This is a genomic window from Streptomyces sp. NPDC111606 (assembly GCF_055656945.1).
Genome location: NZ_JBVKBY010000005.1, coordinates 595252 through 640830, shown reverse-complemented (window position 1 = coordinate 640830; position 45579 = coordinate 595252). Strand labels below are relative to the sequence as shown.

The 45579-nt window shown below is 69.4% G+C and carries 38 protein-coding genes, 1 rRNA gene and 1 riboswitch (1 of these 40 only partly in view); of the genes, 27 read left to right on the top strand and 12 right to left on the bottom strand.

The features are described 5' to 3' along the window. From rrf to ACZ7M7_RS21575, 11 genes are all read left to right on the top strand, one after another. Nucleotides 1-95 (top strand): 5S ribosomal RNA (rrf, locus tag ACZ7M7_RS21625); the annotation flags it as partial. 109 nt (nucleotides 96-204) lie between these two features. Further along, entirely contained in the window at nucleotides 205-813 is a 609-nt protein-coding gene (locus ACZ7M7_RS21620; RefSeq protein ID WP_383616935.1) for a CDP-alcohol phosphatidyltransferase family protein, read from the top strand. Between the two features lie 114 nt (nucleotides 814-927). Continuing rightward, nucleotides 928-3423, top strand: a complete 2496-nt coding sequence (locus ACZ7M7_RS21615) for a sugar phosphate nucleotidyltransferase (RefSeq protein WP_383616938.1) — start codon at nucleotides 928-930, stop codon at nucleotides 3421-3423. Between the two features lie 106 nt (nucleotides 3424-3529). Beyond that, nucleotides 3530-4435 (top strand): DUF881 domain-containing protein, encoded by a 906-nt coding sequence (locus ACZ7M7_RS21610; RefSeq protein ID WP_383616941.1) that lies wholly within the window; start codon nucleotides 3530-3532, stop codon nucleotides 4433-4435. Continuing rightward, nucleotides 4432-4764 carry a small basic family protein gene (locus ACZ7M7_RS21605; RefSeq protein WP_003988855.1) on the top strand — a complete coding sequence of 111 codons (333 nt, stop codon included), beginning with the start codon at nucleotides 4432-4434 and terminating at the stop codon, nucleotides 4762-4764. Before ACZ7M7_RS21610 ends, ACZ7M7_RS21605 begins: the two co-directional genes overlap by 4 nt. A 5-nt stretch (nucleotides 4765-4769) precedes the next feature. Continuing rightward, a complete protein-coding gene (locus ACZ7M7_RS21600) occupies nucleotides 4770-5624 on the top strand; it encodes a DUF881 domain-containing protein (protein WP_472119241.1) in 855 nt (284 codons plus the stop codon). Nucleotides 5625-5685: 61 nt separating this feature from the next. Next, the gene (locus ACZ7M7_RS21595; protein WP_369269762.1) at nucleotides 5686-6591 is read left to right on the top strand and encodes an FHA domain-containing protein; all 906 of its coding nucleotides are present in this window, start codon (nucleotides 5686-5688) and stop codon (nucleotides 6589-6591) included. A gap of 41 nt (nucleotides 6592-6632) precedes the next feature. Next, nucleotides 6633-7370 (top strand): transcriptional regulator FtsR, encoded by a 738-nt coding sequence (gene ftsR, locus ACZ7M7_RS21590; protein ID WP_383616947.1) that lies wholly within the window; start codon nucleotides 6633-6635, stop codon nucleotides 7368-7370. Nucleotides 7371-7455: 85 nt separating this feature from the next. Continuing rightward, nucleotides 7456-7929: a bifunctional nuclease family protein gene (locus ACZ7M7_RS21585; protein WP_004002801.1), complete on the top strand. Its 474-nt coding sequence runs from the start codon at nucleotides 7456-7458 to the stop codon at nucleotides 7927-7929. Between the two features lie 263 nt (nucleotides 7930-8192). Further along, the gene (locus ACZ7M7_RS21580) at nucleotides 8193-8855 is read left to right on the top strand and encodes a MerR family transcriptional regulator (protein WP_383616950.1); all 663 of its coding nucleotides are present in this window, start codon (nucleotides 8193-8195) and stop codon (nucleotides 8853-8855) included. 129 nt (nucleotides 8856-8984) lie between these two features. After that, on the top strand, nucleotides 8985-10469 hold the full coding sequence (locus tag ACZ7M7_RS21575; protein WP_472119235.1) for a DNA polymerase IV: 1485 nt from the start codon (nucleotides 8985-8987) through the stop codon (nucleotides 10467-10469). A 315-nt stretch (nucleotides 10470-10784) separates the two neighbouring features. Here the strand turns inward: ACZ7M7_RS21575 and ACZ7M7_RS21570 are convergent, their stop codons facing one another. Then, on the bottom strand, nucleotides 10785-11192 hold the full coding sequence (locus ACZ7M7_RS21570) for a PRC-barrel domain-containing protein (protein WP_328882999.1): 408 nt from the start codon (nucleotides 11190-11192) through the stop codon (nucleotides 10785-10787). Nucleotides 11193-11306: 114 nt separating this feature from the next. After that, nucleotides 11307-11403, top strand: a riboswitch (glycine riboswitch). A gap of 176 nt (nucleotides 11404-11579) precedes the next feature. Here ACZ7M7_RS21570 and gcvP point away from each other — a divergent pair. Further along, on the top strand, nucleotides 11580-14465 hold the full coding sequence (gene gcvP / locus ACZ7M7_RS21565; RefSeq protein WP_472119231.1) for an aminomethyl-transferring glycine dehydrogenase: 2886 nt from the start codon (nucleotides 11580-11582) through the stop codon (nucleotides 14463-14465). A gap of 65 nt (nucleotides 14466-14530) precedes the next feature. On the opposite strand, the gene ACZ7M7_RS21560 is transcribed toward gcvP, so the two are convergent. Both ACZ7M7_RS21560 and ACZ7M7_RS21555 read right to left on the bottom strand, forming a co-directional pair. Further along, nucleotides 14531-14950, bottom strand: a complete 420-nt coding sequence (locus ACZ7M7_RS21560; RefSeq protein ID WP_472119228.1) for a TOBE domain-containing protein — start codon at nucleotides 14948-14950, stop codon at nucleotides 14531-14533. Between the two features lie 102 nt (nucleotides 14951-15052). Beyond that, on the bottom strand, nucleotides 15053-15448 hold the full coding sequence (locus ACZ7M7_RS21555; RefSeq protein ID WP_369269756.1) for a TOBE domain-containing protein: 396 nt from the start codon (nucleotides 15446-15448) through the stop codon (nucleotides 15053-15055). Between the two features lie 108 nt (nucleotides 15449-15556). On the opposite strand from ACZ7M7_RS21555, the gene ACZ7M7_RS21550 reads away from it, so the two are divergent. Beyond that, nucleotides 15557-16141: a DUF1707 SHOCT-like domain-containing protein gene (locus ACZ7M7_RS21550; protein ID WP_472119225.1), complete on the top strand. Its 585-nt coding sequence runs from the start codon at nucleotides 15557-15559 to the stop codon at nucleotides 16139-16141. Here ACZ7M7_RS21550 and ACZ7M7_RS21545 read toward each other — a convergent pair. The 5 genes from ACZ7M7_RS21545 to kdpB (ACZ7M7_RS21525) all read right to left on the bottom strand — a co-directional run bounded on the left by ACZ7M7_RS21545 (nucleotide 16119) and on the right by kdpB (ACZ7M7_RS21525) (nucleotide 22464). Next, complete coding sequence (locus ACZ7M7_RS21545) at nucleotides 16119-16640, bottom strand: hypothetical protein (RefSeq protein WP_383616966.1); 522 nt, start codon at nucleotides 16638-16640, stop codon at nucleotides 16119-16121. The genes ACZ7M7_RS21550 and ACZ7M7_RS21545 overlap by 23 nt on opposite strands. A 102-nt stretch (nucleotides 16641-16742) precedes the next feature. Beyond that, nucleotides 16743-18698: an APC family permease gene (locus tag ACZ7M7_RS21540; protein ID WP_472119221.1), complete on the bottom strand. Its 1956-nt coding sequence runs from the start codon at nucleotides 18696-18698 to the stop codon at nucleotides 16743-16745. Nucleotides 18699-18975: 277 nt separating this feature from the next. After that, nucleotides 18976-19128 (bottom strand): hypothetical protein, encoded by a 153-nt coding sequence (locus ACZ7M7_RS21535; protein WP_472119218.1) that lies wholly within the window; start codon nucleotides 19126-19128, stop codon nucleotides 18976-18978. A 31-nt stretch (nucleotides 19129-19159) separates the two neighbouring features. Beyond that, complete coding sequence (locus ACZ7M7_RS21530; protein ID WP_472119215.1) at nucleotides 19160-19969, bottom strand: SDR family NAD(P)-dependent oxidoreductase; 810 nt, start codon at nucleotides 19967-19969, stop codon at nucleotides 19160-19162. A 341-nt stretch (nucleotides 19970-20310) separates the two neighbouring features. Beyond that, a complete protein-coding gene (kdpB, locus tag ACZ7M7_RS21525; RefSeq protein ID WP_472119212.1) occupies nucleotides 20311-22464 on the bottom strand; it encodes a potassium-transporting ATPase subunit KdpB in 2154 nt (717 codons plus the stop codon). A gap of 1127 nt (nucleotides 22465-23591) precedes the next feature. Here kdpB (ACZ7M7_RS21525) and ACZ7M7_RS21520 point away from each other — a divergent pair. After that, nucleotides 23592-26090, top strand: coding sequence for a sensor histidine kinase (locus ACZ7M7_RS21520; protein WP_472119209.1), 2499 nt, complete (start codon nucleotides 23592-23594; stop codon nucleotides 26088-26090). A gap of 353 nt (nucleotides 26091-26443) precedes the next feature. Here ACZ7M7_RS21520 and ACZ7M7_RS21515 read toward each other — a convergent pair whose 3' ends face one another. Next, complete coding sequence (locus tag ACZ7M7_RS21515; protein WP_472119206.1) at nucleotides 26444-27004, bottom strand: hypothetical protein; 561 nt, start codon at nucleotides 27002-27004, stop codon at nucleotides 26444-26446. A gap of 262 nt (nucleotides 27005-27266) precedes the next feature. On the opposite strand from ACZ7M7_RS21515, the gene ACZ7M7_RS21510 reads away from it, so the two are divergent. The 7 genes from ACZ7M7_RS21510 to ACZ7M7_RS21480 all read left to right on the top strand — a co-directional run bounded on the left by ACZ7M7_RS21510 (nucleotide 27267) and on the right by ACZ7M7_RS21480 (nucleotide 37279). Then, complete coding sequence (locus tag ACZ7M7_RS21510; protein WP_472119203.1) at nucleotides 27267-29108, top strand: APC family permease; 1842 nt, start codon at nucleotides 27267-27269, stop codon at nucleotides 29106-29108. Nucleotides 29109-29350: 242 nt separating this feature from the next. Continuing rightward, on the top strand, nucleotides 29351-29440 hold the full coding sequence (gene kdpF, locus ACZ7M7_RS21505) for a K(+)-transporting ATPase subunit F (protein ID WP_016434100.1): 90 nt from the start codon (nucleotides 29351-29353) through the stop codon (nucleotides 29438-29440). An 8-nt stretch (nucleotides 29441-29448) separates the two neighbouring features. Further along, nucleotides 29449-31110 carry a potassium-transporting ATPase subunit KdpA gene (kdpA, locus tag ACZ7M7_RS21500; protein WP_472119200.1) on the top strand — a complete coding sequence of 554 codons (1662 nt, stop codon included), beginning with the start codon at nucleotides 29449-29451 and terminating at the stop codon, nucleotides 31108-31110. Beyond that, a complete protein-coding gene (gene kdpB / locus ACZ7M7_RS21495; RefSeq protein WP_472119197.1) occupies nucleotides 31110-33242 on the top strand; it encodes a potassium-transporting ATPase subunit KdpB in 2133 nt (710 codons plus the stop codon). Before kdpA ends, kdpB (ACZ7M7_RS21495) begins: the two co-directional genes overlap by 1 nt. A 5-nt stretch (nucleotides 33243-33247) precedes the next feature. Next, nucleotides 33248-33916: a potassium-transporting ATPase subunit C gene (locus ACZ7M7_RS21490; protein WP_472119194.1), complete on the top strand. Its 669-nt coding sequence runs from the start codon at nucleotides 33248-33250 to the stop codon at nucleotides 33914-33916. 133 nt (nucleotides 33917-34049) lie between these two features. Beyond that, the gene (locus ACZ7M7_RS21485) at nucleotides 34050-34733 is read left to right on the top strand and encodes a response regulator (RefSeq protein WP_383629289.1); all 684 of its coding nucleotides are present in this window, start codon (nucleotides 34050-34052) and stop codon (nucleotides 34731-34733) included. A 2-nt stretch (nucleotides 34734-34735) separates the two neighbouring features. Next, the gene (locus ACZ7M7_RS21480; protein WP_472119190.1) at nucleotides 34736-37279 is read left to right on the top strand and encodes a sensor histidine kinase; all 2544 of its coding nucleotides are present in this window, start codon (nucleotides 34736-34738) and stop codon (nucleotides 37277-37279) included. A gap of 33 nt (nucleotides 37280-37312) precedes the next feature. Here ACZ7M7_RS21480 and ACZ7M7_RS21475 read toward each other — a convergent pair whose 3' ends face one another. After that, nucleotides 37313-37885, bottom strand: coding sequence for a universal stress protein (locus tag ACZ7M7_RS21475; protein ID WP_472119187.1), 573 nt, complete (start codon nucleotides 37883-37885; stop codon nucleotides 37313-37315). A 326-nt stretch (nucleotides 37886-38211) separates the two neighbouring features. Here ACZ7M7_RS21475 and ACZ7M7_RS21470 point away from each other — a divergent pair, with 326 nt between their 5' ends. The 6 genes from ACZ7M7_RS21470 (at nucleotide 38212) to ACZ7M7_RS21445 (ending at nucleotide 44660) form a co-directional block, all read left to right on the top strand. Next, nucleotides 38212-38661, top strand: a complete 450-nt coding sequence (locus ACZ7M7_RS21470) for an SAV_915 family protein (protein WP_451177427.1) — start codon at nucleotides 38212-38214, stop codon at nucleotides 38659-38661. Nucleotides 38662-38674: 13 nt separating this feature from the next. Next, the gene (lysA, locus tag ACZ7M7_RS21465) at nucleotides 38675-40015 is read left to right on the top strand and encodes a diaminopimelate decarboxylase (RefSeq protein WP_472119184.1); all 1341 of its coding nucleotides are present in this window, start codon (nucleotides 38675-38677) and stop codon (nucleotides 40013-40015) included. A 340-nt stretch (nucleotides 40016-40355) separates the two neighbouring features. Next, complete coding sequence (locus tag ACZ7M7_RS21460; protein ID WP_472119181.1) at nucleotides 40356-41651, top strand: extracellular solute-binding protein; 1296 nt, start codon at nucleotides 40356-40358, stop codon at nucleotides 41649-41651. A gap of 6 nt (nucleotides 41652-41657) precedes the next feature. Beyond that, nucleotides 41658-42656 (top strand): carbohydrate ABC transporter permease, encoded by a 999-nt coding sequence (locus tag ACZ7M7_RS21455; RefSeq protein ID WP_472119178.1) that lies wholly within the window; start codon nucleotides 41658-41660, stop codon nucleotides 42654-42656. A gap of 17 nt (nucleotides 42657-42673) precedes the next feature. Further along, complete coding sequence (locus tag ACZ7M7_RS21450; protein WP_472119293.1) at nucleotides 42674-43531, top strand: carbohydrate ABC transporter permease; 858 nt, start codon at nucleotides 42674-42676, stop codon at nucleotides 43529-43531. A gap of 55 nt (nucleotides 43532-43586) precedes the next feature. After that, entirely contained in the window at nucleotides 43587-44660 is a 1074-nt protein-coding gene (locus tag ACZ7M7_RS21445; protein WP_383599633.1) for an endo-1,4-beta-xylanase, read from the top strand. A gap of 135 nt (nucleotides 44661-44795) precedes the next feature. Here ACZ7M7_RS21445 and ACZ7M7_RS21440 read toward each other — a convergent pair whose 3' ends face one another. Both ACZ7M7_RS21440 and ACZ7M7_RS21435 read right to left on the bottom strand, forming a co-directional pair. Continuing rightward, nucleotides 44796-45002 carry a DUF5999 family protein gene (locus ACZ7M7_RS21440; protein WP_030053671.1) on the bottom strand — a complete coding sequence of 69 codons (207 nt, stop codon included), beginning with the start codon at nucleotides 45000-45002 and terminating at the stop codon, nucleotides 44796-44798. Between the two features lie 462 nt (nucleotides 45003-45464). Next, nucleotides 45465-45579, bottom strand: partial view of a hypothetical protein gene (locus tag ACZ7M7_RS21435; RefSeq protein ID WP_472119175.1) — the end only. Its footprint extends 488 nt past the window's final position; the window shows 115 of its 603 coding nt (coding positions 489-603); its start codon lies off the right edge, out of view — the gene reads right to left on this strand; its stop codon occupies nucleotides 45465-45467.

Sequence of the window (45579 nt, the reverse complement as noted above, 5' to 3'; positions counted from 1 at the left end):
AAACGCCCGGTTACATTCCGAACCCGGAAGCTAAGCCTTACAGCGCCGATGGTACTGCAGGGGGGACCCTGTGGGAGAGTAGGACGCCGCCGAACTCCTTTTAGAGCTCTGGCTCTTGGGCATACAGCCCGAGGGCCAGAGCTTTTTTGTGTTGAGGTAGGGTCAGGGGGCATCGTAGGTACGTTTCCCACAGGAGGCCCCCGGGTGGAGGTCCAGGAGACTCGCGTCCAGACGGATCGAGTGCTCACCATCCCCAACATCCTCAGCATGGCGCGGCTCCTTGGCGTGCCGCTGTTCCTGTGGCTGATTCTCAGGCCTGAGTTCGGTGGGCCCAAGAGTGACGGCTGGGCACTTCTGGTGCTGGCTCTGAGTGGCGTCACCGACTACCTGGATGGCAAGCTCGCGCGGCGCTGGAACCAGATCAGCAGCCTGGGCCGGCTACTCGACCCCGCGGCAGACCGGCTCTACATTCTCTCGACTTTGGTCGGCCTCACCTGGCGCGAGATTCTGCCGGTCTGGTTGACCGCTGCACTTTTGGCGCGTGAGCTGCTTCTGCTGGTGATGGTGGGCATCCTCAGGCGCCATGGCTATCCGCCACCGCAAGTGAACTTCCTTGGGAAGGCTGCCACGTTCAACCTGATGTACGCCTTCCCGTTGTTGCTGCTCAGCGACGGAAGCGGGTGGATCCCGTCACTCGCTGCTATTTTCGGATGGGCGTTCGCCGGATGGGGTACAACCCTGTACTGGTGGGCAGGAGTCCTCTACGTGGTACAAGTCCGCCGCCTGGTCCGTGCGGACGCCATGGCCGATTGAACTCGCGGATTGGAGAGCCCGTAGCGCTCGATGGCCCGCGGCGGAAAAGTGCGGGACAATCTGGACGGGTGAAGTCGGCTAGACAGTCGTCTCTTCGAGGAGGACGCTTCCGACATGAAGGCCGTCGTGATGGCCGGGGGCGAAGGCACGCGCCTTCGCCCTATGACCTCAAGCATGCCCAAGCCGCTCCTGCCGGTGGCCAACCGGCCGATCATGGAGCACGTTCTGCGGCTGCTCAAAAGGCATGGGCTGAATGAAACCGTCGTGACAGTGCAGTTCCTGGCCTCCCTGGTCAAGAACTACTTCGGTGACGGTGAAGAGCTCGGAATGGAGCTCAGCTATGCCAATGAGGAGAAGCCACTCGGTACCGCCGGAAGCGTCAAGAACGCCGAAGAGGCGTTGAAGGACGATGCTTTCCTCGTCATCTCCGGCGATGCCCTGACCGACTTCGACCTCACCGAGCTGATCAATTTCCACAAGGAAAAGGGATCGCTCGTCACGGTCTGTCTGACGCGTGTGCCCAATCCGCTGGAATTCGGCATCACGATCGTCGACGAGGAAGGCAAGGTCGAGCGCTTCCTCGAGAAACCGACCTGGGGTCAGGTTTTCTCGGACACGGTGAACACCGGCATCTATGTCATGGAGCCCGAGGTCTTCGACTATGTCGAGGCCGACGTCCCCGTGGACTGGTCCGGCGACGTCTTCCCGCAGCTCATGAAGGAAGGCAAGCCCATCTATGGCTATATCGCCGAGGGATACTGGGAGGACGTCGGCACCCACGAGAGCTATGTGAAGGCGCAGGCCGACGTCCTGGAGGGCAAGGTCGACGTCGAGCTCGACGGCTTTGAGATCTCCCCCGGCGTCTGGGTGGCAGAAGGCGCCGAGGTACATCCTGATGCCGTCCTTCGTGGGCCCCTGTATATCGGGGACTATGCCAAGGTCGAGGCTGGTGTGGAAATCCGTGAGCACACCGTCGTCGGCTCGAACGTGGTCGTGAAGAGCGGAGCCTTTCTTCACAAGGCTGTCGTGCACGACAACGTGTACATCGGGCAGCACAGCAATCTTCGCGGGTGCGTCGTCGGGAAGAACACCGACATCATGCGGGCGGCCCGGATCGAGGACGGCGCGGTCATCGGTGACGAGTGCCTGATCGGTGAAGAATCGATCGTCCAGGGCAATGTGCGCGTCTATCCGTTCAAGACCATCGAGGCCGGCGCCTTCGTCAACACTTCGGTGATCTGGGAGTCCAGGGGCCAGGCGCATCTGTTCGGTGCCCGTGGCGTCTCCGGAATCCTGAACGTGGAGATCACGCCCGAGCTTGCCGTGCGACTCGCCGGCGCGTATGCGACGACCCTGAAAAAGGGCTCGACCGTCACCACGGCTCGCGACCACTCCCGCGGTGCCCGTGCACTCAAGCGGGCGGTCATCTCGGCGCTGCAGGCCAGCGCCATCGACGTACGGGACCTGGAGAACGTACCGCTGCCCGTGGCGCGGCAGCAGACTGCGCGGGGCAGTGCCGGCGGGATCATGATCCGTACGACGCCCGGAGTGCCGGATTCCGTGGACATCATGTTCTTCGACGGGCGGGGTGCCGATCTGTCGCAGGCCAGTCAGCGGAAGCTGGACAGGGTCTTCGCGCGGCAGGAGTACCGGCGTGCGTTCCCCGGAGAGATCGGGGATCTGCATTTTCCGGCCAGTGTCTTCGACTCATACACCGGGTCGTTGTTGCGGAACGTCGATACGACGGGGATTTCGGAGTCGGGGCTCAAGGTCGTCGTCGACGCGTCGAACGGCAGCGCGGGGCTCGTGCTGCCCAGCCTGCTAGGCAAGCTCGGTGTGGACTCGCTGACGATCAACCCCGGTCTCGACGAGTCGAGGCCCACGGAGTCGGCGGATACGCGCCGGTCGGGGTTGGTGCGGCTGGGAGAGATCGTGGCGTCCGCACGGGCCGCGTTCGGGGTGCGGTTCGACCCGGTCGGTGAGCGGCTCTCGCTGGTGGACGAGAAGGGGCGGATCGTCGAGGACGACCGGGCTCTGCTCGTCATGCTCGACCTGGTGGCCGCGGAGCGGCGTAGCGGGCGTGTGGCGCTGCCGGTGACCACGACGAGGATCGCTGAGCAGGTGGCGGCCTACCACGGGACACAGGTGGAATGGACGACGACCTCGCCGGACGACCTGACCCGGGTCGGTCGTGACGACACGACGATCTTCGGCGGCGACGGCAGGGGCGGGTTCATCGTCCCCGAGTTCAGCAGTGTCTTCGACGGTACGGCGGCTTTCGTTCGGCTGATCGGGCTGGTAGCGCGGACGCAGCTCACGCTCAGCCAGATCGACGCTCGGATTCCGCGGGCCCATGTCATCAAGCGGGATCTTGCGACCCCCTGGGCCGTCAAGGGACTCGTGATGCGCCGGGTCGTGGAGGAGGCCGGGGATCGCTTTGTCGACACGACCGATGGTGTGCGGGTCGTGGAGACGGACGGGCGCTGGGTGATGGTGCTGCCCGACCCGGCCGAGGCGGTCACCCATCTGTGGGCGGAGGGCCCGGACGACGCCTCCGCACAGGCTCTGCTCGACGAATGGGCGGCGGTCGTGGACAGCGCCGGCCGCTGAAGCACGGCCCACGCGCGCGTGCCGGACAGGCCTCCCCAGGAGGCCTGTCCGGCACGCCGGTGGGGCCATTCGGAGGTATCGGCGGCGACGTGCGACGATGTGCGGCATGCCGCAGCAGCCCCCCGTTCGGAGCACACCTACGCGCCCCGCGCGCCCGGACGCGTCCATGTCGCTGCTCACCAATGTCATGGATCACAGCCTCGACGACGGTTACGCCGAGGCAGCCGCGCGCAAGAAGGCCGCGGGCGACGGAGGGCTGCCCAAGACGCTGAGGGCGAAGCTGGGGCTCGCTGCCGGTCTGGTGCTCGCGGCGCTCGTGGTGACCGTGGGGGCGGCTCAGGCGCGGGTCGCGGCGCCCGTCGTGGCCAAGGAGCGCGAGGAGCTGGTAGACCGTATCGACCGTGAGACCTCGGCGGCGGACCAGCTGGAGGAGACCGTCGACGAGCTCCGCGATGACGTCAGCGCCCGGCAGCGTGAGGCGCTGAAGTCGACCGGTGACAGCGACCAGGGGGAGCTCGTGGGCATCCTGGCGGGCGCTGTCGAGGTGCACGGGCCCGGTGTGAAGCTGATCGTCAACGACGCCAAGGAGACCGTCTCGGGGGGCGACGGCGACCCGCGCGCAACATCCGGGTTCTCCGACACCGGCCGGGTGCGCGACCGTGACATGCAGCGTGTGGTCAACGGGCTGTGGGAGTCGGGCGCCGAGGCCATTTCGATCAACGGGCAGCGGTTGACCGCCCTGTCGGCGATCAGGGCCGCGGGAGACGCGATACTGGTCGACAACAAGCCGCTGGTTCCGCCGTACACGGTGCTCGCGGTGGGGGATGGCGAGCGGTTGAGCACCAGGTTCCAGGACAGCGCCGACGGCCTGTATCTGCACGCCCTGCAGGAGAACTTCGGGATCCGGACCGGCATTTCCGTGCAGGGCGACCTCCGGCTGCCCGCCGCCCCGAGTGTGACCGTACGTACAGCACAGCCGAATACCGAGAACACCGAGAAGGGCACATCGTGATCGCCGTACTGGGCCTCGTCGTGGGCGTCGTGGCCGGCCTGTTGGTCCGGCCTGAGGTTCCGGCGGTCGTCGAGCCGTATCTGCCGATCGCCGTCGTGGCGGCCCTCGACGCCGTCTTCGGAGGTCTGCGGGCCATGCTCGACGGCATTTTCGACGACAAGGTCTTCGTCGTGTCGTTCCTGTCCAACGTGGTCGTCGCCGCGCTGATCGTGTTCCTGGGCGACAAGTTGGGCGTGGGCGCCCAGCTGTCCACCGGTGTGGTCGTCGTGCTCGGGATCCGTATCTTCTCCAACGCCGCGGCCATTCGCCGGCACGTGTTCCGGGCGTGAGGCCGATGAGTAACGAGGACCAGACGCCGGAGAACAGGCTGCGCAAGGAACTGCCCGAGGAGATGCCGGCGGGTGCGACCGAGGCCGTGGACAACGCCTCGCAGGACGCGGACGGCACCGAGGGACCCACGACCGGCCTGACCGGTCGGCAGCGGCTCGTGAAGGGGCTGTGGCCGCCGCGGGTCAGTCGGGCCCAACTCATCGTCGCCGTCCTGCTGTTCGGCCTCGGCTTCGGCCTGGCCGTCCAGGTCGCGTCGAACAGTGAGGGTGACGGTGCCCTGCGCGGCGCACGTCAGGAAGATCTCGTTCGCATCCTCGATGAACTGGATGACCGTACTCAGCGTCTTGAGGACGAGAAGCAAGGTCTCGAGAAGCAGCGCGATGAACTGGAGAACAGTTCGAACCAGGCCGAGGAGGCCCGCAAGCAGACGGTCGAGAAGGAGAGACAACTCGGCATTCTGGCGGGCACGGTGGCGGCTCAGGGACCCGGCATCACGATGACCATCGACGACACGAAGGGGACGGTCGAGGCGGACATGCTGCTCGACGCGATCCAGGAGCTGCGCGCGGCCGGCGCGGAAGCGATCCAGGTGAACGGCGTACGCGTCGTCGCCGGCACCTATCTGACTGACGCCGGCAACAGCGTTGGCGTCGACGGGAACAAGATCAACGCTCCCTATCGTTTCAAGGTCATCGGCAAGTCGCAGGACCTCGAACCAGCCCTCAACATCCCTGGCGGCGTGGTTCAGACTCTCGAGAAGGAGCAGGCCACCGTGACCATCGAGCGGTCGGACAAGATCGTCGTGGACGCCTTGCGAGCGGCGAAGCGGCCTGACTACGCTCGGTCGTCCTCCCAGTGAACCGACGGTGCATGGGGGACGTCAGGCGAGGGCATGAGGTTGCGGGGGGTCGGCGCACCGAATGGGTGGTGCGTGGTGGAAACTGTCTGGTGGAGACGGACGTTGTGAAGATGTCCGGGTCGGACAGGGAGTGCAGTCAGGGTTCGTCCTGCCCCACGGGCGGGTCTGTTTCGGTCAAGGGGAATCGCCCGTGAAGTTGTTTGCGAAGTTGTTCGGCAAGAGCGCGCGAGAGGGTAGCGACAACGCGACCGCTCGTCACCGCGCACAGGGGGACGATGAGGGCCAGCGCCCCCTGTTCAGGGACCAGGTACCTGGGCCGGGTGGTGACATTTCCGGTGGTCAGGGCGCGCCGTCAGTTGACCCTGGCCAGTCCGGCGGCATAGGTTTCGGGCAACCGTCAACCTCAAGTACGGGTGGAGGGTTTTCCCCGATGTCGGCCCTGGTGTGTACGAGGTGCGGTAACCGCAACGCGGAGAACAGCCGCTTCTGTTCCAACTGCGGCGCCCCGCTGCGGCCCGGTGCGACGCCCGAGCGTCCGTCCGAGACGACCTCCACGATCTCCATCTCCGGTCTTGAGGCCTACGACGCCGAGACCACCGGTCAGACGGCTATCCCGGCGCTGTCTCCGGAGGCGCAGGCTGCCGTCGACGCGCTGCCCCTGGGCTCCGCGCTCCTGGTGGTGCGCCGCGGGCCGAACTCGGGCAGCCGGTTCCTGCTGGACGGCGATCTGACCACGGCCGGTCGGCACCCGCAGAGCGACATCTTCCTGGACGACGTGACGGTCTCGCGTCGGCACGTGGAGTTCCGTCGCGCTCAGGACGGCTCGTTCACGGTGGCCGACGTCGGCAGCCTGAACGGCACGTACGTCAATCGCGAGCGGATCGACCAGGTCGCTCTGAACAACGGTGACGAGGTGCAGATCGGCAAGTACCGGCTGGTCTTCTACGCGAGCCAGCGGGGCTACTGACCCTCCCCCGGAGCCCGTCCGGGGAGACCCAGGGAAGGTCCATGCTGAAAACACCGAGCGGCGGTGCCGGGCACGGCATCGCCGCCACGGACGGTCGGCTGATGAGCATCGGCACGGTGCTGAACGTGCTGCGCGACGAGTTCACTGACATCACCATCTCCAAGATCCGCTTCCTGGAGTCGGAGGGTCTCGTCGAGCCGCAGCGGACCCCCTCGGGGTATCGCAAGTTCAGCGCGCAGGACGTCGAGCGGCTCGGTCACGTCCTGCGGATGCAGCGGGACCACTATCTGCCGCTCAAGGTGATCCGCGAGCACCTGGACGCCATGGAACGCGGTGAGGCCGCACCGCTGCCGACCGTGTGCCGGCAGCGCGATGGAGAAACGGTCCTGGAGCCCGTCGAGGCGCCCGCGGCGGCCCGGATCGGGCGGGCCGAGCTGCTCGTCGCCGCCGAGATCGGTGAGCAGGAGCTCGCGGAATGGGAGTCGTACGGCCTGATCGCCCCGTTGCCCGACGGGGCGTACGACGCCGAGGCGGTCACTGTGGCCTCGCTCGTTGTCGAGCTGGGGCGTTTCGGCATCGAACCACGGCATCTGCGGGTGATGAAGGCCGCCGCAGATCGTGAGGCCGGGCTCGTGGACCAGGTCGTGGCACCCCTGCGGCGGCACCGCAATCCGCAGACCAGGGCTCATGCCGAGGCGCGTACGAAGGAACTGGCGGGGCTTGCCGTGAAGCTGCACGCCGCACTGGTGCAGACCGCTCTCGGGGTGCGGCTGCCCTGAGCCTGGCAGGGGCGGGGAGCCCGGATCGGCCACCCGTTCTCGGCCCGACTACCCAAACGTCCCGAGCACGGCCTAGGGTTGCTGTGTGAACGAGCTCGATGTCGTAGGTGTCCGGGTCGAAATGCCCTCCAACCAACCGATCGTGCTCCTGCGTGAAGTGGGAGGCGACCGCTACCTCCCCATCTGGATCGGGCCGGGGGAGGCGACGGCGATCGCCTTCGCCCAGCAGGGCATGGCCCCCGCGCGACCGCTGACCCACGACCTGTTCAAGGACGTGCTGGAGGCCGTCGGCCAGGAGCTCACCGAAGTACGCATCACGGATCTGCGTGAGGGCGTCTTCTACGCCGAGCTGGTCTTCGCCAGCGGCGTCGAGGTGAGTGCCCGCCCCTCCGATGCCATAGCGCTGGCCCTGCGCACCGGAACGCCCATCTACGGCAGCGACGGCGTGCTCGACGACGCGGGCATCGCGATTCCGGACGAGCAGGAGGACGAGGTGGAGAAGTTCCGCGAGTTCCTCGACCAGATCTCGCCCGAGGACTTCGGCACCAGCAGTCAGTGAGGCGGCGTGGGCGGCCCGGCGGACTCGCGGTCCGTGGTGGTGCGGCCCACAGTCCGTTACGGCTCAAATGCCGGCATTTGCCAGCGGCGAGGAAGAGCGTCCTGCGGCCTGCTCCGAGCGCATTCGGCTAGCCTTTCCCCGCGGTGGGGCACGGGAAACCACTCCTAGGGTGATTATCACTCGGCGTGCCGAGTGTGGCGATCGTTGACGCACCCCTGGTGACTGCCTACCGTCGAGAAGGCAGGTCAAGGACGGAGGTCGGCGTGAGAAGCAGCGGCGACGGTACGGCTGGGGGTGCCCCCGGACGCAGTCTCGGGGCGAGCGGCCCGTACCCGCTTCACAGCAGCCCGCTTCAGGGCAGCGCGGCCGATCACGCTCCGCAGCGACCGACGGCCGTGCCGAGCAGCGGCGGAGGGGCGGCGTCCATGGCGACCGAGCAGATCGGCTATCGCGGTCCGACGGCCTGTGCGGCCGCGGGCATCACATACCGGCAACTGGACTACTGGGCGCGCACCGGCCTTGTCGAGCCCAGCGTGCGGCCCGCTCATGGGTCGGGGACGCAGCGGCTCTACAGCTTCCGGGATGTCGTCGTCCTGAAGATCGTCAAGCGGTTCCTGGACACCGGTGTGTCTCTGCAGAACATCCGTACCACCGTCCAGCATCTGCGGGAGCGCGGCTTTCGGGATCTCGAGCGCCTGACGCTGATGAGCGACGGCGCGACGGTCTACGAGTGCAGCTCCCCGGACGAGGTGCACGCGCTGCTCCAGGGTGGGCAGGGGGTCTTCGGGATCGCCGTGGGCGTGGTGTGGCGGGACGTCGAGAGTGCCTTGTCGCAGCTGCACGGGGAGCGGATCGACACCGGGGAGACGCTGGTCGGGCACAATCCGGCGGACGAGCTGGCGCGGCGGCGCAACCGGGCGGTCTGAGCAGTCTTCGCCGGCGCACCTGCGCAGTGGTGCGGCGGGCGTGCCGGGTGGGTCGATCGGTCGGCCCGGGGCGCCGTATCAGGCCGTTGCAGCAGGGCATTGTCAGTGGCGTGAGGCAGCATCGGAGATGTGAGGAACGCGCCTACGATCCTGCATCTCGACATGGATGCCTTCTACGCCTCGGTGGAGCAGGCATCCAAGCCGAGCCTGCGCGGGAAAGCCGTGATCGTGGGCGGGCTCGGGCCGCGGGGAGTCGTCGCCACCGCGTCCTATGAGGCTCGGGTGTTCGGGGTGCACTCGGCGATGCCCATGGGGCAGGCGCGTCGGCTGGCGCCCAATGCCGCGTATCTCGTGCCGCGCTTCGGGATCTACCGCGACATCAGCGAGCAGGTGATGGGCCTGCTGCGGGAGCTGTCGCCGCTGGTGGAGCCGCTGAGCCTGGACGAGGCGTTCGTGGACCTGGAGGCCGGTGGAGTCGCCTGGGACGAAGAGTCCGCGCGGCTGGTGGGAGTGAAGCTGCGCGCCGACATACGGGCCGTCACCGGGCTCGCGGGGTCGGTGGGCCTGGCCGCCTCCAAGATGCTGGCGAAGATCGCCTCGGAGGAGGCCAAGCCCGACGGGCTGGTGGTGATCGAGCCGGGGACGGAGCGGGCGTTGCTCGCGCCGATGTCGGTGCGGACCTTGCCGGGGGTGGGGCCGGCGACCGGGGATCATCTGCGGCGGGCCGGGATCCACACGGTCGACGAGATCGCCGAGGCGGGCGAGGACGAGCTCGTGCGGCTGCTGGGCAAGGCCCATGGGCATGCCCTGTACGCCATGGCGCTGGCGCTCGACGAGCGTCCCGTGGTGGCCGAGCGGGAGGCCAAGTCGGTGTCCGTCGAGGACACGTACGACGTGGACATCCATGACCGGGTCCGGGTGGGGCTCGAGGTGCAGCGGCTGGCCGATCGTTGTGTGCGACGGTTGCGGGGGGCCGGGTTGTCCGGGCGGACCATCGTGCTGAAGGTACGGCGGTACGACTTCTCGACGCTGACCCGGTCCGAGACGTTGCGGGGGCCGACGGATGATCCGGGTTTGGTGCGGGAGGCTGCGCTGCGGCTGCTGGATTCCGTGGACACGACGGGTGGGGTGCGGCTGCTGGGAGTCGGGGTCAGCGGGCTGGCCGACTACACGCAGGAGGATCTGTTCGCGCAGGTGGCGGGGGAGCGGGGCGAGCACGGCGAAGAGGGCGACCGCGAGGAGCCAATGGCGGAGCGGGAGGCTGCGCTGCCCGTCGAGCGGCGGTGGGTTGCGGGGCACGATGTGCGGCACGTCGAGTACGGGCCCGGGTGGGTGCAGGGGAGTGGGCTGGGGCGGGTGACGGTGCGGTTCGAGACGCCTGAGTCGTCGGAGCCGGGGCGGGTGCGGACGTTTCGGGTTGACGATCCGGGGCTGGAGGCGGCGGAGCCATTGCCGTTGGTGCGGGGGAGACCTGGGGTGTCTGAGGGAGACGGGGGAGACGCGGGAGGTGGGGGAACTGGGCCTGGTGGGGTTTTAGAGGTGGAGGTCGGTCACCTGGGGCGGGAGAGGGGCGGCGGAGGCATGGGAGAGGCACCGCCTGTGGTGCCTGGGTAGGGCGTGGGCGGGCGGAACCGGACGTGCGGTTGGTTCCGGGCGCCCGGCGTTGCGGTTGCAGTATGGGGTGGGTCGCTCGCCCGCGCTTGCGGGATGCCGCTGCGCCCGCCCGTGCCGCTCCAGCGGTACGACTGCCCGCGGCCAGGTGTGTCGTCGGGTGCCGCGTGGGCGGCGCCGCGGGCGTTGCGGTGCGATGGGGTGCGGCTGGGCAAGGGAACTCGGCCGCGCGGAGGTGACAGGTGGGTCAGCTGCGGGCGGGCCGGAGGTGGGCGTGACTGTGGGGGCTGGGGGATGGGCGGTGGAAGGGGGGCGTCTTCAGGAGTGCGGGTGGGATGTGCGGGGGCCGTTGTCGTCCGGGGTTTCGGTGGTTGCCAGGTTGCCGAAGTCTCGGTCGGGGGGTGGGGGTGGGGCGGTTACGTCGAGGCCGTAGTGGTGGTAGAGCTGGAGTTCCTGTTCAGGGGAGAGGTGGCGGCCCACGCCGAAGTCGGGGGCGTCCTTGATGAGGGCGCGGTCGAAGGGGACGTGGAGGCTGCCCTCGACCAGATCGCTGGGCTCGAGGGGGACGAAGGCGTCCCTGGAGAACAGGCCTGTGCGTATCGCCGCCCATTCCGGCACTCCGGTCGCGTCGTCGAGATAGACCTCGTCGATGGTGCCGATCTTGGTGCCGTTGCGGTCGAAGGCCTTGCGGCCGATCAGATTGCGCGGATCGATGTCGGTCTGCACGGGCCCTCCACTTGGTCGCAACTCATCCGTAAGCACTACGAAAGGGCACATTGGTGAGCCCGGCCACTCGAAGGACCGTGCGTTGACCCCGCTGGTAGTCTGGCTAGCGGCTGCTGACCCCGTGCGGGAGAGTCCTCCGGGAACCATCCGGAGGCGCCGAAGGAGCAAATCCTCCCCGGAATCTCTCAGGCACACGTACCGCACGGACGAGGTCACTCTGGAAAGCAGGGCGGGTGTCGATGGCCTCCGCTCTCACCGACGGTGAAAGCCGGGCACCTTGTGGTGACCCGGTGAAGCTCTCAGGTTGAGATGACAGAGGGGGAGGCCGTCCGGGTACCCGCGCCGTGGTGCCCCTCGAAGGTCGTGTCAGACCAGGAGGCCTCCGCAATGACCGCCCATCGCATTCCGCTCTCAGAGCTCGAGCAGGGTATTCCCTTCGAGCAGCGTCATATCGGTCCTGATCATGAAGCTCGGGCCAAGATGCTCGCCCAGGTCGGGTACGGCTCGCTCGACGAGCTCACCGCCGCCGCGGTGCCGGATGTGATCAAGAACGCCGACTCCCTCGAACTGCCGGGCGCGCGTACCGAGGCCGAGGTGCTCGCCGAGCTGCGGTCGCTCGCCGATCGCAACCAGGTGCTGGACTCGATGATCGGGCTCGGCTACTACGGGACCTTCACGCCGCCGGTCATCCTGCGCAATGTCATGGAGAACCCGGCTTGGTACACGGCCTACACGCCGTATCAGCCCGAGATCTCGCAGGGGCGGCTCGAGGCCCTGCTGAACTTCCAGACCATGGTCGCCGACCTCACCGGGCTGCCGACCTCCGGTGCCTCGCTGCTGGACGAGGGGACCGCGGCGGCCGAGGCCATGGCCCTGTCGCTGCGGATGGGCAAGAACAAGAAGGGGCTGTTCCTGGTCGACGCGGATGTGCTTCCGCAGACCATCGCCGTGATCGAGACCCGTGCCGAGCCCACCGGCGTGGAGATCGTCGTCGCCGACCTCAGCGACGGCATTCCGGCCGAGATCGCCGAGCGTGAGATCAACGGCGTGCTGGTGCAGTACCCGGGTGCCTCCGGCGTCGTACGGGACATCAAGCCCGTCATCGAGCAGGCTCATGAGCTCGGCGCCCTCGTCACCGTCGCCGCCGATCTGCTCGCGCTCACGCTGCTGAAGTCCCCCGGTGAGCTCGGGGCGGACATCGCGGTCGGGACGACGCAGCGGTTCGGTGTGCCGATGGGCTTCGGAGGGCCGCACGCCGGCTACATGGCCGTACACGAGAAGTTCGCGCGCAGCCTGCCCGGGCGGCTCGTGGGCGTGTCCGTGGATGTCGATGGGAACAGGGCGTACCGGCTGGCTCTCCAGACGCGTGAGCAGCACATTCGCCGGGAGAAGGCGACCAGCAACATCTGCACGGCGCAGGTGCTGCTCGCCGTGATGGCCGGGATGTACGCCGTTTACCACGGCCCCGACGGGCTGCGCGGTATCGCCCGGCGCACTCACCGGTACGCCGCCATCCTCGCCGCGGGCCTCACCGCCGGTGGGGTCGAGGTCGTGCACGGTTCCTACTTCGACACGCTGACTGTGCGGGTGCCTGCGAAGGCCGCCGAAGTTGTCGCCGCCGCCCGGCAGAGCGGCGTCAACCTGCGCCTCGTCGACGCCGACCACGTGTCCCTCGCCTGCGACGAGACCACCACGCGGGCCCAACTGGGCGCCGTATGGACGGCGTTCGGGGTCGACGCTGACGTCGAGGCGCTGGACGAGGGGGCCGAGGACGGCCTTCCGGGCGGGTTGCTGCGCAGCGACGAGGTCCTCACGCACCCCGTCTTCCACCAGCACCGTTCCGAGACCGCGATGCTGCGCTACCTGCGCAGGCTCGCCGACCGCGACTACGCGCTCGACCGCGGCATGATCCCGCTGGGCTCCTGCACCATGAAGCTCAACGCGACGACCGAGATGGAGCCGGTCACCTGGCCGGAGTTCGGACAGCTGCACCCCTTCGCGCCCGCCGAGCAGGCGCAGGGCTATCTGACACTCATCCGCGAGCTGGAGGAACGTCTCGCCGAGGTCACCGGCTACGACAAGGTGTCGCTGCAGCCCAACGCCGGGTCGCAGGGCGAGCTGGCCGGGCTGCTTGCCGTGCGCGGGTACCACCGGGCCAACGGGGACGAGCAGCGGACCGTCTGTCTGATTCCGTCGTCCGCTCATGGGACCAACGCCGCCAGCGCCGTCATGGCCGGCATGAAGGTCGTCGTCGTGAAGACCGCCGACGACGGTGAGATCGACGTCGAGGATCTGCGGGCGAAGATCGAGAAGCACCGGGACGAGTTGTCCGTGCTGATGATCACGTACCCGTCGACGCACGGGGTGTTCGAGGAGCACGTCGCCGACATCTGCGCTCAGGTGCACGAGGCCGGCGGGCAGGTGTACGTCGACGGCGCCAACCTCAACGCCCTTGTGGGGCTTGCCAAGCCGGGCCACTTCGGTGGCGACGTCTCGCATCTGAACCTGCACAAGACGTTCTGCATTCCGCACGGCGGTGGCGGTCCGGGCGTCGGGCCGGTCGGTGTCCGTGGGCACCTGGCGCCGTATCTGCCGAACCACCCGCTGCAGCCCGCGGCCGGGCCGGAGACGGGCGTCGGCCCGATCTCGGCCGCGCCCTGGGGTTCCGCCGGGATCCTGCCGATCTCGTGGTCGTACGTACGGCTCATGGGCGGCGAGGGGCTCAAGCGGGCCACGCAGGTGGCGGTGCTGTCCGCCAACTACATCGCCAAGCGTCTGGAGCCGCACTACCCGGTGCTCTACACCGGGCCGGGCGGGCTCGTCGCGCACGAGTGCATCATCGATCTGCGGCCGCTGACCAAGGCGACCGGGGTGAGCGTCGACGACGTGGCCAAGCGGCTCATCGACTACGGCTTCCACGCGCCGACGATGTCGTTCCCGGTGGCCGGAACGCTGATGATCGAGCCGACCGAGTCCGAGGACCTGAACGAACTCGACCGGTTCTGCGAGACGATGATCGCCATTCGTGCGGAGATCGAGAAGGTCGGGTCGGGTGAGTGGCCCGCGGACGACAACCCGCTGCGGAACGCTCCGCACACCGCCGGTGCGCTGGGCGGTGAGTGGGAGCACGCGTACAGCCGTGAGGAGGCCGTGTTCCCGGCCGGGGTGTCGGCCGCCGACAAGTACTGGCCGCCGGTGCGCCGGATCGACCAGGCCTTCGGCGACCGGAACCTGGTGTGCTCCTGCCCGCCGATGGACGCGTACGAGGGCTGACGCACCGGCATAGGTGATCGAGGGCTCCGCTCCGGCCGTGTTCGGTCGGGCGGAGCCCTCGTGCGTCACGCGGTCGTGAGTGCCACCTCGGTCGCCTTGACCAGCGCGACGACGGACATTCCGGGGGCCAGGGCAAGGTCGTTGCTGGCGTCCCTGGTGATGGCCGCTGTCAGCACACCGCCCTCCACGGCGATCTTCACCGAGGCCATCGCGCCGCCGGTGGCGATGCCGGTGACCGTGCCGGGGAGCTGGTTGCGGATGGACAGCCCGCTGATCGGTGCGGTGGAGAGGGAGATCTCCGTCGCCTTCACGAGGGCGGTCACGCCGGTTCCCTCGGCCAGGCCGAGGTCCTCGACGGCGTCCAGGGTGATCGCCGCGGTGAGGTCCTGACCGGCGTCGAGGTGGACCTTGACGGTGGCCATGACCTCGCCGGGGGTGATGGCGGTGATCGTGCCGGGGAGTTGGTTGCGGATGCTCAGGCTCATGGAGGGACGCCTCGCAGACGGTGGGAGCGGGAGGGGGAGTGGGTGGGGATTTGTGTGGGTTTGCGGACTCCGGCCCCTACCGTAACGACGTCGAGTGTCCGGTTACGTGCGGTCGATGTGGACGTTCGTCGACTTCACGCGGGCGGTGGCCTCCATGCCGACCTCCAGGCCCAGTTCCTCGACCGCCTCGCGGGTCAGGAGGGAGACCAGTCGGTGCGGGCCGGCCTGGATCTCCACCTGTGCCGCGACGTCGCCGAGTTTGATCGCGGTGACGATGCCGGGGAAGGCATTGCGGGCCGAGGTGTAGGAGGTCTCCTCCTCGTCGCTGCCGGACCTGGCGAGTTCGACGGAGAACGCGGCGAGGTCCTTGCCGTCGATGAGTCGCCGTCCGGTGTCGTCGCGGTGGGTCGCGACGCGGCCGGCGTCCGCCCAGCGGCGCGCGGTGTCGGGGCTCACGCCGAGCAGCCGCGCCGCCTGGCCGATCGTGTAGGACTGCATGCCGGTCACGATAGGGGTCGGACGGGGAACTCGAGGCAGGGGGTTGGCCGTTGGGTATAACGCGATATAGCGTTAGTGGGGTCGGTCGGGTTCGAACGGGGTGAGGTTGTGGCGGCTGAGCTGTCGCGCACGGGGCTGCGGGCCTCGGACGCTGACCGGGACCGTGCGGTGGACGTGCTGAACGCCGCGGCGGGGGACGGTCGGCTGACCATGGAGGAGCTGGACGAGCGGGTGACCGCCGCTCTCTTTGCCCGCACGGTGGGCGAGTTGGCCGAGCTGACGGTGGATCTGCCGACGGCGCCGGGCGGTGCCGAGGTCAAAGACGTCGTCCGGATCGAGCAACAGGGCGGTTCGGCCGTGCGGGGCGGGGGCTGGGTGGTGCCCCGGCGGCTGGAGATCGAGTCGTCCTGGGGCGATGTGACCCTCGACTTCACGCAGGCGGTGACAAGCGACGGGACGCTGCGGATCGACCTGGACATGCGCGGCGGCACACTGAGGCTGGTCACGCGGCCCGGCGTGGTGGTGGACACCGACTCTTTGGCGATCGAGTACGCCAAGGTCAAGACCCGTCCCGTCAGTGATGCCGGTGCACCGGTCGTTCTGCGGATCGAGATCGCCGGGCGAATGCAGTACGGCCGGATAGTGATACGTCCTCCGCGGCGCACGCCGTTCAGAACATCCCAGACGCCCTGAGCACCGCCTGCGCCGTGGCGTCGTCGATCTGGTGACCCAACCGCTCGACCACGTCCGTGCCTTCGAGGAGCGTCCCGCGTTCGAGCGAGCGGCGTACCCCGGTGTCCAACTCGTGCCAGAGCAGCGGGTTGGCGACGAGGATCCGTGGGTCCAGATCCAGGCGGCAGCCGTCCGTGTCGCGCAGCGTCAGCAGAGCGGAGACATGGCCGTGCTGTCGTACGGCCACCAGCGCGTCCGTACGCACCGACTGCCGTCGTAAGAGGCCACGCACCGCCAGCCAGCCCGGGCCCGCGGTCACCCGCTGGGGGAACAGGATCGTGAAGAGCAGGGCGGTCAGGGCCAGCCACAGCAGGGCACGCGACGGTGTCAGCGTCTCCCCGTCCAGGTCGACCAGCAAGGTCATGCCGAGGAAGGCCAGGGCGCAGCCCACGGCGAACCGGGCGCTGCCACGCCAGTGGCGGTCGCCGGTCGGCACCGGGCGAGGTCCGCTTCCCTGCACAGTGCAGACGGTAGGGCTCCGAGGCGCAGGAAAGACCGCCGCTGTCGGTGCTCTGACGCCTTACGGCGCAACCTTGACGCGATCCTGATGCCCGCGGCCGTTTCAGCCGGTGTGCACCCGGGGTCGGCGGTCACGGTCGGGCTCCGCCTCGCGCAGCACCTCGCGCGTGACCGGGGCGACCTCGCCCTGGCCGAAGAGGAAGAAGCGCAGGAAGTTGGCGAAGGGGGTGCCCTCGGTCCACTCGAAGTAGATGTGGGGGATGCAGCCCGTCGAGTCGCGGACGTGGAGGAGCAGCGCGGCCAGGGCGTTGGGGATGGAGGAGGACTCGAGCGTGAGGACGCGGTAGCGGTTGTGCAGGACCTCGCCGCGCACGGTGACGCCCGCCTCGAACTCGGACGGGTCGGTGACCGTCACCTCGACGAAGACGAAGTCCTCCTGGACGGGGACGTCGTTGTCGGTGCGGATCTGCTCGATCTTGTCGCGGTACTCGGCCTTGTCGCGCCGATCGGGTTCATTGGCGATGAACCGGATCTTGCGGCTGGCTATGTCCCGGACGAAACGTTCCGCCATGTCGTCCAGCGTCACGCTGGTCACGCGCAGCTCGAAGGCGCGCATCAGTCGCGAGAGCAGGGAGACGAGGATGATGCCGGCGATGAAGCAGGCGCCGATCTTCACACCGTCGGGGCGCTCGATGACGTTCACGACGGTCGTGTACAGGAACACGGCGGAGATGACCGCGAAGCCGATGGTCCAGTTCCGCTGACCGGCCTTGCGGGCCGCGATGGTCACGGCGATCGCTGCGGAGCTGATGAGTACCAGTACGCCGGTGGCGTAGGCACCGCCCTGGGCGTCGACGTCGGCGTCGAAGATCCAGGTGACGAGGAAGGCGACCAGGGTGAAGACGATGACCATCGGGCGCACCGCGCGAGCCCAGTGCGGGGCCATGCCGTATCGGGGCAGATAGCGCGGCATCAGGTTGAGCAGGCCGGCCATGGCGGAGGCGCCGGCGAACCAGAGGATGGCGATCGTCGAGACGTCGTAGACCGTGCCGAAGGCGCCACCCAGGTACTCGTGGGCGAGGAACGCGAGCGCGCGGCCGTTGGCCTGGCCGCCCGGTTCGAACTCCTTCTCCGGGATCAGCAAGGTGGTGATGAAGCTCGTCGTGATGAGGAAGCAGCTCATGATCAGGGCGGCGGTGGTGAGCAGCTTCTTCGTGTCCCGGATACGCCCCTTGGGGTTCTCCTCGGTCTCGCCCGGGTCGCCCTTGACGTGCGGCATCACCGCGACGCCGGTCTCGAAGCCGGACAGGCCGAGCGCGAGCTTGGGGAAGACGATCAGGGCCACGCCGATCATGACGAAGACGTTGCCGTGCTCGGCCGTGAGGGCGCTGGACCATTCGGTGACCACGTGCCCCTCGGTGATGACGTGATACAGGCCGGCGACCACGACGACCGCGTTCAGCGCGAGGTAGATGCCGACGAGGGCGACGGCGACGCCGATCGCCTCCAGGAAGCCCTTGAGGAACACCGCGCCGAGCAGGGCCACGAGGATGAGGGTGATCAGCAGCTGCTTGTCGTGCAGGGCGCTGTTCAGGTGCGGGTTCTCGACCAGGTGGGTCGAGGCGTCGGCCGCCGACAGGGTGATGGTGATCAGGAAGTCGGTGGCGGCGAAGCCCAGCAGGGTCAGGACGAACAGCTTGCCCTTCCAGAAGGTCAGCAGCCGCTCCAGCATGGCGATCGAGCCCTGGCCGTGGGGGCTCTCCTCGGCCACGCGCCGGTAGACGGGCAGGGCGCCCGCCAGCGTGACGATCACGAGCACGATCGTGGCAATGGGGGAGAGCAGGCCTGCCGCGAGGGCCGCGATTCCCGGCTGGTAGCCGAGGGTGGAGAAGTAGTCGACGCCGGTGAGGCACATGACGCGGTACCAGGGCTGGCCCTGGTGCTCCAGCTTGGACTGGGTCCGCTGTTCCTGGCTGCCATGCCCCTTGCCCATGTCGGCCAGGCCCTCCAGCATCCAGGCGCGCAAGCGACTGGAGGGAGGGTGCTTGGTCGAGGCCATCGGCGTGCTCCTGAAATGCGGGACGGCGGGGGATTCCGGCCATCACGCGGACGGCGGCACCAGCGTATGCGGAGAGTGACGTACGGGCCCACGGATCAAGGGGCCATCGGCGTCAAGCTTCCGTTAAGACTGGCCTGGTCGGCGACGGGTGCACATCAGGATGTGAGTTCTGGGACGCGTTCGTCAGGGGTTGGGCTGTATGGGGGCCAGCGGCGGTGGGGGGTGTTCGGACACCCAGCGTCATTGTCGTCCGGCGTGATCGGTGGGCGTGTGACCTTCACGCGCTGAGCCGGCCCCGAAGCACCGGGCTGCCCACCGCCACGGCAGCAAGGCCGGTCAGTGCTGACGCCTCCGGCGGCCGGGCTCGGGGGCAGGAACCGGTGGCCTTCTTCTTGCGGCGAGCCTTCTTCTTGCGGGCGCGCTTCGACACGCGGGTCAACTCCCTTTCGGTGGAACGAAGTTCAAGTGGTACGGCCGACGAGGAGGTCGGCGAGCTTGTTGAGGCGCTTCACCGTGCGGTCCTCCGAAGCGGCCGGGGCAGGCTCGACGCGCTCGGCGCGGTCGTAGTAGGCACCGTTGACGATCTCGACCGCCGGGTCGCACAGCCGGGCAACGTGCTCGGCGCCCTCGGCCGGGGTGACCCCCTCGTGGGCGTACAGGGGGAGCAGTGCCGTGTCGCAGACGCCCGGGTGGATCGAGACCGCGGTGACGCGCGGGTCGGCTGCGAACACCGTCAGGGCCAGCTGGGACTGGGCGTACGCGGCGAGCCGCGAGTAGCGACGGGCCCGGTTGGGGTCGGACCACTGGATGGACGCTGTGCGGTGCAGTGAGGACGACACGTTGACCACGCGGCCGCCCGGGTCGCTGGTGAGCGCCGGCTCCAGCAGGCAGGTCAGCAGGTAGTGGGCGAGGAAGTTGACCTGGAAGGCGATCTCGTTGCCGTCGGCGGTGACGGTGTGCCGCTCGGGAGCGGCCATGGCCGCGTTGTTGACGAGGACGTCCAGGCGCGGGTGCTCGGAGACCACCTTGTGGGCGAGGGTCTCGACCTCGTCCAGGCGCGTGAAGTCGGCGGCGAAGGTGCACAGTTGATCGGCGCTGACGCCGGCGGTGGCGATCAGGCTGTCGGCGGCGGCGCGCCCGTCCTCGGCGGTACGGCCGTGCAGGAGCACGGTGGCACCGCGCTCGGCCAGTCGGCGGGCGGTCTCGTAGCCGATGCCCGAAGTGGCGCCGGTGACGAGGACGGTGCGGGAGGAAAGGGTGGAGTCGGACATGATCCAATCCATGGGTGCGGCACGCCACGCAACCCCCGTCGAGGGGGCGGTGCACGTGCGGGATGAAGGGAAGCGCGAGGGGCGCCGGGCGGATTCACGGCGCCCCTCGGGTCACGGAAAACGCGTCAGCGGGACGACGGCAGCGTTTCCGGGCAGCGCGGCGCACGACGGGGTGGCCGAGCGGGACTCGGCGGCTCGTCGAAGAGGAGCCATGCGCTGTTCACGTTGTCCATGGAATCCGTTCCGCACTCCCCGGACAAGGTGAAGTGCGGTTCTCTGACGCGCTTCTGACGTGCGCATACGTGTCCTTGACGGCACATGGCCCGGACAGCGGGCGGGGCTCAGCCGAGACCGGGCACCCCGGAGATCAGCAGGTCGATGAGCTTGATGCCGAGGAAGGGCAGCACCAGCCCGCCGAGCCCGTACAGGAGCAGGTTGCGGCGCAGCAGGTCGTGCGCCGACGACGGGGTGTAGCGGACGCCGCGCAGGGCGAGCGGGATCAGCGCGACGATGATCAGGGCGTTGAAGATGATCGCCGAGGTGATCGCCGAGGTCGGGCTGTGCAGGCCCATGATGTTGAGCGCGTCCAGGCCCGGGTAGGCGCTCGTGAACATCGCCGGGATGATCGCGAAGTACTTGGCCACGTCATTCGTGATCGAGAACGTCGTCAACGCACCCCGGGTGATGAGGAGTTGCTTGCCGATCTCGACGATGTCGATGAGCTTGGTCGGGTTGGAGTCGAGGTCGATCATGTTGCCGGCCTCCTTGGCGGCCGACGTACCGGTGTTCATCGCCACGCCGACGTCCGCCTGGGCCAGCGCGGGCGCGTCGTTGGTGCCGTCGCCGGTCATCGCGACCAGTTTGCCGCCGGCCTGTTCCTCCTGGATGAGCGCGAGCTTGTCCTCGGGAGTCGCCTCGGCCAGGTAGTCGTCCACGCCCGCCTCCTGGGCGATGGCCCTGGCGGTGAGCGGGTTGTCGCCGGTGATCATCACCGTGCGGATGCCCATGCGGCGCAGCTCGGCGAAGCGCTCGCGGATGCCGTCCTTGACGACGTCCTTGAGCTGGATCAGACCGAGGACGCGCGGGCCGTTCCAGTCGTGCACGGCCACCAGCAGCGGAGTGCCGCCCGAGGCCGCGACCGAGTCGGCGTAGTGCCGTGCCTCGGGCGGGACTTCGCCGCCGTACATCCGCACCCAGTCGATCACCTGCTGGGCGGCGCCCTTGCGGATGGCGCACACGGCGCCGTTGCCCCAGCTCAGGTCGACGCCGCTCATCCGGGTCTGCGCGCTGAACGCCACCCAGCGGGTGTTCGCCAGCTCGCCCTCGGCGGGCTCGCGAAGCCCGTAGCGGTTCTTGGCGAGGACGACGACGGAGCGCCCCTCGGGTGTCTCGTCGGCGAGCGAGGAGAGCTGGGCGGCGTCCGCGAGTTGGCGCTCGTCGATGCCGGGCAGCGGGACGAAGGCGGCGGCCTCGCGGTTGCCGAGGGTGATGGTGCCGGTCTTGTCGAGCAGCAGCGTGCCCACGTCGCCGGCCGCCTCGACCGCGCGGCCGGACATGGCCAGGACGTTGCGCTGCACCAGCCGGTCCATGCCCGCGATGCCGATCGCCGACAGCAGGGCGCCGATCGTGGTCGGGATCAGCGTGACCAGCAGGGCCACCAGCACGGTCGTCGACTGGGCGGCGTCCGCGTACGCCGCCATCGGCTGCAAGGCGACCACGACCAGGAGGAAGATGATCGTCAGCGATGCCAGCAGGATGTTCAGAGCTATCTCGTTCGGCGTCTTCTGCCGGTTGGCCCCCTCGACCAGGGCGATCATCCGGTCCAGGAAGCTGTGGCCGGGACGGGCTCTGACCCGCACGACGATTCGGTCGGACAGGACGGTCGTACCGCCGGTGACGCCGGTGCGGTCGCCGCCCGACTCGCGGATGACGGGTGCGGATTCGCCGGTGACCGCGGACTCGTCGACCGCCGCCACGCCGTCGATGACGTCGCCGTCCGCCGGGATCATCCCGCCCGCCTCGACCAGCACGACGTCCAGCGGCTTGAGGTCGGTCGCGGCGACAACCTCCGAGCGGGCGGTGCGCGCATTCGTGCCCCAGCGCCAATCCAACAGGCGCAGCGCCACGGTGTCCGTGCGCGCCTTGCGCAGCGACTCGGCCTGCGCCTTGCCGCGGCCCTCGGCGACGGCCTCGGCAAGGTTGGCGAAGATCACCGTCAGCCACAGCCAGGCGCTGATGACCCAGGTGAAGACGGCGGGGTGGATCAGAGCCGACAGCGTGGTGAGGGCCGCCCCGACGGACACCACGAACAGCACCGGGTTGCGCGCCAGGACCCGGGGGTGGAGTTTGCGCAGGGCGTCGGGAAAGGACCGTACGAACTGGGCGGGTTCGAAGAGTCCGCCCGGGGCACGCCGCCGGGCACTCGGTCTTGCTCCGGGCCTTGGGGCGCGCTGGGGGCTGGACGGCGGGGCCTGCTCGGGAGCGGCGGGAAACATGGAGACCTTCGTGGCTCGTCGACGACAGGGCAGCGGCCGCCGAAGCCGTGCGGGACCGGGGCCCCGGCCCCGCACGGCGGGCGCACGGACGTCGGCGGTGAGGCAGTGGTACGCCGTGCGCCGGTGCGTGCCCTCGACACGCACCTCGCCACCTCGGCCGGTTCCGGACGGCGGTCCGGTCCCGTGAGGCCACTGGTACCCGTGGCCTTCTCGGCGGCCGACAGGGAAATGTAGTCGCGCTCCGTGCCCGGACGACCCTGTTCAGCGAGGAATTTGCGGATCTCATACGGCCAGGTCAGCTGTCGCGTCAAGGCTTCGTCAAAGTCACCTGAGTGCACGTCAGAAGCCCGTCAATGAAGGCTGTTCATGGCGGGAGTGGTCGCAGACTGAGCGGCACGGGGACGGGCGACCGTCCGTGGCGTGATGTGGGAGAGGCCGTGACGGCCCTTACCGGCAGCCCTCGAACGGAGGGTGCCGCCCAGCCACGGCGAGAGGGGGTCGCCCTGCCGGGGGCAGCCCCGGGCCGCGGTCTCGTGGGGGAACACGGCCGAATGGCCCGGGGCAGGCCCACCGGGCCCGGGTCGTGGCCGTGCGGGCCGCTCTGTGCCGTCGTCACCGGGCCACCGTGCCCGCGCGACTGACCTTCTGCTCACGGCCACGGCCCTGCTCGCCACCGCCCCGGCGGCGCCGCTGCTCCCCATCGGCCTCGCAGTCCTCGGCACGTGGGACTCGGTCGCCGATCGCGAGATCCCGCCCTTGCGGTGCACCACCGCCGACAGCGGCACAGCCACAGCGGTCGTACGGCGATCAGGGTCCGGGCCACCGTCGGCGCGTACAACGGCCCGGCGCGGTCGGAGTCGGACGACGCCCGCATCTGGGCGGGCGGAGCGAGGCCGATCAAGGAGAACACCAAGCTCTCCAGCAGGAACGTCACCGTTGTGCCGTCCGTCCCCTCGGGGGCTCCGAGCGAAGCCACTCCGGCGTCGATCCGACCGGACTTCCCGGCACACCGCCTCCATCCTGTCGGCCCCCGCCTTGTCAAAACGGTGTCAACGTCCTCGTGGGAGGCGCCAGGGATGCGTCAAGATGCCTGACCGGGGGCGCGCGGAGCGGTTCGCTGAGACCTGATGAACGAAGTACCGCGCGGACGGCTGAAGGTCTATCTCGGGGCGGCCCCGGGGGTGGGCAAGACGTACCGCATGCTCGATGAGGGGCGGCGCCGGGCCGGCCGCGGGGACGATGTGGTGGTGGCGTTCGCCGAGTGCCACGGACGTGTTCGTACCGAGGCCATGCTCGACGGCCTGGAGGTCGTGGTGCGCGCCCGGTGCCACTACCGGGGCGGCCAGTTCGAGGAGATGGACCTGGCGGCCGTCCTCGACCGGCGCCCGCAGGTGGCCATCGTGGACGAGTTCGCCCACGGCAACATCCCCGGCGGCGGGCGCAACGCCAAGCGATGGCAGGACATCGAGGAACTGCTCGCCGCGGGCATCGATGTCATCACAGCCGTCAACGTCCAGCATCTGGAGTCCCTCAAGGACGTGGTCGAGAAGATCACCGGAGTGCCGCAGCACGACACGGTGCCCGACGAGGTCGTACGCAGGGCCCGCCAGGTCGAACTCGTCGACATCCCGCCCGAAGGGCTGCGCCGCCGTATGGCGCACGGCAACATCTACGCACCCGAGAAGATCGACGCGGCCCTCGCCAACTACTTCCGGCCCGGAAACCTCACCGCGCTGCGGCAGTTGGCGCTGCTGTGGGTGGCCGACCGGGTCGACGAGGCGCTCAACTCCTACCGCGCGGAGCACGCGATCGGCGGGGTGTGGGAGACCCGGGAACGGGTCGTGGTCGCGCTGACCGGCGGTCCCGAAGGCGACACGATCATCCGCCGGGCCGCCCGGATCGCCACCCGGTCGGCCGGTGGGGACCTGCTCGCCGTGCACGTGACCCGCAGCGACGGCCTGGCCGCCGGTGCCTCGCACGCCTCGCTCGCCCGCCAGCGCCGGCTGGTGGAGGACCTCGGCGGCAGCTACCACCAGGTGGTCGGCGACGACGTCGCGACCGCGCTCGTGGAGTTCGCCCGCGCCGAGAACGCCACCCAGCTCGTCCTCGGGGCCAGCCGGCGCGGACGCCTGGAACGGTTCGTGACGGGGCTCGGCACGGGGGAGACCGTCGTCGCGCTCTCCGGCGACATCGACGTCCACCGGGTCACCCACGAGCGGGCCGGCAGGGGCACGTTGCTGCCGTCCCGTCGCCGCACGCTCTCGAAGTCCCGGCTGATCGCGGGACCGGTAGCCGGACTCGTGCTGCCCGTGCTGCTCACCCTCGTCCTCGCACAGATGCGGGGCACCCTCAACCTGACCAGCGAGGCACTGCTGTTCCTGCTCGCGGTGGTGGGTGTGGCCTGCATAGGCGGCGTGGCCTCCGCGGTGATCGCCTCCGTCACCGCGTCGCTGCTGCTCAACTACTGGTTCATCCCGCCCATAGGGGCATTCACGCTCGACAACGCCAACGCCCTATTGGCGCCGGCCGTGTTCGTGGTGGTCGCCGCCACGGTGGCCGCCGTCGTCGACCGCTCCCTACGTCTGTCCCGCAGAGCCGCTCGGGCCACCGCCGAGGCGGAGACCATGTCGTCCCTCGCGGGCAGCATCGTGCGCGGCGGTCAGACCATCCCGGCCCTGCTGGAACGCACCCGGGAAACCTTCGGCATGGAGTCGGCGGAACTGGTCGACGAGCCGCCCGACGCGGGCGGTGTCACCGCGGTGCCGGCGGGGCCGGGCGCGTACCTGGCGCTACACGGGCGTGATCTGTCGTCGTCCGAACGGCGGGTGCTGGCCGCCTTCGCCGCACATGTCGGGTCGGCCGTCGAGCGGGCGCGGCTCGCCGAGGCCGCCGCCGAGGTCGAGCCGGTGAAGGCCGCAGACCGGATGCGTACTGCGCTGCTGCGGGCCGTCGGCCACGACCTGCGGACTCCGCTCGCCGCGGGCTGGGCCGCAGTGACGTCTCTGCGCAGCCGGGACGTCGTGTTCTCCGCCGAGGACCGGGACGAACTGCTCGCCACCGCCGACGAGTCCATGGCCAAGCTGAACCGCCTGGTGGAGAACCTGCTCGACCTCAGCCGCCTGGAGGCGGGCGTGCTGAAGCTGAACCTCAGGCCGACCGCGCTGGAGGAGGTCCTTCCGGCGGCCCTGGTGGACACACCCGATGTCGAGGTCGGAGATGTGGAGGAGGTCCCCGCCGTGCTGGTCGATCCGCCGCTGCTGGAACGGGTGATCGCCAACCTGGTCGCGAACGCCGCCCGGCACAGCCCGCCCGACGCCAAGGTCCTGGTGACCGCGAGCGTCCTGGCCGGACGGGCCGAACTCCGTGTCGTCGACCGCGGGCCCGGTCTTCCGTCGACAGGCCGGGACCGTCTCTTCGAGCCGTTCCAGCGGCTGGGCGACACGGACAACAACACCGGGCTCGGGTTGGGGCTCGCCCTGGCTCGCGGCCTCACCGAGGCGATGAGCGGCACGATCGGTCCCGAGGACACACCGGGAGGCGGCCTGACGATGGTGGTCTCGTTGCCACTGGCGGAACCGGCTGCGCACGCCGAGCAGGGGAGGGCCGGGGCGAGCGGCGTTTCATGAATGTCGGGAGGCCGACCTGGGCGTGCGGATGGTGATGCGGCCGTACGAGGACGACTTCGCCGCCAGGCTCCTGCGCCACCCGCGCGGCATGCGGCGTTCCGGAACAGCAAGTGGCGGCGTGCCGACCGTCGGAACCGCCGCAGCCCTGCCGATGTCCGCCGCGATGGAGACAAGGGTCGGCCTCCTGCCGCAACGGTCGTGCCGGACTCGACCGGCGACCGGGGCGGGGACGTGCGCTGCGGCTCGGGGGGCCGGGTGGTGTCGGCTGCCACGTGGCGCGGCCCGGACGTACTGATCGTCGGCGTGCAGCCGCGCCCGGCGGACGGGTGGAGCTGACAGCGCCGGACCCTCGGCTAGTCCAGCTCGGAGACCTTGAACACGGTGGCCGCGTTCTCGCGATCGATTCGTTCGGACAGGAGTCGCAGTGCGGTGTCCCCGCACACCAGGGTGCCGCGGGCCAGGGACGTGTGTGCGTCCTCGTGCAGGCGGTGCCACAGGTCCGGGTTGTCGACCAGGACGCGCGGGTCGACCTCGACGCGCTCGCCGAAGGCGTCGCGCAGCACCAGGCGTTGGGACACACCGTCCAGGCAGCGCACGGACACCAGCAGGTCGGTGCGGATGCGCCGAGGGTGCAGCAGACGCCGGGAGGCCAGCCAGCCCTGGCCGGCCGAGACACGCGCCGGGCAGAGCACCACGAAGAGCAGGACCGCCAGCGCGACCCACAGGGCCGCGCGCGCGGAGGTGAGGGTGTCGGCGCCCCAGTCGATCACGTGGAGCAGACCCATGAGCACGGCCGCACACCGGACCGAGTCGAGCAAATCATGTGCCCAACGGCGGTCGTACGCCGTTTCGGCGATGGCCTGGGCCGGTTCCCCGATCAGATCGCTGTCACGTGCAGCGTTGTGGTGTGCCATACGGCGACCGTAGGGATCGCGCGAGCCGCGGCGGCGCACCTTGATGGGACTCTGACGAGCGCCCGGCCGTTCTTGACGCGACCACAGCGACACAGCGCGGCTGTTGCGAGTCCGCGCGCGTCAATATGCCGTCAAGGGCGGTCGCCTGAGCGCGAAGAACGCGCAAGGACGGTCGGGTGCGGCGGGATCCGGACACAACCTTGGTCAGTCACGGGCAGCCCTCGCACGTGACGGCTCGTCCGTACGAAGGAGCACGCATCCCATGTCCGTCCTGACCACCGTGCCGGGGGCGACCCCGGCCGACGAGGAACCGCCGGACACCGGCGAACGGCACCGGCTCACCGCCGTCACGGGCCTGGCCGCCCTGTCCCTCGACGCCATGGCGTCGGTGGCGTACGGCCCCGAGGCGATCGTGCTGGTGCTGGCCGCCGCCGGCGGGCATGGCCTCGGCTTCACGCTCCCGGTCACGCTCGCCATCGCCGGCCTGCTGGCGGTGCTGGTCGCCTCGTACCGACAGGTGATCGCGGCCTTCCCGGACGGCGGTGGATCCTACGCCGTGGCCAAGACGCATCGGGGCAAGCGGACCAGCCTGGTCGCGGCGGCCTCGCTCGTCCTGGACTACGTCCTCAACGTCGCCGTCGCCGTCACGGCCGGTGTGGCGGCTCTGACCTCCGCCTTCCCGGCTCTCTACGACGATCGGCTGTGGCTGTGCCTGGCCGTGCTCGCGCTGATCACGGCGGTCAACCTGCGGGGCATCGTGGAATCGGCCAAGGCCTTCATCGTGCCGACGGTCGTGTTCGTAGGCTCAATCTTCGTGCTCATCGCCGTCGGGCTGTTCCGCTCCGAGCCGGTCAGCACCGCAACGGCCGCCGGGCACGCCTCGGTCCTCTCCGACAACGCCACCGCTGTCGGCGCCCTGCTCCTGCTGAAGGCCTTCGCCTCCGGGTGCTCCGCCCTCACCGGCGTCGAGGCCATCGCCAACGCCGTGCCCTCCTTCCGGGTGCCCCGTGCCAAGCGCGCCCAGCGTGCGGAAATCGCACTCGGCGCCGTCCTCGGCGTGATGCTGATCGGCCTGTCCGTGCTGATCTCCCGCTTCCACCTGCAGCCGGTCGAGGGCGTCACCGTCCTCGCCCAGCTCGCGGACGCCTCCCTCGGCCACAACTGGGCGTTCTACGTCATCCAGTTCGCGACGATGATCCTGCTCGCGCTCTCCGCGAACACTTCCTTCGGCGGCCTCCCGGTGCTGCTGAAGCTGCTCGCCCGCGACAACTACCTGCCGCACGTCTTCGCGCTGAAGGCCGACCGCCAGGTGCACCGGCACGGTGTGCTGGCGCTGGCCGCCGTCTCCACCGCGCTGATCGTCTTCTCCGGCGGCGACACCAACACCCTCGTGCCGCTCTTCGCCATCGGCGTCTTCGTCGGCTTCACCATCGCGCAGGTCGGCATGGTCCGGCACTGGCGTATCGAGCGCGGGCCCGGATGGCGTGGCAAGGCGGCGCTCAACGGCTTCGGGGGACTGCTGACCGGTGTCTCGGCCGTCGTCGTCACCGCCACCAAGTTCGGGGAGGGCGCCTGGCTGATCGTGATCGCTCTGCCCCTGCTGGTCCTGGCCTTCGAGACCGTGCACCGCGCCTACACCCGCATCGGCGAGCGCCTGGGCCTCGGCCGCATCCCCGAGCATCCGCACCGCGATCGCTCGGTCGTGCTCGTGCCCGTCTCCTCGCTCTCCCGGCTCACCTGCGAGGCTCTCACCGCGGCCGCCTCGCTGGGCGACGAGGTCCGCGCGGTCACCGTCTGCCATCCCGACCCCGAGGACCGGGCCGCGCTGTACGCCCTGGAGCTCTCCTGGGCCGAGTGGGACCCCGGTGTCCCCCTGGTCCGGCTCGCCGGCGAGCGGCGCTCCCTGGGCCGTCCCATCGCCGCGTACGTCCGTGAGGTCATGGCCTCGGAGCCGGCCACCCGGGTCACCGTGCTGATCCCGGAGACCGAACCGGAGCGGCTGTGGCAGCGGCTGCTGCAGAACCAGCGGGGCGCCGTCGTCGCGCACGCCGTCCGCAAGGAGACGGACGCGGTGATCTGCCGATTGCGGTTCCGCTTGTTCTGACCTCGGCGCGTCTGCGACCTGCGGTGATCGTCGCGCCGTAAGAGTTCCGTCAAAGGCGCGCAGTGGGCCGTAAGGGAGCCGTCAACGGCGCTCGATTCCGGCCACGAAGGCTGTTTCCTCGAACCGTCCCTGTTCAACCGAACCTCACTCCAGGAGTTCACGATGGCCGATCTGGCCTTCGTCGTCACCGCGATCGCGTGCTTCGCACTGGTGGCTCTCGTCGCCAAGGGGGTGACCAAGCTGTGACTGCCGAGAACATCGTCGGCCTCGTCGTGGCCGTCGCCCTGCTGGGCTATCTCGTCCTCGCCCTGATCTTCCCGGAGAGGTTCTGAGACTAGACATGGGTCCCGTACTCGCAGGCGTACTCCAGCTGCTGGCTCTGATCGCAGCCCTGGCGCTCGTCCACAAGCCGCTTGGCAACTACATGGCCAAGGTCTACTCCTCCGACAAGCACTGGCGTGTCGAGAAGTGGATCTACAAGGGCATCGGTGCCAACCCCGACACCGAGATGCGCTGGACCGCGTACCTGCGCGGCGTCCTCGCCTTCTCCGCCGTCGGCGTCCTGTTCCTCTACCTGCTCCAGCGGATACAGGGCGTGCTGCCCGGTGCGCTCGGCTTCTCCGCCATCGACTCGGACCAGGCGTTCAACACCGCCGTGTCCTTCGTGACCAACACGAACTGGCAGTCGTACTACGGCGAGCAGGCCATGGGCCACGTCGTGCAGACCGCCGGTCTGGCCGTGCAGAACTTCGTCAGTGCCGCCGTCGGTATCGCCGTCGCCGTGGCGCTGGTGCGCGGGTTCTCGCGCTCGCGCACCGGTGAGCTGGGCAACTTCTGGTCGGACCTGGTCCGCGGCACCGTCCGCATCCTGGTACCGATCGCCACGATCGGTGCGATCGTCCTGGTCGCGTGCGGTGCCATCCAGAACTTCTCCGGCATCCACGAGGTCGGCCAGTTCATGGGCGGCCAGCAGCAGTGGAACGGCGGCGCGGTCGCCTCGCAGGAGGCCATCAAGGAGCTGGGCACCAACGGTGGCGGTTACTTCAACGCCAACAGCGCCCACCCGTTCGAGAACCCCACCCCGTTCTCCAACCTCTTCGAGATCTTCCTGATCCTCGTCATCCCGTTTGCGCTGACCCGCACCTTCGGCGTCATGGTCGGCTCGGTCAAGCAGGGCTACGCGATCCTCGCCACGATGGGCACCATCTGGCTCGGCTTCACGGTCCTGATGATGTGGACCGAGTTCGCCCACCACGGTCCGGCGTTCGACCTCGCGGGCGGGGCGTACGAAGGCAAGGAGGTCCGCTTCGGCGTCGGCGGCTCGTCGATCTTCGCCGTGGCGACCACCCTCACCTCGACCGGCGCGGTGGACTCCTTCCACTCCTCCTTCACCGGCCTCGGCGGCGGCATCACCATGCTCGGCATGATGCTGGGCGAGATCGCGCCCGGTGGTACCGGCTCCGGCCTCTACGGCATGCTGATCATGGCGATCATCGCGGTGTTCATCGCCGGTCTGATGGTCGGCCGCACGCCCGAGTACCTGGGCAAGAAGATCGGCTCCCGCGAGATCAAGCTGTCCGCCTGCTACATCCTGATCACGCCGGCCCTGGTTCTCGTGTTCACCGCCTTCGCGATGGCGCTGCCGACCCCGGCGAACTCCATGACCAACAGCGGGGCGCACGGATTCTCCGAGATCCTGTACGCCTACACGTCCGCCTCCAACAACAACGGCTCGGCCTTCGCCGGTCTGAACGCGGACACCCAATGGTTCAACAGCACGCTCGGCCTGTGCATGCTGTTCGGCCGCTTCCTGCCCATGGTGTTCGTGCTGGCGCTGGCCGGCTCGCTCGCCGAGCAGAAGCCGGTGCCGGCCACCGCGGGCACGCTGCGCACCGACAAGCCCCTGTACGCGGGCCTGCTCGTCGGCACGATCATCATCATCACCGGTCTGACGTACTTCCCGGCCCTCGCGCTGGGACCGCTGGCCGAGGGGCTGGCGTGATGACCACCCGCATAGAGAAGCAAGAGGACTCGATGTCCACAGCCACTCCGACCCGGGCGCCGCACAGCGACGTACCCACCGGGCACAAGTCCCCCGAGGGCCGTGTCGGCGCGGGCCTCTTCGACCCGAAGCAGCTTCTCAAGTCGCTGCCGGACGCCATCCGCAAGCTGGACCCGCGGGTGATGATCAAGTCCCCCGTGATGTTCGTGGTCCTCGTCGGCTCCGTGCTGACGACGATCTTCTCCTTCAAGGACCCGGGCGACTGGTTCGGTTGGACGATCAGCGCCTGGCTGTGGCTGACGGTGATCTTCGCCAACCTCGCGGAGGCCGTCGCCGAGGGCCGCGGCAAGGCCCAGGCCGACACACTGCGCAAGGCCAAGACGGACACCGTGGCGCGCCGGTTCAACGGTGCTGTCGAAGAGCGCGTGCCGGGCACCGAGCTGAAGATCGGTGACCTGGTCGTCTGCGAGGCCGGCGACATCATCCCCGGTGACGGTGACGTCATCGAGGGCGTCGCGTCCGTCGACGAGTCGGCGATCACCGGTGAGTCGGCGCCGGTCATCCGTGAGTCCGGCGGCGACCGTTCCGCGGTCACGGGCGGCACGAAGGTCCTCTCCGACCGGATCGTCATCAAGATCACGACGAAGCCCGGTGAGACCTTCATCGACCGGATGATCAACCTGGTCGAGGGTGCGGCCCGGCAGAAGACGCCGAACGAGATCGCGCTGAACATCCTGCTCGCGTCGCTGACGATCGTCTTCCTGCTGGCCTGTGCCACGCTCCCGCCGCTGGCGGACTACGCGGGCACCGACCTGACGATGGTCGTGCTGGTCGCCCTGCTGGTCTGTCTGATCCCGACCACGATCGGCGCCCTGCTCTCCGCGATCGGCATCGCGGGCATGGACCGGCTGGTCCAGCGCAACGTACTCGCCATGTCCGGCAGGGCAGTTGAGGCCGCCGGTGACGTCTCCACGCTGCTGCTCGACAAGACCGGCACCATCACCCTCGGCAACCGGCAGGCCGCCGAGTTCGTGCCGGTGGCCGGGACGACCGACGCCGAGGTCGCCGATGCAGCCCAGCTGTCGTCGCTGGCCGACGAGACGCCCGAGGGCCGCTCCATCGTCGTACTGGCGAAGGAGAAGTACGGCTTGCGCGAGCGCCACCAGGGCGAGCTGACCGGTGCCGAGTGGATCGCGTTCACCGCGCAGACCCGGATGTCCGGCGTGGACGTCGACGGGCGCAAGATCCGCAAGGGCGCCGCCGGTTCGGTCATCGCCTGGGTGCGGGAGCAGGGCGGGACGATCGCCGACGACGCGGACACGATCGCCAACCGGATCTCCGAGGCCGGCGGCACGCCGCTGCTGGTCGCCGTGGAGGATGCCGACGGCGCTCGGATCCTCGGCGTCATCCACCTCAAGGACGTCGTCAAGGACGGCATGCGGGAGCGGTTCGAGGAACTGCGCCGTATGGGCATCAAGACCGTCATGATCACGGGTGACAACCCGCTGACCGCCAAGGCGATCGCCGACGAGGCGGGCGTCGACGACTTCCTCGCGGAGGCCACTCCCGAGGACAAGATGGCGCTCATCAAGCGGGAGCAGGCGGGCGGCAAGCTGGTCGCGATGACCGGTGACGGTACGAACGACGCGCCCGCGCTCGCCCAGGCCGACGTCGGCGTGGCGATGAACACCGGTACGTCGGCCGCCAAGGAGGCCGGCAACATGGTCGACCTCGACTCCAACCCGACCAAACTCATCGAGATCGTCGAGATCGGCAAGCAACTGCTGATCACCCGGGGCGCGTTGACCACGTTCTCCATCGCCAACGACGTCGCGAAGTACTTCGCGATCATCCCGGCGCTGTTCGCGGCCGTCTACCCGGGCCTGGACAAGCTCAACGTCATGGGCCTGTCCTCGCCGGACTCCGCGATCCTGTCCGCGGTCATCTTCAACGCGCTGATCATCATCGCGCTGGTGCCGCTGTCCCTGAAGGGCGTGCAGTACCGGCCGGTCAGCGCCGACAGGATGCTGCGCCGCAACCTGACCATCTACGGTCTCGGCGGCCTGATCGCGCCCTTCATCGGCATCAAGATCATCGACCTGCTCATCTCCCTCATCCCCGGGATCGGCTGACCGCCATGAACAACTCCGTATCGAACACCGCCAGGTTGCTCGGGGCGGGCCTGCGTGCCCTCCTCGTGCTGACCCTGGTGACGGGTGTCATCTATCCGCTGGTGGTCACGGGTGTGGCCCAGGCGCTGTTCACCAACAAGGCGAACGGCTCCGAGATCAAGGCGGACGGCAAGGTCGTCGGGTCCTCGCTGATCGGCCAGGCGTACAACCTGCCGCTGAAGGAGGGCCAGGAGACCCCGGATCCCGATCTGAAGTGGTTCCAGGGCCGCCCGCAGAACGGCCTCGGCACCAACAGCGTCAACACCCAGTACAAGCTCATCCTGTCCGGCGCGACCAACCGGTCCGGCGACAACGAAGAGCTCATCCAGTGGGTGAAGGACGCCAAGGCCGCCGTCGTCAAGGACAACTCCACCGCCGCCTACAAGGTCAAGCCCTCCGAGGTCCCCGCCGACGCGGTGACGTCCTCCGGCTCCGGCCTGGACCCGAACATCTCCCCGGCCTACGCCGACCTCCAGGTCCACCGGGTCGCCGAGAAGAACGGGCTGTCGGCCGACCAGGTGCAGAAGCTGGTCGACGACAACACGGAGGGCCGCACGCTCGGCTTCATGGGAGAGCCCCGCGTGAACGTCCTCGAACTCAACATCGCGCTCAAGGAACTCGTGGCCAAGGGCTGATGGCGTTACGCGACCCGAGCGGGAGTCGGTGGCCCGGGAAACTTCCCGGTTCCGCCGGCTCCCGCCGCCATGAAGCCGGTCGCAGCGCTGCCGGCGATCACGGCCGACCGTCAGACAGGAAAGGCGTGCACCCATGACCAGGGTGTTGGTGGTGGAGGACGACCCGCAGCTGGTGCGGGCGCTGGTGATCAACATGCAGGCACGCCGGTTCGGAGTGGACCCGGCGCCCGACGGGGCCACAGCCCTGCGGCTGGCGGCCGCCCGCCAGCCCGACGTGGTCCTGCTGGACCTGGGGCTGCCCGACATGGACGGCGTCGACGTCATCAAGGCCCTGCGCGGCTGGACCCGGGTGCCGATCCTCGTGCTGTCGGCGCGGCAGGCCTCCGGGGAGAAGGTCGCAGCGCTGGACGCGGGCGCGGACGACTACGTCACCAAGCCCTTCAGCATGGACGAGCTGATGGCCCGGCTGCGGGCCGCCGTCCGCCGCACCGAGGAGAGCCCGCTCGGCCCCGAGACGACGTTCGTGGAGACGGACGAGTTCACCATCGACCTGCTCGCCAAGAAGGTCGCGCGCGCCGGTCGTGAGGTCCGGCTCACGCCGACGGAGTGGCACCTGCTGGAAATCCTGGTCACCAACCCCGGCCGGCTCATCACACAGAAGCATCTGCTCCAGGAGGTCTGGGGGGTCTCCCAGAGCAGCAAGACCAACTACCTGCGGGTCTACATGGCGCAGTTGCGACGCAAGCTGGAGACGGACCCCTCGCACCCCCGCTTTCTCATCACCGAACCCGGCATGGGTTACCGCTTCGAAGGGTGAACATGGCACGCGGCAAGCTTCGGATCTACCTCGGTGCGGCACCGGGCGTCGGCAAGACGTACGCCATGCTGTCCGAGGCGCACCGGCGGGTGGAGCGCGGTACCGACTGCGTGGTCGCGTTCGTGGAGCACCACGGCCGGCCGCGCACCGAGGTGATGCTGCACGGCCTGGAACAGATCCGGCGAAAGGACCTCCAGTACCGGGACACCTCCTTCACGGAGATGGACATCGACGCCGTCCTCGCCCGCAGGCCCAAGGTGGCGCTGGTGGACGAGCTCGCCCACACCAACATCCCCGGCTCGCGCAACGCCAAGCGCTGGCAGGACGTGGAGGAGCTGCTTGCGGCCGGGATCGACGTCATATCGACGGTCAACATCCAGCACCTGGAGTCGCTGGGGGACGTCGTCGAGTCGATCACCGGTGTGCGGCAGCAGGAGACCGTCCCCGACGAGGTCGTACGCCGGGCGGACCAGGTGGAACTGGTCGACATGTCGCCACAGGCGCTGCGGCGGCGGATGGCACACGGCAACATCTACAAGCCGGACAAGGTCGACGCGGCCCTGTCCAACTACTTCCGCCCCGGCAACCTGACCGCCCTGCGTGAACTGGCCTTGCTCTGGGTGGCGGACCGGGTCGACGAGTACCTCAACGCCTACCGCAGCGAACACGAGGTCTCGACGATCTGGGGTTCGCGGGAGCGGATCGTCGTCGGGCTCACCGGCGGCCCCGAGGGGCGGACGCTGATCCGGCGGGCCGCCCGGCTGGCGGAGAAGGGCGCCGGCGGTGAGGTGCTGGCCGTCTACATCGCCCGCAGCGATGGGCTGACGTCCTCGTCGCCGAAGGAACTCGCCGTGCAACGAGGGCTGGTGGAGGACCTCGGCGGCACCTTCCACCACGTCGTGGGCGACGATGTCCCCGTCGCCCTGCTGGACTTCGCGCGCGGTGTGAACGCCACCCAGATCGTGCTGGGGGTCTCCCGGCGCAAGAGCTGGCAGTACGTCTTCGGACCCGGCGTCGGTGCCACGGTCGCCCGCGACTCGGGCCCTGACCTCGACGTCCACCTGATCACACACGACGAGGCGGGCAAGGGACGCGGGCTGCCGCTGCCCCGCGGCGCGCGGCTCGGCCGGTCGCGGATCATCTGGGGCTGGCTCGTCGGCGTGCTCGGCCCGGCTGTCCTCACGGTGCTGCTGACGCACGTCGCCCCCGAAGTCGGCCTCGCCAACGACATGCTGCTGTACCTGTCGCTGACGGTGGCGTCGGCGCTGCTCGGCGGCCTGCTGCCGGCGCTGGCGTCCGCGGTGGTCGGTTCGCTGCTGCTCAACTGGTTCTTCACCCCGCCCGTCCACACGCTGACCATCGCCGACCCGAAGAACATCGTCGCCATCGCGATCTTCGTCGGCGTGGCGGTGGCGGTGGCCTCGGTGGTGGACCTTGCGGCGCGGCGCACCCACCAGGCGAACCGCCTGCGCGCCGAGTCGGAGATCCTCTCCTTCCTCGCCGGGAACGTGCTGCGCGGTGAGACCAGCCTGGAGGCGCTGCTCGAGCGGGTCCGCGAGACGTTCGGCATGGAGTCGGTGGCGCTGCTGGAACGGGAGAGCGATGTCGACCCCTGGACCTGCGCGGGCAGTGTGGGTCCCCGGCCCTGCCAGGACCCCGACGACGCGGACGTGGACGTGCCGGTCGGCGACCACCTGGCGCTCGCGCTGACCGGCCGGGTGCTGCCCGCCGAGGACCGCCGGGTGCTCGCCGCCTTCGCCGCGCAGTCCGCCGTGGTCCTCGACCGCCGGCGCCTGCGGCACGAAGCCGACAAGGCCAAGGAACTGGCCGAGGGCAACCGGATCCGGACGGCGCTGCTGGCCGCCGTCAGCCACGATCTGCGGACGCCGCTCGCCGGCATCAAGGCGTCGGTCTCCTCACTGCGGTCCGACGACGTGGCCTGGTCCGAGGAGGACCAGGCCGAACTGCTCCAGGCGATCGAAGAAGGCGCCGACCGCCTCGACCTCCTCGTCGGCAACCTGCTGGACATGTCGCGCCTGCAGACCGGCACGGTCGTTCCGCTGATCCGGGAGATCGACCTCGACGAGGTGGTGCCGATGGCGCTCGGCGGGGTGCCGGAGGGCAGCGTGGGACTCGACATTCCGGAGACGCTGCCCATGGTCGGCGTCGACAAGGGCCTGCTGGAGCGCGTCGTCGCCAACGTCGTCGAGAACGCCGTCAAGTACAGCCCGCAGGACAAGCCGGTGCTGGTTTCCGCGAGCGCCATCCGCGACCGGGTCGAGGTACGCGTGGTCGACCGCGGCGGGGGCGTCCCGGACGAGGCCAAGGAACGCATCTTCGAGCCCTTCCAGCGCTACGGCGACGCCCCGCGGGGCGCGGGCGTGGGGCTCGGCCTCGCGGTCGCCCGCGGGTTCGCCGAGGCGATGGGCGGCACGATCACGGCCGAGGACACGCCAGGGGGCGGGCTGACCATGGTGCTGAGCCTGCGGATGGCGCAGGGACGAAAGCCGGAGGACCCGGAGCTGCCGGCAGCGGTGGTGTCGTAGCTGCGCCACGACACCACACGGCGTCGGCCCGGGTCACGCCCCTTCCTGCGGCACCGTCTCCTCGGCCAGATGCCCGGTGTGCAACCGCAGCCGCCAGGCGTTGCGCCGGTGCACGGCCGCGAGCTCCGACTCCAGCGGGGAGGGCGGTACCGCGAGGACCGGGCAGGCGGCGTGGGCCAGGCAGTAGCGGCTCACGGAGCGGTGGCAGGCGCGGTGCAAGTGGCTGCGGCGGCCCGCGCCGACGACCAGGACGTCGTCCTCGCGGTCGGCGACCTCCACCAGGGCCGGCCCCGGGCTGCCCTGGGCGACCAGGGCGACCAGGGCGTACATCCACACGCCGGGACCGGCCTCGCCGAACACGTCCTTCAGGACGCCGACGAGCCGCTCACGCGCCAGGCGCTGCCACTCGTCGGTCAGCAGGCTCGACGCGGGACCCCGCCGCGCGGCGAGGTCCCCGCCCGGCGGCTGCCAGGCGAGCACCGGCCACAGCTCGGCGCCGCGCCGGCGCGCCTCGTCGGCGGCCCGGGACAGGGCGGTGAGGCTCCCCAGGGAGCCGCTCACGCCCACCACGACCCGTGGTGTCGCAGGGCCGTCGCTACCAGACATGACTCCACCGTTCCTCTTTGCGCGTGCCCGCGGGCCGCTCCCGCGGGAAGCCCACGACGGGCCCCTTCCATCACACGCCTGCGGCACCCCCACAGCCAGCCCCGACGGCACTTCTTGGCACACCTCTGACGGCCTCCCCCCAGGCCTCGCGGGCCGGGTGTCAGCATCCCGTCAGAGTCCGGCCGATCGCCGTCAGCATCCCGTCATGAGCCGTCCGGAACCCGGGGTCACCGGGCATAGCGTCAGTTGCGAGCCCCGGTCCGCCTCCCCGCGTCCGGGGCGTCAGCAACCACCCGATCCACCTCGGTTCCATCCGGAGGCACCCCATGGCAGACATCCAGTACGACGAAGACCCGGAGCCTTCTGATCGGTTCCCGGCCGGCCCTCTGTACGTTCCGGTCCGGCCGGGACAGGCCGCCTGCGCGGCCCGCCTCTTCCGTACGCCCATCGGTGACCGTACGGCCGTAGGGTTCACCTCCCAGCGGAAACTGACCGCGACGCTCGGCCCCGACCAGCCCTGGATCCGGCTCGCCGAGCCCGCCCTGCGCTCCCTGACGGCGCCGCTCGGCGTCACGACCGTCACGGTGGACCCCCAGTTCTGCGCCCCCGCCCCGACCGCGACCGCCCGTACCGCGACTGCGCCCTCCACGCGGGACAGCGCCGAGCACGCCGGTCCCCGATTCCGTGAAGGCGCCTGGGACCCCCAGGCCGTAGGAGCCCTGCGAGTGACCGGCGCCGCCGCGCTCATCTCCGCGTTGACCATGTGGATCGGCTGAGGGGGAACGCACGATGACCACCATTCACGAACCCGCCGTCACCACCGAGACCGCCGCCCACGCCCTCTCGGTGTGGCCCGCCTCGGCCGTGGAGCCCCGCGGAGGCGAGATCACCGTCGGCGGTGTGCCGCTCGCCGAGGTCGCCGACCGCTTCGGTACGCCCGTCTACGTCATCGACGAGGACGAGGTCCGCGAGCGCTGCCGCACCTACAAGCACGCCTTTCCAGAGGCCGAAGTCCTCTACGCCGCCAAGGCGTTCCTGTGCCGGGCGATGATCCACTGGGTGGACGAGGAGGGCCTGGGGCTGGACGTCTGCTCGGCCGGTGAGCTGGAGCTCGCGGTCACCACCGGCTTCCCGCCGGAGAAGATCGTGCTGCACGGCAACGCCAAGTCCCCGCGCGACCTGGAGACCGCCCTGCGCCTGGGCGTCGGGCGCATCGTCATCGACAGCCCCTCCGAGATCGCCGGGCTGGCCGCGGCGGTCGGGCCCGACGGCCACCAGAAGGTCATGGTCCGCGTGGTGCCCGGCATCAGCGCCGGCGGCCACGAGAAGATCCGCACCGGCACCGAGGACCAGAAGTTCGGCCTGTCCATCCGGGACGGCTACGCCCAGCACGCCATCGCCCGGATACTTGACCAGCCGCAGCTCGAACTGACCGGCCTGCACTGCCACTTGGGCTCCCAGATCACCAGTGTCAAGCCGTACCTCGCTGCCGTACGCCGCATGGTCGGCCTGATGGCCCGGCTGTACGAACAGCACGGCCTGGTCCTGCGCGAACTCGACCTGGGCGGCGGCCATGGCATCGCCTACCGACCGGGCGAACCCGCCCTGGACCTCACCACCTTGGCCCGCAAGGTGCGCACCGAGCTGGCCGGGGCGTGTGCGACGGCCGGAATCACCGTGCCCCACCTCATCATCGAGCCGGGTCGGGCCATCGCGGGCCCGGCCGGAGTCGCGCTCTACCACGTCCTCTCCGTCAAGCGCACCGGAGCGCACACCTACGTCGCGGTGGACGGCGGCATGAGCGACAACCCCCGGCCCGCGCTGTACGGAGTGCGCTACGCCCCCCGTCTGGTGGGCCGGCACAGCACCGCGGCCCCGACCTCCGTGACCGTGGTGGGCCGCCACTGCGAGGCGGGCGACATCCTCGCCACCGACGTCGAACTCCCCGACGACATCCGTCCCGGCGACGTGCTCGCCATCCCGGCGGCAGGCGCCTACCACCTGTCCATGGCATCCGGCTACAACATGGTCGGCCGCCCGCCCGTGGTCGCCGTGGACGACGGCCAGGCCCGGCTCCTGATCCGCCGCGAGTCCCTGGACGACATCCGCAGCCGCGACGTCGGCCTCTGAGACCCGGCCGACCTGCCGGGCCCGCAACTTCTGCAGGGCCTGGAGCCGACGCGGCATCCGAGCCACCTCCGGGCGAGCCATGGCCACGCCCTCGCCCGGAGGTGTCCAGCGTTCGCTCCCAGGACCGTAAAGTTCGCCATCGGTCGCGAATGTTTCGATCACTCACACGGCGAAGTTATGAGGAGACCAATTCACCTTGTTCAAAGGGTTGCCACCATTTGGCAGCTGTCTCTAGGGTGCGGCAGCAACGCAGCTTTCTGGATCTGTTCCGAAACTTTCGATCCAGGCGGATCCGGCGGACGGCCCATGGGCGAGCCGTCCCGTACCCAAGGAGCGCATCATGGGCGACCCGGGACTGTCCCGCCGAGGCTTCCTGGCGGCCTCGGCCGCGGCCGGTGTGGGCATCACGGCACTGAGCGGTTGCGGCGGTGACTCGGACGGAGGGTCGTCGGACGGCACGACCACCATCGAGTGGTGGAACATCTCCACCACCGAGCCGACGAAGGGCGTCTGGGCGGCGCTGGCCAAGAAGTTCGAGGCCCAGAACCCCAAGGTGAAGGTAAAGATCGTCCAGTTGGAGAACGACGCCTACAAGTCGAAGATGACGGCTCTGACCGCGTCCGGGAAACTGCCCGACATCTTCCACACCTGGGGCGGCGGCGTCCTCGAGCAGCAGGTCGACGCCGGACTCGTCGAGGACCTCACCGACCGCACCAAGGACTTCGCCGACGGCCTGCTGCCGGTCGCGAAGGAGCCGTATCTCCTGGACGAGAAGGTCTACGGCATCCCGTTCGACATCGGCATGATCGGCTTCTGGTACAACAAGGCGCTCTTCAAGGACGCGGGGGTCAGCGAGCCGCCGACCACCTGGAGTGACTTCCTCGACACCGTAGGGAAGTTGAAGGCCAAGGGCATCACCCCGCTCGCCCTCGCCGGCAAGGAGAAGTGGCCCGGCATGTACTACTGGGCGTACCTCTCGATGCGCACCGCGGGCGCCTCAGCCCTGCAGAAGGCTTACGACGACAAGGACTTCACCGGCGACGCCTTCGTGCAGGCCGGTCAGCACCTCCAGGAACTCGTCGACCTCCAGCCGTTCCAGAAGGGCTTCCTCGGCGCCGCCTACTCCACCCCCACCGGTCAGGCCGCCGCGGTCGGCAACGGCAAGGCGGCGATGGAGCTCATGGGGCAGTGGGCCCCGGTCGTGCAGGCGGATGCCGGCAAGGGTCTCGGCGAGGACCTCGGATTCTTCCCGTTCCCCGAGGTCGACGGCGGCAAGGGCGCGATCACCGAGGTCTTCGGCGGGGGCGGCGGGCACGCCCTGCGCAGCGGCGCTCCGCAGGCCGCCGTCGACTTCCTGAAGTTCTTCGCCTCCGAGGCGACCGACGTCGAGCTCGTCAAGAAGACAGGCGTCCTGCCGGTGGTCCCGGCCGCCGAGCGCGCCATCACCGACCCCAACATCAAGGCCGTACAGGCGCAGTTGAAGGGCGCCACCGGCTTCCAGCTCTATCTCGACCAGGCCTATGCGCCCGCCGTCGGCCAGGAGGTCAACGACAGCGTCGGCGCGCTCGTCGCCGGGTCCAAGTCACCCCAGCAGGTCGCCGAGTCGATCACGCAGGCCGCGAAGGAAGAGCAGTAGCCGGCGATGACCTCCACGTTCCTGCCGGACAAGCGCACCGGCCCCGGCGTCGATCCCGCGCCCCCGCCCACCGGCGAGGCTCGCGCACGGGCCCGGCGTCGGGCCCTGCACTGGCTCACCGCGGTCGGCTTCCAGGTGCCCGCGCTGGTGCTGTTCCTCGTCCTGGTGCTGCTGCCGATGCTGTTCGCGCTGTACGCCGCCTTCTTCCGCTGGGGCGGCTTCGGCATGCCGTCCGACTACATCGGCGCCGACAACTTCACCCGGCTCTTCCAGGACCCCGTCTTCCTCGGCGACCTGTGGCGCTGCCTGATCCTGGTCGTGCTGTCGCTCGCCGTCCAGCTGCCGTTCGCGCTCGCCATGGCCGTACTGCTCAACCAGAAGCTGCGCGGTCGGGCCTTCTACCGGATGCTTTTCTTCGGGCCGTACGTCCTGTCCGAGGCCATCACCGGCGTCCTGTTCGGCATGATCTTCGCCCCCGGCGACGGCTTCGCCGACCAGGTCCTGGGCCACATCGGCCTCGACGGACTCGGCGGCGAGTGGTTCGCCGACCCGTCCATGGTCATGGCCACCCTGTTCCTGGTCATGACGTGGAAGTACTTCGGCTTCCACATGATGCTCTACCTGGCCGGACTCCAGTCCATTCCGGCCGAGTTGACCGAGGCCGCGCTGATCGACGGTGCGAACGCCTGGCAGCGCTTTCGCAGCGTCACCCTGCCGCTCCTTGCGCCCACCCTGCGCATCAGCGTGTTCCTGTCCGTCATCGGGTCGATCCAGCTCTTCGACCTGGTCTGGGTGACCACCGCGGGCGGTCCCGACCACCACTCCGAGACGATGGCCGTGACCATGTTCCAGTACGGCTTCAAGCGCTATCAGGTCGGCTACGCCAGCGCGATCAGCGTGGTCATGTTCGGCATCAGCCTCGTCTTCGCCCTCGCCTACCAGCGGTTCGTGCTCCGCCGCGACCTCGAAGGGGCCACCACGACCATGCGGGGAGGCGTCAAGTGACGGCCAGGTCCGGCCGGATGGCCGACAGGAAGGCCGGCGGGGAGACCGGCAGGAAGACCGGCAGGAAGAGTCTGCCGCTGCATGTGATCCTCGTGGTGGTCGGCGCCGTGATGGTCGTGCCACTGCTCTACGCCGTCGTGTCCGGCTTCAAGTCCACCGACGAGCTCTCCCGCAACCCGGTCGGGCTGCCGGAGTCGTGGGTGGCCGGCAACTACGCGGACATCCTCGGCTCGGGGGACTTCTGGCGGCTGGTCGGAAACAGCACACTGATCGCGGTGGGGACGACCGTCCTGGTCGTGGCGGTCTCCGCGCTCTCGGCCTTCTCCTTCGCGCGGTTCGCCTTCCGGGGCCGGGAGACGCTGTTCACCCTCTTCACGATGGGGCTGATGTTCCCCTTCGCGGTCGCGGCCCTCCCGCTGTTCCTGCTGCTGCGCTCCCTGGGCCTGCTGGACAACCCGCTCGGCGTGATCCTTCCGCAGGCCGCCTTCGGGCTGCCGATGACCATCATCATCCTGCGCGGTTTCTTCCGGGACATCCCCGGCGAGTTGGAGGAGGCGGCCACGCTCGACGGGTGCAGCTCTTTCGGTTTCTTCTGGCGGGTGCTGCTACCGATGGCACGGCCCGCGCTGGGCACCGTCTCGGTCCTGGCCGTCGTCACCAGCTGGAACAACTTCTTCCTGCCGCTGCTGGTGTTCACCGACTCGACGTGGTGGACCATCCCGATCGGCGTCCAGCAGTTCCAGGGTCAGTACTCCGCGGACTACGCCCGCGTCTTCGCCTACCTGGTGCTGGCCATGGTCCCCGCACTCGCCTTCTACTCGGTCGCCGAGCGCCAGCTCGTCGGCGGCCTCACCGCCGGCGCGACCAAGGGTTGACGCGCGCAGGCGGACGTACGGCTCAACACACCACCGCTACGTGAGGAGTCGCACCATGCGCAAGAACCGTCTGAGACTCGCAGGCGCCCTCGCCGCCGCCCTGATCGCGGCCGGCGTCGCGAGCGGCCCGGCAGCCCAGGCTCACGGCAAGCCGCCCACCCTCGCCGACCTCGCCCAGCGCCACGGCCGCTACTTCGGCAGCGCGACCGACAACCCCGAACTCGTCGACGAGCCGTACAAGGCGCTCCTCGGCAGCGAGTTCGACCAGATCACGCCCGGCAACGGCATGAAGTGGTACGCCACCGAGCCCCAGCAGGGCGTGTTCGACTTCTCCGAGGGCGACGAGATCGTGAACCTCGCCCGCGCCAACCACCAGAAGGTGCGCGGCCACACCCTCGTCTGGCACAGCCAGCTGCCCGGCTGGCTGACCGGCCGCGAGTGGACGGCGGACGAGCTGAGGGCCGTACTGAAGAACCACATCCAGCAGGAGGTACGGCACTACCGGGGCAAGGTGTTCGCCTGGGACGTCGTCAACGAGGCCTTCAACGAGGACGGCACCTACCGTGAGACGGTCTTCTACAAGACGCTCGGCCCCGGCTACATCGCCGACGCCCTGCGCTGGGCCCGCCAGGCCGACCCGAAGGTCAAGCTCTACCTCAACGACTACAACATCGAGGCGGTCGGCCCGAAGAGCGACGCCTACTACCGTCTCGCGAAGGAACTGAAGGCCCAGGGCGTCCCGCTCGACGGCATCGGGCTGCAGGCACACCTGGCGCTGCAGTACGGCTACCCGACCACGCTGGAGGACAACCTCCGGCGCTTCGCCGGGCTGGGGCTCGACACCGCGCTCACCGAGGTCGACATCCGGATGATCCTGCCCGCGACCGAGGAGAAGCTCGCCCAGCAGGCCGAGTGGTACCGGGATCTGACCGAGGCGTGCCTGGCCGTGCGCCGGTGTGTCGGCATCACCGTCTGGGACTACACCGACAAGTACTCCTGGATCCCGGCGTTCTTCGAGGGCGAGGGCGCCGCGCTGCCGTGGGACGAGGAACTGCGTCCGAAGCCGGCGTACTTCGCGATACGGCAGGCGCTGAGGCAGGTCGATACGGCGCATGGCGAACTACGCTGAGTGACCACCCCCGGACACACGTGGGGGCCGGCTCGCAGTCAGGGTCTGCGACCGGCCCCTGGGAGTACGCCGGGCGTCGGTGATCGCTCCGCCCGGTAGTGCTGCAGGACCTCTCCGGCATGCCGCCGGCAGGCGCTACGCGGCGGTCATCACCTTGCCGGTGCCCAGCGGACGGTGCGGGGCGATGATCTGGCCGTCCGGCAGGAGCTCACCGGTGTCCTCGAAGAGCAGGACACCGTTGCACAGCAGGCTCCAACCCTGCTCCGGGTGGTGCGCCACGAGACGGGCGGATTCCCGGTCGGCGGAGTCGGCTGAGGGACACGGTGGCTGGTGCTGGCACATGGATGGGATCTTTCGCTCTGTCGTGATGTGTGAGATGGCTGTGGCGTCTGTTTCGCGGCGTGAAGCTTCGTTCATGGCCGCCCCCCGTTGTGATTAGTCGGTCGGAACCCAGTGTTGCCCCACGGGCGTCAATCCGCAGGGATTTCGCAGCACCGCTTTCTTACAGGTTGATGACGCATCCCCCGCGCGGACGGTTCATCCCAACTGCACTGTCATTTCGGGTGGTTCGCCGTGGTCGGATGGGGCTAGTCCGGACGGGCCGGGGTCGCGAGTGGCTCGTTCGAGCGCATTGTCGCTCGCGCGAGCGATATCCTCCTCGCACTCTTGCCTATTCTTCGCTCAGGCGAGTGCATTCCTGCTCGTACGAGTATCGAGTGCCGTCCGATTTTGCCCCGGACAGCGGCGTACCCCGCAACCCGGGAATGGGGCGGCGGGGTACGCGGGCGCTCGCGCGGTGCGCTGTCAGGCGGGTGAGCCGAGCAGCGGAGGCACAGGGGGCAGCGGAGCCGGGGTCGCCCGGTGGGTCAGCACCGGGAGCAGCTCGGCGACCCGGTGCGGCAGATGGGCCGCAATGCCG

Excerpts from the sequence above, each read along its gene's own strand:
- ACZ7M7_RS21615 (WP_383616938.1), top strand. The coding sequence starts at position 928 with ATGAAGGCCGTCGTGATGGCCGGGGGCGAAGGCACGCGCCTTCGCCCT.
- ACZ7M7_RS21610 (WP_383616941.1), top strand. The coding sequence starts at position 3,530 with ATGCCGCAGCAGCCCCCCGTTCGGAGCACACCTACGCGCCCCGCGCGC.
- ACZ7M7_RS21600 (WP_472119241.1), top strand. The coding sequence starts at position 4,770 with ATGAGTAACGAGGACCAGACGCCGGAGAACAGGCTGCGCAAGGAACTG.
- ACZ7M7_RS21595 (WP_369269762.1), top strand. The coding sequence starts at position 5,686 with ATGGGTGGTGCGTGGTGGAAACTGTCTGGTGGAGACGGACGTTGTGAA.
- ftsR (WP_383616947.1), top strand. The coding sequence starts at position 6,633 with ATGCTGAAAACACCGAGCGGCGGTGCCGGGCACGGCATCGCCGCCACG.
- gcvP (WP_472119231.1), top strand. The coding sequence starts at position 11,580 with ATGACCGCCCATCGCATTCCGCTCTCAGAGCTCGAGCAGGGTATTCCC.
- ACZ7M7_RS21560 (WP_472119228.1), bottom strand. The coding sequence starts at position 14,950 with ATGAGCCTGAGCATCCGCAACCAACTCCCCGGCACGATCACCGCCATC.
- ACZ7M7_RS21555 (WP_369269756.1), bottom strand. The coding sequence starts at position 15,448 with ATGCAGTCCTACACGATCGGCCAGGCGGCGCGGCTGCTCGGCGTGAGC.
- ACZ7M7_RS21540 (WP_472119221.1), bottom strand. The coding sequence starts at position 18,698 with ATGGCCTCGACCAAGCACCCTCCCTCCAGTCGCTTGCGCGCCTGGATG.
- ACZ7M7_RS21530 (WP_472119215.1), bottom strand. The coding sequence starts at position 19,969 with ATGTCCGACTCCACCCTTTCCTCCCGCACCGTCCTCGTCACCGGCGCC.
- kdpB (WP_472119212.1), bottom strand. The coding sequence starts at position 22,464 with ATGTTTCCCGCCGCTCCCGAGCAGGCCCCGCCGTCCAGCCCCCAGCGC.
- ACZ7M7_RS21520 (WP_472119209.1), top strand. The coding sequence starts at position 23,592 with ATGAACGAAGTACCGCGCGGACGGCTGAAGGTCTATCTCGGGGCGGCC.
- ACZ7M7_RS21515 (WP_472119206.1), bottom strand. The coding sequence starts at position 27,004 with ATGGCACACCACAACGCTGCACGTGACAGCGATCTGATCGGGGAACCG.
- ACZ7M7_RS21510 (WP_472119203.1), top strand. The coding sequence starts at position 27,267 with ATGTCCGTCCTGACCACCGTGCCGGGGGCGACCCCGGCCGACGAGGAA.
- kdpA (WP_472119200.1), top strand. The coding sequence starts at position 29,449 with ATGGGTCCCGTACTCGCAGGCGTACTCCAGCTGCTGGCTCTGATCGCA.
- kdpB (WP_472119197.1), top strand. The coding sequence starts at position 31,110 with ATGACCACCCGCATAGAGAAGCAAGAGGACTCGATGTCCACAGCCACT.
- ACZ7M7_RS21490 (WP_472119194.1), top strand. The coding sequence starts at position 33,248 with ATGAACAACTCCGTATCGAACACCGCCAGGTTGCTCGGGGCGGGCCTG.
- ACZ7M7_RS21485 (WP_383629289.1), top strand. The coding sequence starts at position 34,050 with ATGACCAGGGTGTTGGTGGTGGAGGACGACCCGCAGCTGGTGCGGGCG.
- ACZ7M7_RS21480 (WP_472119190.1), top strand. The coding sequence starts at position 34,736 with ATGGCACGCGGCAAGCTTCGGATCTACCTCGGTGCGGCACCGGGCGTC.
- ACZ7M7_RS21475 (WP_472119187.1), bottom strand. The coding sequence starts at position 37,885 with ATGTCTGGTAGCGACGGCCCTGCGACACCACGGGTCGTGGTGGGCGTG.
- ACZ7M7_RS21470 (WP_451177427.1), top strand. The coding sequence starts at position 38,212 with ATGGCAGACATCCAGTACGACGAAGACCCGGAGCCTTCTGATCGGTTC.
- lysA (WP_472119184.1), top strand. The coding sequence starts at position 38,675 with ATGACCACCATTCACGAACCCGCCGTCACCACCGAGACCGCCGCCCAC.
- ACZ7M7_RS21460 (WP_472119181.1), top strand. The coding sequence starts at position 40,356 with ATGGGCGACCCGGGACTGTCCCGCCGAGGCTTCCTGGCGGCCTCGGCC.
- ACZ7M7_RS21455 (WP_472119178.1), top strand. The coding sequence starts at position 41,658 with ATGACCTCCACGTTCCTGCCGGACAAGCGCACCGGCCCCGGCGTCGAT.
- ACZ7M7_RS21450 (WP_472119293.1), top strand. The coding sequence starts at position 42,674 with ATGGCCGACAGGAAGGCCGGCGGGGAGACCGGCAGGAAGACCGGCAGG.
- ACZ7M7_RS21445 (WP_383599633.1), top strand. The coding sequence starts at position 43,587 with ATGCGCAAGAACCGTCTGAGACTCGCAGGCGCCCTCGCCGCCGCCCTG.
- ACZ7M7_RS21440 (WP_030053671.1), bottom strand. The coding sequence starts at position 45,002 with ATGTGCCAGCACCAGCCACCGTGTCCCTCAGCCGACTCCGCCGACCGG.